38 protein-coding genes and 6 pseudogenes (1 of these 44 cut by a window edge) are annotated in these 40422 nt (G+C 36.8%); 7 read left to right on the top strand and 37 right to left on the bottom strand.

All coding sequences use genetic code 11. The features are described from left to right. Window positions 1-938, bottom strand: the 5' portion of a protein-coding gene (locus DS031_RS15820) for a Bug family tripartite tricarboxylate transporter substrate binding protein (RefSeq protein WP_113807042.1). 61 nt of this gene lie to the left of the window's left edge; the window shows 938 of its 999 coding nt (coding positions 1-938); the start codon lies at window positions 936-938; its stop codon lies beyond the left edge, outside the window. Further along, window positions 925-2064, bottom strand: coding sequence for a 2-methylaconitate cis-trans isomerase PrpF family protein (locus DS031_RS15825; protein WP_113807078.1), 1140 nt, complete (start codon window positions 2062-2064; stop codon window positions 925-927). Before DS031_RS15825 ends, DS031_RS15820 begins: the two co-directional genes overlap by 14 nt. Window positions 2065-2279: 215 nt before the next feature. Between DS031_RS15825 and DS031_RS15830 the strand changes: the two genes are divergently transcribed. After that, window positions 2280-3137 carry a LysR family transcriptional regulator gene (locus tag DS031_RS15830; protein ID WP_113807043.1) on the top strand — a complete coding sequence of 286 codons (858 nt, stop codon included), beginning with the start codon at window positions 2280-2282 and terminating at the stop codon, window positions 3135-3137. A gap of 317 nt (window positions 3138-3454) precedes the next feature. On the opposite strand, the gene DS031_RS15835 is transcribed toward DS031_RS15830, so the two are convergent. Both DS031_RS15835 and DS031_RS15840 read right to left on the bottom strand, forming a co-directional pair. Next, on the bottom strand, window positions 3455-3805 hold the full coding sequence (locus DS031_RS15835) for a DUF4387 domain-containing protein (RefSeq protein ID WP_245947470.1): 351 nt from the start codon (window positions 3803-3805) through the stop codon (window positions 3455-3457). Continuing rightward, the gene (locus DS031_RS15840; RefSeq protein WP_113807044.1) at window positions 3805-5169 is read right to left on the bottom strand and encodes an acyclic terpene utilization AtuA family protein; all 1365 of its coding nucleotides are present in this window, start codon (window positions 5167-5169) and stop codon (window positions 3805-3807) included. Before DS031_RS15840 ends, DS031_RS15835 begins: the two co-directional genes overlap by 1 nt. A 685-nt stretch (window positions 5170-5854) precedes the next feature. Here DS031_RS15840 and DS031_RS15845 point away from each other — a divergent pair. After that, window positions 5855-7171 (top strand): CitMHS family transporter, encoded by a 1317-nt coding sequence (locus tag DS031_RS15845; protein WP_113807045.1) that lies wholly within the window; start codon window positions 5855-5857, stop codon window positions 7169-7171. A gap of 262 nt (window positions 7172-7433) precedes the next feature. Here DS031_RS15845 and DS031_RS24695 read toward each other — a convergent pair. From DS031_RS24695 to DS031_RS24220, 3 genes and pseudogenes are all read right to left on the bottom strand, one after another. Next, window positions 7434-7613: pseudogene (locus tag DS031_RS24695) on the bottom strand (transposase); the annotation flags it as partial. A 118-nt stretch (window positions 7614-7731) separates the two neighbouring features. Then, window positions 7732-7869 (bottom strand): helix-turn-helix domain-containing protein, encoded by a 138-nt coding sequence (locus tag DS031_RS24700; RefSeq protein WP_425451976.1) that lies wholly within the window; start codon window positions 7867-7869, stop codon window positions 7732-7734. Beyond that, window positions 7811-8128: a helix-turn-helix domain-containing protein gene (locus DS031_RS24220; RefSeq protein WP_245947472.1), complete on the bottom strand. Its 318-nt coding sequence runs from the start codon at window positions 8126-8128 to the stop codon at window positions 7811-7813. Before DS031_RS24220 ends, DS031_RS24700 begins: the two co-directional genes overlap by 59 nt. A gap of 225 nt (window positions 8129-8353) precedes the next feature. Between DS031_RS24220 and DS031_RS15860 the strand changes: the two genes are divergently transcribed. Further along, window positions 8354-9442, top strand: coding sequence for an AbrB family transcriptional regulator (locus DS031_RS15860; protein ID WP_113807046.1), 1089 nt, complete (start codon window positions 8354-8356; stop codon window positions 9440-9442). 80 nt (window positions 9443-9522) lie between these two features. On the opposite strand, the pseudogene DS031_RS15865 reads toward DS031_RS15860, so the two are convergent. From DS031_RS15865 to azlC, 5 genes and pseudogenes are all read right to left on the bottom strand, one after another. After that, a pseudogene (locus DS031_RS15865) lies at window positions 9523-9806 on the bottom strand (HU family DNA-binding protein). A gap of 324 nt (window positions 9807-10130) precedes the next feature. Then, window positions 10131-10205, bottom strand: a pseudogene (locus DS031_RS24765) (transposase); the annotation flags it as partial. A gap of 345 nt (window positions 10206-10550) precedes the next feature. Further along, window positions 10551-10780 (bottom strand): annotated as a pseudogene (locus tag DS031_RS15875) (SAM-dependent methyltransferase); the annotation flags it as partial. A gap of 39 nt (window positions 10781-10819) precedes the next feature. Beyond that, window positions 10820-11155 (bottom strand): branched-chain amino acid transporter permease, encoded by a 336-nt coding sequence (locus DS031_RS15880; RefSeq protein WP_113807047.1) that lies wholly within the window; start codon window positions 11153-11155, stop codon window positions 10820-10822. Continuing rightward, complete coding sequence (azlC, locus tag DS031_RS15885) at window positions 11152-11862, bottom strand: azaleucine resistance protein AzlC (RefSeq protein WP_113807080.1); 711 nt, start codon at window positions 11860-11862, stop codon at window positions 11152-11154. Before azlC ends, DS031_RS15880 begins: the two co-directional genes overlap by 4 nt. A 233-nt stretch (window positions 11863-12095) precedes the next feature. Between azlC and DS031_RS15890 the strand changes: the two genes are divergently transcribed. Next, entirely contained in the window at window positions 12096-13484 is a 1389-nt protein-coding gene (locus tag DS031_RS15890) for an aminotransferase-like domain-containing protein (protein WP_113807048.1), read from the top strand. Between the two features lie 89 nt (window positions 13485-13573). Here DS031_RS15890 and DS031_RS15895 read toward each other — a convergent pair whose 3' ends face one another. Beyond that, entirely contained in the window at window positions 13574-14491 is a 918-nt protein-coding gene (locus DS031_RS15895; protein ID WP_113807049.1) for an AraC family transcriptional regulator, read from the bottom strand. 186 nt (window positions 14492-14677) lie between these two features. On the opposite strand from DS031_RS15895, the gene DS031_RS15900 reads away from it, so the two are divergent. Continuing rightward, the gene (locus DS031_RS15900; protein WP_113807050.1) at window positions 14678-15658 is read left to right on the top strand and encodes an aldo/keto reductase; all 981 of its coding nucleotides are present in this window, start codon (window positions 14678-14680) and stop codon (window positions 15656-15658) included. 29 nt (window positions 15659-15687) lie between these two features. Further along, window positions 15688-15963: a helix-turn-helix domain-containing protein gene (locus tag DS031_RS24705; RefSeq protein ID WP_425451977.1), complete on the top strand. Its 276-nt coding sequence runs from the start codon at window positions 15688-15690 to the stop codon at window positions 15961-15963. Window positions 15964-16188: 225 nt separating this feature from the next. Here the strand turns inward: DS031_RS24705 and DS031_RS15910 are convergent, their stop codons facing one another. From DS031_RS15910 to DS031_RS16010, 21 genes and pseudogenes are all read right to left on the bottom strand, one after another. After that, on the bottom strand, window positions 16189-16788 hold the full coding sequence (locus tag DS031_RS15910) for a response regulator transcription factor (RefSeq protein WP_113807052.1): 600 nt from the start codon (window positions 16786-16788) through the stop codon (window positions 16189-16191). A gap of 11 nt (window positions 16789-16799) precedes the next feature. Beyond that, the gene (locus DS031_RS15915) at window positions 16800-17921 is read right to left on the bottom strand and encodes a sensor histidine kinase (protein ID WP_113807053.1); all 1122 of its coding nucleotides are present in this window, start codon (window positions 17919-17921) and stop codon (window positions 16800-16802) included. Between the two features lie 220 nt (window positions 17922-18141). Beyond that, window positions 18142-19194 carry a Delta(5) desaturase DesA gene (gene desA / locus DS031_RS15920; RefSeq protein ID WP_113807054.1) on the bottom strand — a complete coding sequence of 351 codons (1053 nt, stop codon included), beginning with the start codon at window positions 19192-19194 and terminating at the stop codon, window positions 18142-18144. 142 nt (window positions 19195-19336) lie between these two features. After that, entirely contained in the window at window positions 19337-20119 is a 783-nt protein-coding gene (locus tag DS031_RS15925) for a sulfite exporter TauE/SafE family protein (RefSeq protein WP_113807055.1), read from the bottom strand. Between the two features lie 61 nt (window positions 20120-20180). After that, window positions 20181-20408, bottom strand: coding sequence for a sulfurtransferase TusA family protein (locus tag DS031_RS15930; RefSeq protein WP_113807056.1), 228 nt, complete (start codon window positions 20406-20408; stop codon window positions 20181-20183). Between the two features lie 46 nt (window positions 20409-20454). After that, window positions 20455-21589, bottom strand: a pseudogene (locus DS031_RS15935) (MBL fold metallo-hydrolase). 33 nt (window positions 21590-21622) lie between these two features. Continuing rightward, window positions 21623-22186, bottom strand: a complete 564-nt coding sequence (locus tag DS031_RS15940) for a sulfurtransferase TusA family protein (protein ID WP_113807058.1) — start codon at window positions 22184-22186, stop codon at window positions 21623-21625. A gap of 61 nt (window positions 22187-22247) precedes the next feature. Further along, window positions 22248-22544 carry a rhodanese-like domain-containing protein gene (locus tag DS031_RS15945; protein ID WP_113807059.1) on the bottom strand — a complete coding sequence of 99 codons (297 nt, stop codon included), beginning with the start codon at window positions 22542-22544 and terminating at the stop codon, window positions 22248-22250. Between the two features lie 20 nt (window positions 22545-22564). After that, on the bottom strand, window positions 22565-22924 hold the full coding sequence (locus DS031_RS15950; protein WP_113807060.1) for a rhodanese-like domain-containing protein: 360 nt from the start codon (window positions 22922-22924) through the stop codon (window positions 22565-22567). Window positions 22925-22968: 44 nt separating this feature from the next. Then, window positions 22969-23451 (bottom strand): DsrE/DsrF/DrsH-like family protein, encoded by a 483-nt coding sequence (locus DS031_RS15955; protein ID WP_113807061.1) that lies wholly within the window; start codon window positions 23449-23451, stop codon window positions 22969-22971. Between the two features lie 82 nt (window positions 23452-23533). Beyond that, window positions 23534-23761, bottom strand: a complete 228-nt coding sequence (locus DS031_RS15960; RefSeq protein ID WP_113807062.1) for a sulfurtransferase TusA family protein — start codon at window positions 23759-23761, stop codon at window positions 23534-23536. Window positions 23762-23844: 83 nt separating this feature from the next. Further along, entirely contained in the window at window positions 23845-24105 is a 261-nt protein-coding gene (locus DS031_RS15965; protein ID WP_113807063.1) for a metal-sensitive transcriptional regulator, read from the bottom strand. 443 nt (window positions 24106-24548) lie between these two features. Beyond that, window positions 24549-25991, bottom strand: coding sequence for a glycoside hydrolase family 1 protein (locus DS031_RS15970; RefSeq protein WP_113807064.1), 1443 nt, complete (start codon window positions 25989-25991; stop codon window positions 24549-24551). Window positions 25992-26073: 82 nt separating this feature from the next. Next, complete coding sequence (locus tag DS031_RS15975; protein WP_113807065.1) at window positions 26074-27921, bottom strand: beta-glucoside-specific PTS transporter subunit IIABC; 1848 nt, start codon at window positions 27919-27921, stop codon at window positions 26074-26076. A 209-nt stretch (window positions 27922-28130) separates the two neighbouring features. Beyond that, window positions 28131-28961: a BglG family transcription antiterminator LicT gene (licT, locus tag DS031_RS15980; RefSeq protein WP_113807066.1), complete on the bottom strand. Its 831-nt coding sequence runs from the start codon at window positions 28959-28961 to the stop codon at window positions 28131-28133. Window positions 28962-29674: 713 nt separating this feature from the next. After that, window positions 29675-32065 (bottom strand): polyprenyl synthetase family protein, encoded by a 2391-nt coding sequence (locus tag DS031_RS15985; protein ID WP_113807067.1) that lies wholly within the window; start codon window positions 32063-32065, stop codon window positions 29675-29677. Window positions 32066-32444: 379 nt separating this feature from the next. After that, window positions 32445-33221 (bottom strand): MurR/RpiR family transcriptional regulator, encoded by a 777-nt coding sequence (locus DS031_RS15990; RefSeq protein WP_113807068.1) that lies wholly within the window; start codon window positions 33219-33221, stop codon window positions 32445-32447. A 345-nt stretch (window positions 33222-33566) separates the two neighbouring features. Then, window positions 33567-34022 carry a PTS sugar transporter subunit IIA gene (locus DS031_RS15995; protein ID WP_113807069.1) on the bottom strand — a complete coding sequence of 152 codons (456 nt, stop codon included), beginning with the start codon at window positions 34020-34022 and terminating at the stop codon, window positions 33567-33569. After that, window positions 34006-35010 (bottom strand): annotated as a pseudogene (locus DS031_RS16000) (PTS fructose transporter subunit IIC); the annotation flags it as partial. The gene DS031_RS15995 and the pseudogene DS031_RS16000, both read right to left, overlap by 17 nt. After that, window positions 35001-36146, bottom strand: coding sequence for a PQQ-dependent sugar dehydrogenase (locus tag DS031_RS16005; RefSeq protein WP_220182090.1), 1146 nt, complete (start codon window positions 36144-36146; stop codon window positions 35001-35003). The pseudogene DS031_RS16000 and the gene DS031_RS16005, both read right to left, overlap by 10 nt. Window positions 36147-36240: 94 nt before the next feature. Then, entirely contained in the window at window positions 36241-36621 is a 381-nt protein-coding gene (locus DS031_RS16010) for a cyclophilin-like fold protein (RefSeq protein WP_113807071.1), read from the bottom strand. A 357-nt stretch (window positions 36622-36978) separates the two neighbouring features. Between DS031_RS16010 and DS031_RS16015 the strand changes: the two genes are divergently transcribed. Beyond that, window positions 36979-37353 carry a DUF2255 family protein gene (locus DS031_RS16015; protein ID WP_113807072.1) on the top strand — a complete coding sequence of 125 codons (375 nt, stop codon included), beginning with the start codon at window positions 36979-36981 and terminating at the stop codon, window positions 37351-37353. Window positions 37354-37987: 634 nt separating this feature from the next. Here DS031_RS16015 and DS031_RS16020 read toward each other — a convergent pair. From DS031_RS16020 to DS031_RS16025, 3 genes are all read right to left on the bottom strand, one after another. Next, window positions 37988-39085 carry an MBL fold metallo-hydrolase gene (locus DS031_RS16020; protein ID WP_113807082.1) on the bottom strand — a complete coding sequence of 366 codons (1098 nt, stop codon included), beginning with the start codon at window positions 39083-39085 and terminating at the stop codon, window positions 37988-37990. Window positions 39086-39187: 102 nt separating this feature from the next. After that, window positions 39188-39313 carry a hypothetical protein gene (locus DS031_RS24495; protein WP_281269132.1) on the bottom strand — a complete coding sequence of 42 codons (126 nt, stop codon included), beginning with the start codon at window positions 39311-39313 and terminating at the stop codon, window positions 39188-39190. A gap of 165 nt (window positions 39314-39478) precedes the next feature. Then, window positions 39479-39886: a cupin domain-containing protein gene (locus DS031_RS16025; protein WP_113807083.1), complete on the bottom strand. Its 408-nt coding sequence runs from the start codon at window positions 39884-39886 to the stop codon at window positions 39479-39481. Window positions 39887-40422: the final 536 nt, after the last annotated feature.

A 40422-nucleotide genomic window follows, 5' to 3' on the forward strand; every position in this document is an offset into this window, starting at 1 on the left:
TTCTTAAATTCTTCTGGTTCTAAGAACCCTTCACGAATGTCGACAAGGTTTTGTTCAGCGAACAATTTGTATTCGTCTGTTTTATATGCTTCTTTCATTTTTTCAATTAAAAACTCTTTTGTATTTTCAGGGGTACCTTTTTTCACTGCAAATCCTCGCCAAGAACCAATTGTAACATCATAACCTAACTCAACAGTCGTTGGTATCTCTTTTAGCTCATCTACTTTCTTAATACGTTCATCGTTTAAAATAACAAGTGGTTTTACTTTATTATCCTTAATGTAACCAATAGCTGAAATGATCTTATCAAGATAAACATCAACTTCTCCGCCAAGTACTGCTGCTTTTACTTCTGAACCAGACTTATAAGGAATAAACTTTACCTGCATTCCAGTTGCAGCAGCCAATGCATTTAATGTAAGATCATCCAATCCTCCTGAACTAATTCCTGCAAATGTTAAAGGTTTCTCTTTCCCTACTTCCACAAGTTCTTCAAAACTATCGATTTCACTTGAAGCAGGTACGGAAAGAATATAAATATCTGATTGAACACGTATAAGCGGTTCAAAATCTTCCAGCAACTCAACGCCTTTCCCTTGTTCAAGTACATCATTAATAACATGTGAAGGTGTGATTTCCAATACTGTATAGCCATCGTTGCTTTGTTTCTCCGCATAAACCATTCCAACTAAACCACCGCTTCCACTTTTATTAACAGGTTGAAGAGGCTCTGGTGATGTTTTATTTATAATTTCAGCGAATTTTCTGGCAAATGTATCGCTTGCTCCCCCCTCACCAAATGGAATAACAAGCTCAATTGGTCGCTTCGGAAACTCTGCTTCTCCACTTGCTTCTTCACCTGACTGTGAACAAGCTGTTAAACCAAGTACTAAGGCTATTACTAACGATAAAATTAAGTTATATTTAAATGTTTTCATATTCAGCCCCCTCTATAACATATTGATGCCGTGTATAAACATAACCTTCCATCAACTTTCTTGCTGTACGTAAAACTTTCACATATTTTATCCTATCTTGTTCATATTTAATGTACGTTTCCATTATTCCAGCTGGATGTGCTAACCTTATTTTGTCAGACTTAATATCCACAATATGTGTAAAAATTGAATGTGGTAATTTAGAAGCTACTGCTGTACAGATTGCACCTGTGATCGCTAACGATTGATGGGGTTTCTGCATCGACATCATTCGGATTACAATATCCATATCTTCTTTTTTCCGTACAATCCCCATTCGATCAACATAATTCATTGGTGATGCAACAAGCGCCAATTTCGGTACAGCAGGTGATTTTGCAGTTGCTTCTTCCTTAAAGGCAATACCACATCTCTCAGCACCTGCAGCTCGAATTTCTTCAAGCTTTGCAAGCTGCTCATCTGAAAACTCATCGGGCAGCTCGCATCCTTTTAACCCTAACTCTTGAGCATTTACAAATACAACTGGATTGGCACAGTCAACAATCGAAGTGGCAACGCTTCCAAAACTAGTATTAAGTTTATCAATTGTATTTCCAGTCGGAAGAAGCTTTCCGGTTACTGATCCCTCCGGCTCTCGGAAAGTTAAATACACTGGAGAACCTGGATGTGGAACTCCTGGAATTTCAACATCTCCTGACTGCTTAACCATTCCATTTTCCACTTCAACTTCAGCAACAATGACTTTATTTGTATTGGTATTTAAAATTGAAACTTTCGTAATGGGGTCAACCGCTTTTACAAAACCTGCATCGATTGCATACGGTCCAACCGCTGATGATATATTACCGCAATTTCCTTTAAAATCTACTATTTCATCTGTCAAACTAACTTGTCCAAATGTATACTCAATATCTATATTTGGGCGATCTGATTTTTTTATAATTGCAACCTTACTTGTTAATGAATTCGCTCCGCCTAACCCATCAATTTGCCTTGGATCAGGGCTTCCCATTACATCTAGTAAGAAATCTTCCCATAACGAGGGGTCTCTTGGCATATCTTCATGTTTGAAAAAAATACCTTTACTTGTACCGCCTCTCATAATTACACATAATGTACGATTCACTTCGATCCCTTCTTTGTATTTAATTTTTGATTGTATATAATTTCTCTCTATCATCATTTTTCAGTCTAGCTACTTCTCCTTTCTGCCAATAGCTTTTTTATAGATATTAACTTTTCTTTAATTAAATTGTAGTATAATGATATTAATAAATAAAATATTGTTATTTTATTAAAAATCATAAAAAAATTTTATAGATTACATAAAGGAGGATAATGATGGAAAATAAAGATTGGCATCTGTTAGAGATACTCTATGAAACAAGAAATATTACAAAAGCGGCCGAACAATTATATATTTCACAACCTGCTTTAACATATCGGCTTAAGCAGCTTGAAAAGGAATTTAACACAACGATTGTTACAAGAGGCAAACGTGGTGTTGAATTTACATCCCAAGGAGAATATCTCGTTAAATATGCAAAAGAAATGATTTACCTCTCACAAAAAACGAAAGAATATATTGAAAATATGAATGAAAATGTAAGCGGTACACTAAGACTTGCTGTTTGTACTATTTATGCACGCTATGAACTTCCAAAAATATTAAGAAAATTTCATGAGAAATATCCACAAATAGAAATTAATGTACGATCAGGATGGAGTAGTGAAATTCATCAAATGGTTCATAAAGGGGAAGTTCACATCGGTATTATTCGCGGTAATTATCAATGGAATGACCATAAATACCTATTAAAAGATGATATTCTTTGCTTAGTTTCGAAAAATGAAACTGCAATGGAAGATTTACCAAACTTACCGCAAATTAGTTATGAGACAGATCAAACGTTAAAAGGCTTAATTCAGCAATGGTGGAATGAAAACTATACTGTACCACCGTTCGTTTCGATGGAGGTTGACCGTATTGAAACGTGCAAGGAAATGGTGTTAAATGGATTAGGGTACGGAGTTTTCCCAGACATTTGTTTACAAGACGTTGATCCTAACAATATAAGACAACTTTATGCCAATAATAAACCGATTACTCGTTCAACATGGATGATCTATCGTAATTCTTACCTTGAATTATCAGTTGTAAAAGCATTTGTAGACTTTTTAAAAGAAGTAGCGGAATAAGAATAAGATAATTCACAATTTGCAGCATAATAGAATAAGCAAGATTCTTATCAACTGTGATGACACGTTTATAGATACATGAGAAAGCAGCCAAACGCTTTTTCAAAAAAGCGTTTGGCTGCTTTAGAAATTTGTCTCTTGCTTATGTCAAAATACCAAGGCACCACATGTAAAATAATTTCTAGTTCCTAATGCTTTCACTTAAATTCCGCTTATTTTTTCATACTAATACACATTCTTTTTTAGAATAGCCGTATTAGTATGTCTAAATTTTATAGGGCTGCACTAGATACGCTCTGCGTATGCTTTATTTAATTTTACCTCGGAATCATTATATCCAACAACGGTGCATGATACTGAGCTGCATGCATGTCTGTTTCTCCGATACTACCTTGAGCTCTAGGTCTTGGAATCGTTGCTTTGACGGCGTTCGCTGCATCGAAATAAACGAATGCAATGATATCTTCTACGGAAATGCTGTATAGATCGGCAATAAGTTCCTCTGTAATGACACCTGTTGCTTTTACTCTTTCATAGTCTTCAACACTTTTAAAAATGATATCCATTGTTATTTCAAAAGGACCTGCATTTTTAGTGCGAATAATTTTTGCCAGCTCTTTTAACGCTATCAATTCCGTTTCTTCTTTTACTGTTACCATTTGTACCATTATAATACCTCCACATATTTAATTGGAAAAAGAGCGGTAGGGTTTTCAACTTCCATTAAATGATACACATTAAACTTACAAACTTCTCCGAGCGGTATTTCTAATGGTGTAAAAGGAAGCGCTATATTCCCTGCTGTCGCCATTCTTCCTTCATACGGGCAGTGCAACATTTCTGTACGAGCTCTGCTGCAAATAGCTGTTGCCACCTCCTGGGTTGGTGCAGATACTTCTAAGATGATACAAAGTTCATGTGGTGCAGCATCCTTTAATGGTTCTAACTCACGCATGACCCCATTTTTACCGAACTGATGAAAAATCATTTGATAACTTTCTGTTGGAATATCTGAGAAATATTCTTGAACTGTTTGTTCTACATGCATCATAACATTATCTATTTGTTTAATAAGAATTGGATCCCTCACACCGGCAATGTAAATTGATCTGTATCCTATACGTTTAGCCCCCTCCATTTTTACTGTGTAAGTTGGAGATTGGATAAATTTACTTCCTGATACTTTGACACTACGGTCTGTCAATTGTTCAAACTTCGTTTCAGATAAGTCTAACAATCCACCTGGACCAGGAAGAATATACGGGTGAGTTTTTTCATAAAGAGTGTGAGCTGATACTGAGTAAACCGTACATTTTTCTACTGGATTCAGCGGTTCAAGCACAAAATGATCTCTTCTAAGAGTACCCATTATGCTCTTACCCGCTGGTTCCGCACAAATTGCCCCACATTCCATTACTTTTCCCATATGCCAGCATAACCCTGGATTGAATCCTTCTTTTATTCCAAGAGCAGCAAAAGGTACGGGATCGTACGCACGACCAGATATGATAATATCGATGTCTTCACACTCTTCTAATACTTTTAAATAAGGTTCTACACCCATTTGGGCAACTATATTAGTAGCAGCAAGTGCTTCTTCTTGTTTAAGAGGCTCTACTGGCCCACACGGCGCCACTTTACCACCTTCGATTTGTTGCACAACATAATTCTTTTCTATATCACTATAAATGGCAGCAACTTTAAAATGATATCCCTTTTCCTTTGATATATCCTTAATGATGTCAATAAAGGCATCAACATGTTCGTTCGTACCGTCACCACCAGCCGAACTTATAAATATAGGAATTTTCTTTTCATACCCTGCTTCAAGCATACAGGAAATGTCTTTGTAATACGCTTCACGAGAGCATGTCATGGATCCTAAACCAAGCTTGTGTGGCCCACTATCCGTTGAACCTGAATCAATAACGATGACATCAGGATTCATTTCTACTCCTTTTTTGAACAAATCAATAGGAAAGCCATAGCCAAGCATACCTGCTGGTGTTAAAATTTTAATTTCCTCTTTCATATTCCTAACCCCTTTTGCCCATGATATGTTGCTAACTATTCCACATTTGCGATCACTACGATGATGCTGTAAAAAATATAAAAAGGACTTTCTTTACAATACTCTTTTACATAAATGATGTTGATGTGTTCATAAATAATAGCTAATCATTATCATGTCTTTAATCTTATAACACCCAAAAACATAAATAAAATATATATATTTTCATCAGATTAATAAAAAAAATTTATATCATTATGTTAATTTACAAAAAAGGATTTGAGAAAAAGTGATCACTTTTTCTCAAATCCTTTTTTACAGTGCAAATCACACTATTATTTTCATTATAATTAGAAAGCTTATAAAAGATTTGACTAAGGCGAATTTCAGATATAGCAGCAAAATAGAGAGCATTTTTTATTTCATCTTTTATCGATCTACTCCCATTGTTATAATGTGAGAATCGGAAAATTTATTATGATATTAGCCATTTATTAGATTTTTTAATGATGTATCAGTTTATAGTTAATAACGGAAGCTCTGTAGAAATCATTTCAATATTGTAGGTTATTTATCATAGGTAGCCTGTTCAATATTTTTTGATAAAAACTTTTTGAATTATAAAAATTTTTTATCAAAAAATATTAAAAACATATATTTCACTTACTCATTTGAATGTACTATGTTTAAAGAGGAGGATATTCCTATGCTTGCTTTTTTAGGTCTAACCATGGTACTATCTTTTATTTATTTAATAATGTCAAAACGTATGTCTCCAATTAATGCTCTAATTCTTATCCCTATTCTTTTTGGAATAATTGCGGGATTTGGTGCAAAACTTGGTGAGATGATGCTCGAAGGAATAAGGGTTGTAGCACCTACAGCGGCTTTATTATTATTTGCTATATTATTTTTTGGAGTTATGATAGATGCTGGATTATTTGATCCGCTCATTAAAAGAATATTAAAAATCGTTAAAGGAGATCCAGTTAAAATAGCTATAGGAACGGCAATATTAGCTTTACTTGTGGCTTTAGACGGGGACGGCACAACTACTTACATGATTACTATTTCGGCTATGCTTCCACTTTATCAAAGATTAAATATGAATCCATTTATTCTTGCCACTGTTGCTTTGCTTTCTTTAAGTGTGATGAGCAGCATGACACCATGGGGAGGACCAGCAACAAGAGCTATAGCATCTTTAGGTCTTGATGCCGGTAAATTTTTTATCCCCCTTTTGCCAACAATGCTTGGAGGAATAGCATGGGTTATTCTTACAGCTTTTTTTCTAGGAAAAAAAGAGCGGCAACGAATTGGTATTGCCGATATTAAGTATCCATCTAAAGAGACATTAGCTGTTGCTGAATTAACTATAACTTATGAACAACAAGGAGAAATTAAACGTCCGAATTTAATATGGATTAATCTCCTTTTAACCATTACTATAATGATTACCTTAGTAATGGGTATATTACCTGTTCCTATTTTATTTTTGATTGGTTTTGTTCTTTCTTCTATGATAAACTATCCAAGTTTAGAGAAACAAAAAGAACGTATGCTGGCACATTCCGGAAATGCTTTAACTGTTGTGACTTTAGTATTTGCTGCTGGCATATTTACAGGAATTTTCTCTGGAACAAAAATGGTAGACGCACTAGCACATTCATTAATTTCAATTATTCCAGATTCTTTAGGCTCTTTTTTTCCTTTAGTAGTTGCACTAACTAGTATGCCGTTTACATTCGCTTTATCAAATGATGCATATTACTTTGGGGTTTTACCTATCCTTGCTGAAGCTGCAGCTGCTTATGGAGTCGATCCTTTAGAAATTGCCAGAGCTTCAATTCTAGGACAACCTGTACACCTTTTAAGTCCACTTGTTGCATCGACTCTTTTGTTAGTAGGAATGGTTAAAATAGATATTGGGGAATTTCAGCGTTATGCGTTTAAATGGGCCATTCTTTGCTCACTAGCAATTACTGGTGTGGCCCTATTGACTGGAGCTATTACACTTTTTTGATCATCGGTTCCTATCCTCAAATTTTTAAAGAAATTAAAGAAGAAATAAAAAAGTAAGAAGTATGAAAAAACGCTTAATTTCAATTGAGATTAAACGTTTTGTTATAAAAAGAACAAACTATAAAGTTTTTCTGAAAAGCATTAATTTTTATTTAATTAGTTAAGTCGCTATATTCCTTTATTGATGAATTTTCATTTTCTATTGATACTGTTTGAATGATAATTTTTATAATAACCTTTGCAAGGTTCTTAATTTTATATAACTATGTAGTTAATAATTCCAATGGTTGAATCAAACGGGCATGATGAATTCTCGCACTGTCAAGAACCATGACAATATGTTGACTAGGATAACGATCCAGAATTCGTTTAAGAAATAACTGAAAAGATCGGGCATTACACTGTTCAGCTTGCGTACAAAAGAAGTCACCTGTAAATGCGTCAACTGTCGCAAAAGATTGACTCTTGTGTGTTGACCATAAGTTGGCACATGCCTTTGTTTTCCTTTCTCAAACCAAGTCGCATGAAGGCGTTTGGTAGTCACGAATATGACTTTCATCTTCATAATGTAAGATCATATCGTCTGAAAAGTTTTTTTATCATGTCAAGCTGATTGAGAAAATCACGCTGTTTTTTCGGGTCAACTTTTGCCAATGTATAGGTTGGGTGCGTGTAACATAATCCCATCCGATGAAGCATATCGTGAATCCCAGTACGATTCCATGCCCAGTTCTTCTTGAACAGGTGTACTTTCAAGAATCATTTGTTTTAACGTTTGTTCTTCTTCTGATGTGAGATAAGGTGTTTTTCCTGGTGCGTAACGACGTTCAATGACTTGATCGATTCCACCTTCATTAAAGTTTTGCACATATTTTGAAACCGATTGACGATGAAGATTAAGCAGATTGGCAATGTCGATTCCTTTATAGACTTCTATGACAAGACGCACGGCTGCCACTTTGTTTCGTTTTCTCGCATCTTTTAATGTTCGTTCATAGTCTCATAACGCATCAATTGTCCATCCGTGATCATTTATAATTTGTAGTTGTTTCATTTAAATCGCTCCTTTGATTTTACTGTCTTAGGAGCAGTATTGACGATTTTATATCCAACTTAAACGTGATGAAAAATCAAATTGAACTTATAGAGTTGGATAGCTGATTAAAAAGAGGAGTTAAATAAATTGAAACACAACTATCATATTTTTAAAACAGTAGAATCTGCAGTGATAGGATTTACAGGAGCTTACCTATTCAGTGTTCTTCATTTTCCTCTACCCTGGATGTTAGGACCGGTGACCTCAATATTAATATGGCGCTTAACTACAAAACGAGTCCTACATTGGCCGTTTAATTTTCGACAATTAGCTCTCGTTTGTTTAGGTTTTATGATTGGTTCTTCTTTTCATAAAGAGGCACTCAGGCAAATACTAGAACAATTCCCCTTTATGATGGGTACTACTATGCTAACGGTAATATTTAGCCTATTTATTGGATCCTTAATGATCAAGAAATCGAACATTGGAGTCGCAAATGGTATATTTGGCAGTATTCCTGGTGGATTATCACAGATAGTGGTTCTAAGTGAAGAAACAAAAGAAGTAGATGAAACAATTGTTATTTTTATGCAAACCATACGTGCAATAGTTGTTATTTTTAGTGTTCCTTTTTTAATTATCCATGGCATCGGCGAAAATGTTCACCATACCCAATTGCCTCATCACGACTCGCATTTCATTATCTCATGGTGGCATTATGCTTTATTTATTATGGTATCTTTACTGGGGGTATATCTTGGAAAAGTACTGAAACTACCAGCAGGTTCACTCACTGGTCCTTTGATTATGACTGCTTTTGTTGTAGTCTTCATTATACCAGCGCCTCCTTTGCCAGATTTTATTATTCTAATCTCGCAGCTTTCACTAGGGGTTCATATCGGCCTACAATTAAAACCCTTTATGTTGAATAATGTTAAAAGTCTAGGAATTTATACAATAGGAGGTAGTCTGGCATTGGTTATTTTTTCCTTATCCCTTGCCTTTCTCTTAACAATATGGATACCAATGAGCCTTACCACTGCGTTTTTAAGTACTGCTCCCGGTGGTATCGCAGAAATGGTAGTGACAGCTAAAATTGTTTACGCAGATATTTCAGTGGTAAGTGGTTATCAATTATTTCGATTATTTTTTATTATGTTTATTGTTCTTCCTCTTTTACAGTATTGGATAAAAAAGAATAAGACCAAAAAGCAACATAATATTTATAAAACTTAAAATTCCATTACTTATTTTTCTCTAAACCAGAACTTACTTTTTTGCTATCATATTCTAATTCATATTAACGATTCATTTTTTCAAAAACTAAAGATTTTTTGATCTTTAAGTGTATCCTGAAATAAGAAATGACCCTTAGAAGCAGGAATTTTCATTTCTTCACCTATTTCCGGATTACGACCTTTTCGAGCTGAGCTGCACGTTTACGTGTCTGAAATGTACCAACGTCAACTAGCTGAATTTTTTCCTCTTTAGACAGTGTATTCGAGATTGTTTCTAACAATGCACCTACTGCTTTAGCAACATCCTTTTTGCTTAACTCTGATCTCTCAGCAACAGCATTTACTAATTCTGTCTTATTCATATCAAACATCTCATTTTTTTATATTTTATGTAGAAATAAGAGCGGCAAAAACCTTTTATCCATTTGTCATTTGGTAAGATTCGATAAAATGGCGGTAAACTCCTGCTTTTAGGTTAGATGACATGCAGAGATTCGCTTTCTGGTGAAATGAACGATACTTTCTATATAACAACCACTACTTTAATTTCAAAGTTCAACACGATTATTTAATTTTAAAAATAAATGTATATAAATCTATCAAACTGGCAAAACTAATAATAATAACTATCGTATTCCCCCTATTTTGAGGTAGATGCTCATTTTTTGACGTGTTTCTTCCTACTCACATTGACGATCGTGATTATAGATGACCATCATACTCTTTCCCATACTTACATCAAATGCCAAAACATGTTTCATATTCGTTTCTCCTTCTTTGCCAATCATAGAAGTCTTCACAGTGCCTTATCGATTCCATTTTCTTTTACACGATCTCTATGGATCCAACATACTAAACTGATTCAAATAAGGGTGTGAAGTCGGTCGGTTTTTGAAACGGACTCTAAAATGGTCCCAGGGGCTGTTCGACCTTCCTTCACTTCTACTATAAAAAAATAGTAGCACAAACCATGGCCGTGGTCTGTGCTACTAATGTTAGTATGTTTTTAAGAATAATGCGTAAGCACTTGAAAGTTTTAGTAAATAAGTTACACATAAGCCTTATCCATTAACAATTCACTATTTTTATTTTTTATGCAATTGTCATTATCGTTCTTTTTGACATTTTACTATTAAAAATTTAAATGGAGGTTTATTTTTCATATTCTTATGCGGCTCAACAATTTTCGAAAATTCCATCAGTCCATATTTTCCACACTCTTGTTTGATCGAGTCAGCATCATAAAAAACATTTTTACCCCTTCCATTATCTCGAAATAGTCTTTACCCAGTTGTTTTCCTTTTCTAAACAGTGGGGCTTCTTTTGAAATAGTAGTTTTCCTAACCCCACCAAATGAATTTAAAAAACTAACATGTTATGAAAAAACCATTTGCACCAAACTCATATATACAATCGTTCCCCCTGCTATCGAGAGAAGCATATTTCTCTTCCAAAAATGAAGCCCTACAACAGCTGCCGCACCAATAAATTCCGGAATTCCATGATTTCCCGATACTAAACTAACATCTTTAAAACAATAAATCACTAAAAGGCCGATTACCGCAGACGGCAGTACTTTACCGAGATACTGTACATAATCCGGTGTTCGTTTACCAGGCGGAAAAATGAGAAAGGGAAGAAATCTTGTCATCATGGTACCTAAAACAACCATCGCAATCGTAATCATTTGCTGTGTTATCGTCATCGTCATGTTGAGACCTCCACTTTCTCGATTGGCTTTCTAATTACAGTCAAAATTCCGAGAATTGCAAGCATCGCCGGGATAATAAAATTCATACCGCCAAAAACGAGCAAACTGACCGCTGACACACCAAGACCAACAAGAGCGCTGTGATGCTTTTTCTCTTTCATCCACTGCTCAATGAAAATCACCACAAATAATGCCGTCATGACAAATTCGAGTCCTTCTGTATTAAATGTTACATAAGACCCGAACAACCCGCCAATTGCCGAACCGATTACCCAATAACAGTGATTTAACATTGTGACAAAAAACATAAACCAGCCTTTGTCGACATCTTTTGGCACATTCACCGTACAATTAATTGAAAAAGATTCATCGCAAAGCCCGAAAATCATATAAAGCTTCTTCTTCCCGATTCCTTTATATTTATCAAGCATCGAAAGGCCGTAAAATAAATGCCTTGCGTTAACCATTAATGTAAGAAACAGCGCATTAATCGGACTAAATGCCGTAAGCAGTAAATTAGCTGCGACAAACTCCATTGACCCTGCAAATATTAATAAACTCATTAAAATCGGATAAATCGCTCCAAATCCTAATGAATTCATAAAAATTCCATACGCCGTTCCTAAAAAGATAAACCCTGTCATAATCGGAACTGTATATGGAAAAGCCGCACGAAAGGCCATCCATTTTTCATTTCTTTCGTTCATGTCATTCACATCCTGATCTTTTTCTTTCTTTAGTTTTATCACAAAAAATCCATACAATGAACAAAATAATTGTATGGATTACAATTCTCTTTATTTTTCAAAAATTACCTCTCATGCTAAAATAAAAGCGAATTGCCGATCTTTTTGTATGCAAAACTTTTTATATCATACAATTACAATAATCCATACAATACGCAATCACTTTGTATGGATTATGTTAATAGAGGTGGAATATGCCCGTAAATTCATTTGATCATTATCCAATGTCTTGGAAACCTGATAAAAAAGCGTTAACCCGCCCTTTTTATAAATCGCTCGCTTCCCTGCTTGAAGAAGATATTCGGCATGGTTTTTTAGCACCGGGAACAAAGCTGCCGCCGCAGCGGGAACTGGCTGATTTTCTTGATTTAAACTTTACAACGATTACCCGTGCCTACAAAATATGCGAAGTAAAAGGACTTATTTATGCGGTAACAGGAAGCGGAACGTTTGTCGCTCCTAATGCCGCTCGCTCGATTACTATTTCCAACGATAAAACAACAAACATCATTGACTTTGGTCTTGCCGCATCTTTTGAGCAGACAAATGCACTCGTAACAGAGACGATTCAAAAGGTTGTCACGAAAAATTATGTAGAGCAGCTTTTAAATTACAACGATCCGACCGGCATTCCGCACCACAAAACGGCTGCTCTCAACTGGATGGAAGCGTTCGGAATTGAAACAGATCACGAACATATTGCAATTGTCTCCGGGACACAGAATGCGCTGACAATTGCCTTAACCGCTTTGTTTGAACCTGGTAACCGCATTGCCACCGATTTATACACGTTTTCTAACTTTATTGAGCTTGCTAAAATACTTCATATTCAATTAGTGCCAATTCTCGGCGATGAATATGGAATGCGGCCGGATGAACTGGAAAAGCAATGTTCAAAAATTAATATTCACGGCATTTTTCTCATGCCTTCCTGCAGCAATCCTACTACCGTCATGATTCCAGAATTTCGTAAGCGAGAATTAGCTGCGGTCATCCGTAAACACCGCTTAATTTTAATTGAAGATGATATTCATGCTTTTCTAACAGCAGGGGTAATGCCCGATTACGAGCAGCCAATGTTTAATTTACTTCCGGAACAGAGCGTTTATATTTGCGGTACCTCTAAGTCGTTATGTTCGGGGTTACGGGTTGCTTATATCGTTTATGGGGATGCACTGCAGGAGAAAATTTTAAAAGCGATTTTTAACATTAATGTAAAAACATCTTCGCTTGATGCAGAAGTAATCACTGAACTTATTTTATCCGGAAAAGCGCATGACATTGTTGCTGAAAAAAAGCAGCTGACACAAAAAGCAAATGATCTTTATTTTACCTATTTTCCTGGCAAAAAAAATGTCGGCCATCCGCTCAGCTTTTATCGCTGGCTGCCGATTCAAGGGTATAATGACGCATGGCAGCTGGAAGAAGACTTAAAAAATCATGGCGTTCGTGTTTATCATTCCAATCGCTTTCTAAGCGGACAAGCGGCCGCTGAGCAGCACTTGCGCATCTCGCTTGCTTCGACAAACTCATTAGACGAGCTAAAAATAGGATTAGAAATATTGAAGAAGTATCTAAGCTAATCGATAGCGGATTCTCCCTATTTTGAAAGAGCATCTTCCTCTTTTACAGAGATAGATGCTCTCGCTCTTGTTCCTGTTAAACAGAGATTTCAGGCGTTAATTTTCTGACCATACGTCTCCCTCATCCGCTTTATATCTTCGCGAGGGGGCAAACCAAACATCCGGGAATATTCACGACTGAACTGCGACGGACTTTCATAGCCTACCCGGAATGCGGCATCAGCAGCATCTGTAGACTCTGTTAATAACAGACGCCTTGCTTCCTGAAGCCTCAATTTTTTTTGAAACTGAATCGGGCTCATCGCGGTTACCTCTTTAAAATGCCTGTGAAGTGAAGCAGCGCTCATATTTCCTATTTCTGCAAGTTCCTCAATCCGAAAAGACGTTTCATAGTTATTCATAATATGTTCGATTATGTCATTGATTCGATACGTATAACTGCCTTCTATTGCAATTTGTTCTAACGCTGCCCCGTGCTGACCTTGCAGTACTCTATAGAGAATTTCCTTTGTGAATAGAGGTCCAAGTACCGGGATATCCTCAGGATGATCGAGCAGACGAACTAATCTTAGGACCGCATCCAACAAAGAAATTTCGATCGAGCTAACGAACATGCCCCGCTTAGAATGTTCCTTCGTGCGAACTCGAGTTTCAGAAGCATTTAAAACCTCTACGATTTGATTCGGTGTAAATTCAAGTTTAAGAGCTAAATAAGGAACTTCAAAAGAAGCTTTCATAACTTGCCCGGTTACCGGCAGGCCAACAGATGCAACAAGGTAATCACCCGGTTTATACGTAAAGTGGTCTTGTCCAAGCATCACATCTTTTCCCCCTTGAACGACCATGCAAAAAGACGGCTTATAAACCCCATAAAGCGGTTCAGTTACATTCGATTCACGGATAAAAAATAAAGACGGAACAGCAGTCGCGTGAACACCATCTTCTTCTGAATAACGCTTAATAAGTTCGGCAAGTTCCTCCTGCTGTTGAAGTATTTTTCCAGTCATATTTGCTTCTCCTTAATTCCTACATATTTGATAGTTTCATTTTATCTCATATTCGCAGCTTGCGTAAGTGGTTGTGAGAGGATTAGGCAATCTTTTGATAGAAATGAGATAACGGTTTCATCTTAATTTACTGCATAATGAGAAGTATAGAGCTTCTATAAACAATTGAAAGTGAGGAATAATTCAATGGAATATGTTAAATTAGGCAATACAGGATTGGATGTATCACGACTTTGTCTTGGCTGTATGGGATTTGGTGAAGCAGAACGATGGGTTCATCCGTGGGTTCTTAATGAGGAGAACAGCCGTCCGATTATTAAGAAAGCACTCGATTTAGGAATCAATTTTTTTGATACAGCAAATGTCTATTCAGATGGAACGAGTGAAGAATTTCTTGGACGCGCTCTAAAGGATTATGCAAACCGCGACGAAATTGTCCTTGCAACAAAGGTGTATTTCTCTGTAAATGAAGGTCCAAATCGTTCAGGACTTTCCCGAAAAGCAATAATGAGTAAAATCGATAGAAGTCTTAAACGCCTTGAAACCGATTATGTCGATCTTTACATTATCCACCGCTGGGATTACAATACCCCGATTGAAGAAACGATGGAGGCGCTTCATGATGTGGTAAAGGCAGGCAAGGCAAGATATATCGGTGCTTCCGCCATGCACGCCTGGCAGTTTCAAAAGGCGTTGTATACAGCGGAGAAAAACGGTTGGACCCGGTTTGTCTCAATGCAAAATCATTACAATCTTATTTACCGAGAAGAAGAACGGGAAATGCTGCCGTTTTGTCAGGAAGAAAAAATTGCAGTAACGCCATATAGTCCGCTCGCATCCGGGAGACTGACGCGGGATTGGGCGGAAACAACGCATCGTTCCGAAACAGATCAAATTCAAAAATCTAAATATGACAAAATGGCTAATGCCGATCGATTAATCGTGGAACGGGTGGCGGAAATTGCCGAAAAACGCGGTGTTCCCCGCGTTCAAGTCGCACTTGCCTGGCTGCTTCAGAAAAATCCTGTTACCGCTCCGATTATCGGTGCTTCAAAAACAGCTCACCTCGAAAATGCGGCAGATGCTTTATCAATTCAGTTAACAACTGAAGAAATTGCGTTACTTGAAGAACCGTATGTACCGCACCCGATTGTGGGTTTCAAGTGATTAGAAGAAAATAAAAGATTAAAGAAAATATAGACAGGCAAGTTACGTTAAAAGAGATTGCCAGCTATGTAAATTTAAGTCCTTATTATTTTTCTCATCTTTTTAAAGCAGAAACAGGTTACGCTCCAATCGAATTTGCGGCAAAAAACAGAATCGACACTGCCAAGCTATTATTGAAAACGACATCCCTCTCGATAGCTGATATCGCCTTTCGAGTAGGCTACAGCAGCAGCTCAGGCTTTATTAATATTTTTTATAAAAAAGTCGGCTTTACTCCGACTGAATTTCGAAATCTTAGTATCTAAAGAAAGTCCTCTAAATGTTAGAAAGGATTGTTTGACTTAATTAACGTTTATTGTTCATTCTTGTTTATTTCCTTTACAACAGCTAAGTATATGATGCTGCTCACGGTTATACGATTTTTAATAACAAACAGGATGGTTGTATTAAAGTTGTATTGAAACCGTGATGCTTATCACTCTTATAATAAAAAGCCGCTTGTCAACTCGACAAGCGGCTTTCCGCTATCATCATTTAAACCAACCTTTTTCCTTAAATCTCGATATCGCCTCAATACGGTTACCAACATCTAATTTATCAAGTATGATTGAAATATAATTTCGAACAGTACCATTTGTAAGGTTAAGCTTATCGGCAATCTCATTGGTACTTTTTCCATCGGCAATTAATTCAATGACCTCCATTTCGCGCTTCGTGAGCGGATTTTCATTGTCGTATGCCAGATCAACTAATTCAGGAGCATAAATACGTCGGCCATCCATGATGATGCGGATGGATTGCGCTAATTCCTCACTCGGACTGTCTTTTAATAAATATCCGCTCACTTCTGCTTTTCGCGCACGTTCAAAATATCCTGCACGTGCAAACGTTGTTAAGATAATCACTTTACAAGGTTCGTCGATCAATTCTTCTGCTGCCTCAAGTCCAGTTTTCAGAGGCATTTCAATATCCATAATACAAATATCCGGCTTGTGCTTTTTCACTAATGCTAATGCTTCTTCCCCGTTCCTCGCTTTACCGACAACTTCCATATCTTCTTCCAAGTCAAGTAAAGAACCAAGAGCTCCAAGCAGCATTCGCTGATCTTCGGCAATTACAATTCGAATCACGTCAACGCCTCCTATTTCGTTTGCTGAATAACATTCGGAACTCGAATATCAAGAATCGTTCCATCTAATTTTGTAATCTCTAAACTTCCATTCACAAATTCCAACCGTTCTCTAATCCCCCGAAGGCCACTGCCTTTGGAAAAATCAAGTTCATCTGAAATACCAACCCCGTTATCTTGTACGATGATTTGTAATTCGTCGGGCGACTCCTGAATAACGACTTTACAAGAGGTTCCCTGACTATGTTTCACAACATTCGTTACAGCCTCTTTTAAACACATACTCACAACATTTTCTACTAATAATGGGGTGTGTTTGAGCTCGGTGCTTCCTTCGAACGTAAATTTCATTTGGGCTGCTTTTAAGATTTGCCGAACATGAAGAAGTTCATCCTCAAGCTTTACGCCACGCATACCTGACACCATTTCACGAACTTCTTTTAATGCTGTTCTTGCTGTTTGGTTTATATCATTCATTTCAGCTTTTGCCAAACTAGGATTTCGATCTATTAATTTCCCGGCTAAATCACTTTTCAAGCCAATAAGAGACAATTTTTGACCGAGCGTGTCATGCAGATCGCGAGCAATACGCTGACGTTCTTCAATAACCATCAGCTGTAAAATTCTTTCATTTGCCTTCTCCAGCTGTCCTTCAAGCTTTTCGCGTTTGTTTCGATTATACGTATTAAACGGCAGCAGAATAACACCGATTACAGAAATTACAATAAACGGAAATTGAGAAAAAAACAATTCATTTTGTGTGAAAAAACTTAAGTTCACCGCAATAATTGTCGTTAGAAGATGAACGACATACAGCGTAAAAAAACCCATTTTACTTTGAATGTTTCCAATGAAAAAGGCTAAGAAAATAGCAAAATAAACATACCCGTAAAACAAGGTCATCCCAATACTAATCGCAATTTCAATCCCGACCCATAAATAAACAAGCCGTCCTTTTGAAACAAATGATAATCGGTATGAAACAAAAAACAACAAAACCAAAATCATCCCTAAAATAATTTCTATCGTTGAAGATGATCGAAAGATAAAATAGAAAGGCAGCAAACAAAAAATGATCCATACGTAGATGCTGAGCCCCTTATTTTTCGGGAAAATATTATACCAACTTTGCATATTATTCTCCTCTCTGTTTCATTTCGCTATAAACCAATTATAGTATAACGACTATCATATACTGTTAACCATCATTTCGTCCTAAAATCCTTACATAAACAGCAAAAAGCCTGCTGTGAGAAATCGATCCACAGCAGGTTCGAAGCATGCAGAGCCGCTGCATGACTCTTTTTGCACACGCTCTTTCATACTAAGTTGAACGGTTTTTTCGCATCACGATTTATTTCCCTTGAAGGCTTGTCTGTCTATTCTTGAACTGCACACCAGACTTTGACTGACGAAGAAGATGCTTCACTTCTTTAAAGCTTACAAACGTTTTCCTGTTCTCATCATATAAGCGGAAACGAATAGATTTCAAACTAGAACCTATTGTAATCGTTGTTGCTTTTTGTAATGGAGGTGTAGATTCATGGACTTTTTCCAAGTTATAGTTTGGAACTCTTGGGCTTAAATGGTGAACATGATGATAACCAATATTACCTGTCACCCATTGTAAGATTTTTGGAAGTTTATAATACGAACTTCCGTCTACAGCAGCTTTTACATAGTCCCACTGTTCTTCATCTTCAAAATATGAATCTTCAAATTGATGCTGTACATAAAATAACCAGATGCCAAGTGCTCCTGATACGAAAAGTATCGGTGCTTGTACGATCAGAAGAGCCTGCCAGCCGATTGCCCAGATTAATAATGCGTAAACAGCCACAATCGACACATTAATCACATACGTATTCAATCTTTCCTTCTTTCTTGCGTCTTTACGGTTCAAACGATTCGTGATGAAAAACAAGTAGACCGGACCTAATCCAAACATAATAAGCGGATTACGATAAAGACGATAGGACAGCCGCTCTTTAAACGATGCTTGCGCATATTCATCTACAGTCATGATCCATACATCACCGGTGCCGCGCTTATCTAAATTACTGCTTGTTGCATGGTGAATCGAATGCTCACGTTTCCATTTTTCATAAGGAAACATTGTAATGATGCCAGTAATTGTACCCAGTATATGATTTACTTTTTTATTTTTAAAGAACGAACCATGACAACAATCATGGAAAATAATAAAAATCCGAACGACAAACCCTGCTGCTGCAACTGCAAATCCAAGGGTTAACCAGATAGAAACCGACAAGCTCTGGTACGCAAGAAACCATAGTAAGAAAAAAGGCGGAATCGTATTCATTATTTGTCTTAGACTGGATTTAGTATCCGATTTTTCAAACGGTGCAATGCTTTTTTTAAGGTGAGTTAATTTTTGTGTACTCATGTTTTCCCCCTTGAAAGAACCTATTTCATCATCTATTAGAAAACTAATCCACTCTATAATAAAGGCAATTGATGAGCTAAAGAAGTCATGAACGTCAAGTAACAAATATGACAGTTGTCATATTTGTTACTTTTTTAATATTTTAACGGCCTAAAAACTCAACCCATATTTTAATCGCTGATGCTAGAATTAATCCTGCTAAAATCCACTGCAAAATTTTTGTGTTGATTTTTTGTCCTGCTTTGGCTCCTAGTGGAGAAGCAAGTAAGCTTGCAACGATCATGATGGCAGCTGGAAAGTATTCAATCTGCCCTGTGGTGATTTTTCCAACAGTTGAACCAATCGATGAAATAAATGTAATCGCAAGTGAAGAGGCAATTGTCATTCTTGTTGGAATTTTTAGTACGACAAGCATAATTGGAACAAGAATAAACGCCCCTGCAGCTCCTACAATTCCAGCGCCAATTCCTACAATAAATGCTAAAACAGCAGCTAACCATTTATCAAAAGTTACTTTATCAGGAGAACTATTGTCTTTCCCTTTTTTTGGAACAAACATCATAACTGCAGCAATCGCTGCTAAAATTCCATACACAACATTGACTGCCCCGTCAGACATTAATTTAGAGCCATATCCACCAATAAAACTTCCGGCGAGAATGCTAATTCCCATATAAATAATAAGCGTCTTATTTAAGTATCCACCTTTACGATATGCCCACACACCGCCAATCGTCGCAAAAAACACCTGTATTGCGCTGATTCCTGAAACTTCATGCGCACTAAATGCCGCTAAGCCAAATAAAGGAGGAATGTATAAGAGCATTGGATATTTAATAATCGAGCCGCCAATACCGACCATACCCGAAACGAATGAACCGATAAATCCAATGAAAAAAATTGTCATGATAAATGTAATGTCCATGATGTGCACCCCCATATTTTTGATTCAAAAAGGGAACCAGTCGGCTCCCCTTTTTTATTTATTAGCCTTTTTTAATCCAAAACTTCAAAACGCCATCTTCTTCTATATCTTTTAAAAGCTCATGACCACCTGATTTCGCCCATGCAGTGAGATCACTTTTTGCACCTTTATCTGTTGCGTGAATCTCGAGCACCTGACCTGATTCTAATTCATTGATTGTTTTCTTTGTTTTTACGATCGGCATTGGACATGCTAAACCTTTTGCATCTAATACTTTTGTCGCATTCATCGTTAAAATTCCTCCTATATTGTTTTAAGATTTTAGTGATTGATTTTTATCGTACGGCACAGCGGTTTGGACCAATTTCCATTTCGCGCTGTTTTTCTTCATCCGGACTAATATTCCCCATGTTTGTTTCACGAATTTCTTGATAAGCGTTTGGCTGCGGCGGTAAGTTTTCTGTTACAATCTTCCTAAACTCTGCTTCATCTTCAATGTTTAAGCCGTGGTTTTTCGAGAATAATGTCCCTAATTTTTCTGAAACAGAGCCGTCTTCATTTAATTCTTCAATAATCATAAAGTGTGCCGGCAGAACGATTAACTGATCAGATAGTTCTCTATACCGTTTGTATAACGTTTCACGTAAGTCACCTACCCAATCTTCCGCTTTACCTGCTAAGTCAGGACGGCCGATTGAATCAATAAATAAAATGTCTCCTGAAAGCAGGAACTTTTTCTCAATAACAAACGATGTGGAACCGATCGTATGTCCTGGTGAGTAAATTGGGTGGATATTGATTGTTGTATTTCCAACCGTTACATCGTTTCCTTCTTCTAATTTGTTGTAGTTAAATGTTACTTCAACAGCATCTTTTGGCGGTAACCAATATGCTGCCCCTGTTTTTTCAGCAATTGTACGGCCTCCTGAAATATGATCAGCATGTAAGTGTGTATCAAAAACATGCTTAATTTCTGCGCCTTTTTCTTTCGCAAAATCAATGTATACATCTGCCATACGTGCTGCATCGATAATTGCTGCTTCACCATTTGAAACAACCATATAAGAGAGACAGCCTTTTCCGATTCGAACAAATTGATACAACTCGCCGCCGTCTTTTAAATCGCTGAATTTTACAGGTTCTAAATACTCACTCCACGCTTTCATCCCGCCTTTAAGATAAGAAACGGAACGTCCAGCTTCTGAAAGCATCTCGGCAACCATCACAGATGATCCTTCTTTTGCACAAACAACGAGTACATCTTGACCTGTTGGAATTTGATCGAGAATTTCTTCAACACCGTCAAGCAGATCAAAATAAGGAACATTTAAATAGTTAAAATTTTCACCTTCAATTTTCCAATCACGAAATGCCTCTTCATTACGAACATCAAGAATAAATAATTTTTCTTGATTTACGACCTTTTTCGTTACTTCTTTTGCAGTCATTGTTTTTACTGGCATATTTTATACCCCCTATAGTATTTTTGAATTTAAAAAAATATTAGTTTTTCTCTGTTTCACCTTTCCACTCGCTCATGCCTGGTACTACATTTACAACATTTTTAAAGCCTGCTTCTGTTAATGTTTGTGCTGCTAAATCACTACGGTTTCCTGTTTTGCAAACAACGTAAATTTCGTCTTCCTTATGGAGTTCATTTAAACGGTTTTCAAGTTCTCCAAGTGGAACCGATTTTGCGTTTGAAATATGATTAAACGCAAATTCTGCTTCTTCACGAACATCTAGCACAACAATATTTTCATTTAGTTTATTTTGTAATTCTTCGTTGTTTATTACATGTGGGTGCTTCTTTTTGGCTTTTTCTTCTCCACTTACTTTACGCAGGTAATGCTTTAATACATCACCTTCTTCAACAGTACCTAAATAATCATGTCCTGTACTTTTTGCCCATGCGGCAAGGTCTGCTGTTGAGCCTTTATCTGTTGCCTGCACTTCCATCACTTTACCCGGCTCTAAATCCTTCATCGCCTTTTTTGTACGCACAATCGGCATTGGACACGCTAAATCCTTTGCATCTACTACATAATCTGATTTAATATCATTCATTTTTATCATCCTCCATATAGTTAACTAATACCCCTATAGGTATAAGACTAATCAAAAAATTTTATACAGTTTGTCCTTCCCATGAAAGCATGCCGCCTGTCATATTAATAACGTTAAAACCATAGCTTTCTAGAAATTGTACAGCACGACCGCTTCTTCCTCCTGATCGGCAAACAAGGATATATTCCTTCTTTTTATCTAACTCACTCATACGAAACTCTAATAATCCAAGCGGAATATTCACAGCCGTTGGAACTTTTCCTTCTCTTACTTCTTCTGCTTCACGAACGTCAATAAGGTTTAATGATTTGTTTTCATTTAATAAATTTTCAACTTCTTTTGGTGTTATTTCTTTCATTATGAATACCTCCAATTGTATTAATTCCAGGCGCTCATACCGCCTTTTACATTTGTTACGTTCTTAAAGCCTAACTTCTTTAATATCTTACTTCCTTTATTGCTGCGCATTCCACTTTGACAAATGACGACCACTTCTTTCTCTTTTGAAAGCTCGTTTGCCTTTTTTGAAAGCTCATGGAGTGGAATGTTTTTAAAGTTTTTAATATGGTTACCTTTATACTCCCCTGGTGTTCGCACATCAATAAACTGTTTATTGTTATCTTTCAGTTCATTTTTTAATTCTTTCGTCGTAATTTGCCTAATACCTTTTGTAGGAAGAAGACGCTGCACTAGAAACAAAAAAAGTAGTGCTGGGATTAAAATATTCATATACTCCATTTCATTCTCTCCTTCATATATAGGAAACATCCTCTTTATATTCATTAAATAAATAAGTTAATATTTCCTTCTTCCGCATCACCAATATAAGCAGCAACACCAGCGTAATCTAATCCGTCAATTAATTCTTCTTTCTGTAAACCTAAAAGATCCATTGTCATCGTACATGCTATTAATTTTACGTCCTGTTCCTGCGCCATTTCAATAAGCTCTGGAAGCGGCATTGCGTTATGCTTTTTCATCACATGTTTAATCATTTTTGGACCTATGCCCGCAAAATTCATATTGGAAAGCCCCATCTTATCCGCGCCGCGCGGCATCATTTTCCCAAACATTTTCTCTAAAAAGCCTTTTTTCACCGGCACCTGCGCATCTTTTCTTAACGCATTTAATCCCCAAAATGTATGAAAAATTGTAACTTCATGATCATATGCAGCTGCGCCGTTTGCGATAATATATGCAGCCATTGCTTTATCATAATCTCCGCTAAACAGAACGATCGTTGTTTTTTTCTTTTGTTGACTCATGCTGTATCCCCTTCCTCTCAAATACCCCTATAGGTATATTTAAGTTTAAATTTTTTTAGACTGCTCCTAGCTATAAAGTTTTTTAGCCTTTTTTAATCCAAAACTTTAAAACGTCATCTTCTTCTATATCTTTTAATAATTCATGCCCGCCTGATTTTGCCCATGCAGCGAGATCATTTTTTACGCCTTTATCTGTTGCATGAATTTCCAAAACCTGACCTGATTCCAATTCATTGATTGCCTTTTTTGTTTTTACGATCGGCATTGGACATGCTAAACCTTTTGCATCTAAAGTTTTATCTGCGTTCATCTTAATTCCTCCTCATCTTTGTTCACCATTACCCCTATGGGTATATAGTATATTAAATAAAAAAGGATGTCAATCTTCTTTTATTAACGGCTTTTAACGAGTAAATTGACAGCTTCTTTCACTAACTCATCACTCTTTTCTCCATTTTCACTCGCTTTTTGAACACATTCAATAAGATTCGAGCTAACTAAAACACCCATTGTACGATCAAGGGCTGTCCTGCTCGCGGATAATTGCGTAATAACATCTTTGCAATCTTTTTGTTCTTCCATCATTCTTAAAATACCCTTTATTTGACCTTCGACTCGCTTCAATCGGTTTTTAACTTGAGCATCGTATTTCATTTCTGACCTCCTTATTGTCATCTACTGAATCACACTTACTGAAATTTCGCTTCATGTAATGGTTAGAACCTTTGACTAACCTTAGTATATACCCCTACAGGTATCATGTCAATGCTATAGTTTTTATAAAAATAGATCCATTTATTTGAACTCTTCTAACGGTTCAAACTTATCCAAATGGCCGTCCCTAAAATTAACTGTACTAAAGCCACTGAAGGACTTTTGTGTTTACTTGTTTCCCTACATATACCCCAATCTAGTGTATAGAAACTAAATGGTACGATTTGATGCAAAGGTTTTAAAATAAAAAGCAAAAAGCGCGGTGAAAAAGAGTAATCTCTTACTGCGCTTTTTGCGATATTATTTACAAAAGTGATCATCTTTTTTATTGATACTATTTCCATAAAACAGAAATAGATCTTTTCCTCAAAACCTTTTGATTGTTACAGGTTTTCTCCATTGCTTTCAATCACATCTTTATACCAATAAAAAGATTTCTTCTTCTTACGTTCCATTGTCCCGCTTCCGTCATCATGCTTATCAACATAAATGAATCCATAGCGTTTAGACATTTCCCCTGTTGACGCACTAACTAAATCAATGCAGCCCCAAGGCGTATACCCCATTAGTTCAACACCATCTTCAACCGCTTCACCCATTGCTTCAATGTGACTGCGTAAATAGTCAATACGGTAATCATCGTTAATCGAGCCATCTTCCTCAACCTTATCATAAGCTCCTAAACCATTTTCCACAACGAAAAGGGGTACTTCATAACGATCATACAGTTGATTTAACGTGATGCGTAAACCTATCGGATCAATTTCCCATCCCCAGTCACTTGCTTTTAAGAATGGATTTTTTACTCCTTCGAGAAGGTTTCCAGGAGTCGCTTCTAGACCCGTTTTATCTTTTTTCTGTGTAAGAGACATATAGTAACTAAGGGCCATGTAATCCACTGTATGTTCCTTAATTAACTCAAGATCTCCTTCTTGAATATCAAGCGTAACGTTATGTTCTTTAAAAAAGCGCTTAATAAACGCAGGGTATTTACCGCGCACATGCATATCTCCGCAGAAATAATTGAACAATTGCTGTTCCTGCAGGGCGTACATTACGTTTTCCGGGTTGCAATCATACGAATAGACTGGTGCAGAGAGAATCATACAGCCAATTTGTGCACCTGGAATGATTTCATGACATGCTTTTACGGCAATACTGCTTGCGACGAATTGATGGTGGAATGCTTGGAAAATCTCTTGGTACTTATTTTCTTCCTTTTCAATCGAGAATCCCATACTCATAATCGGGAAATGTAAGGCACTGTTGATTTCATTGAACGTCATCCAATATTTCACTTTATCTTTGTAACGATTGAAGATGGCATTTACATAGCGTTCAAAGAAACCAATCACTTCACGGCTTCTCCAACCGCCATATTCCTTCACAAGGTTTATAGGCATTTCATAGTGGGAAATCGTGACAACCGGTTCGATGCCATGCTTGTGTAATTCATCAAAGACACGGTCGTAGAAAGAGAGTCCCTCTTCATTTGCTTCTAATTCATTACCATTCGGGAAGATACGCGTCCACGCAATCGACATGCGGTATACTTTAAAGCCCATTTCCGCAAATAGCGCAATATCTTCTTTGTAACGGTGATAGAAATCGATTGCTTCATGATTTGGATAAGTATATTTTTCTCTATCAATTTCAAAGTTAAAACCCGGCTCTTTTAATACTCTTAATCTTTCTTTTCCTCCTGGAAGAACATCGGCAATATTTAATCCTTTGTTTCCCTCATGAAATCCACCTTCCAACTGATTGGCAGCCGTAGCTCCTCCCCATAAAAATCCTTCTGGAAATTGTTTATTTACAACAGTCATCTGTATTCCTCCTATAGTTTATTTTTTATATTTTTAAAAGGGGAAAAATAAAAACAATCGCCTTATCCCCTTTCATATCCTTTTAAACAACAAGCGTTAATAAATTTTCATTTGCTTGAACGCTCTTTTTATCAGCTTCTACAATTTCAAGGTAACGATCCGTATTCGTAATAATCACAGGAGTTGTCACTTCAAAGCCGGCTTCTTTAATTTTCTCCAGCTCAAAATTCACTAAATGATCGCCTTGTTTCACTGTATCGCCTTGTTTTACAAGCGGCGTAAAATGCTTACCGTTTAACTGCACGGTATTAATGCCAATATGAATTAAAATTTCAGCACCGTCATTTGATGTGATCCCAATTGCATGTCCTGTTGGAAACACAGCTGAAATCACGCCATCCACTGGTGATACAACTTCACCGACAGAAGGTTCAATGGCAATTCCTTTTCCCAGCGCTTCTGATGAAAAGGCCGCATCGTTTACGTCACTTAACGCTTTCACTTCCCCGGAGATTGGACTTACGACGTTTTCCTTTTTTGTAAGCTGCTTAGTTCCAACTAACGGCTCTCCAGCAGCTACCGAATCAGTTTGTTGTTCCTGCTTTGCTTTCGTTTCAAATCCAAATACAGCCGTAACGATTAGTGCTAATAAGAACGCTGTTAAAACCCCGACTGCGTGCTGAACCATTGGTGAGAATGCCGGGATCGATAAAAAGCTCGGGAAAGCAAACACCATCGCTTTTGATCCAAACGCACCATTAATCGCTCCACCAATCGCTCCTGCTCCAATAACATATATAAGTGTTTTTCGATAACGAAGAATTAGACCGTAAAGAATTGGTTCTGTGACACCTGCTAATGCGCCAGGCAGCATCGTCGAAACAGCTAACGCTTTCAGTTTTTTATCTTTGGCTCTTAGAATAAAACCAACTGCTACCCCGATTTGTGCAAACACCGCACCCGAAAGCATTGACGAAAGTGGGTCTCCTCCAGCACCAAGGTTTTGAATAATGATCGGAACAACTCCCCAGTGCAAGCCTAACAGCGTTAAAAACGTCCAACCCGCACCCATAACAGCTCCAGTAAGAAGACCGCTTCGTTCAGCAAGGAATGAAATAGCTCCACCAATGGCATTTCCTACGTATACTCCAAAGGGACCAAAAATTAAAACGGTTAAAGGAACAATAACAATTAATGAAAGCATTGGAACTAAAAACATTTGTAAATCTTTGTGAATCACTTTTTTAATCATTTTTTCAAATACCGCATACATACATACTGCGATAAAAACAGGGAAAACAGTTGACGAATAATCGACGATGATGGCCGGAATTCCTAAAAATGAGGAAGCTCCTCCTTCAATTAAACCTGTTAAATTTGGCTCAAGCAGCGCTGCCCCAATTGCCCCGCCTACATACGCATTTGCTCCAAGTCTAATCGCAAGCGTAATGCCTAAGAAAATCGGGAGAAAGAAGAAAACAGCATTTCCGGCAGCAGCTAAAATTAAGTACGTTCCGCTTTCTGCAGATAACCATCCTACCATTGTCAGCACTGTTAATAGTGCCTTTAACATCCCGGCTCCTGCAAGCGCTCCCAACAGCGGTGAAAAGCTTCGGGAAATCACATCAAAAACTTGTGAAGTAATCGATCCCTTTGACTCATTAGAAGAATTAGCGTTACTACCAATATTCGCACTGTCTGTTATTTCTTTAAAAACATCCGAAACATGCGAGCCAATAACAACTTGATATTGACCTCCGCCCTGCACCACACTTAACACACCATCTAGTCCTTCAAGTGCCTGTTTGTTTGCTTTGTTCGCATCTTTTAATGTAAATCTTAATCGAGTTGCACAATGAACTAAACTTGAAACATTTTCTTCTCCACCAACGTTTTTTATAATATCTTTTGCTAATGCTTGATAACTCATTGTTTTTCCTCCTCTTTATGTTGTTAACATACTTATTTAATAAATCATCACTATATATTTCATCTCAGCAAGAGTATTTGCTTTCTCTCTCAAAACGATTAGGCATCACCCCTTTCAAAGAAAAAAACCTAAATTGAAACTTTCTATTACGAAAGTTCAATTTAGGTTTTGCCTCGTAAGTAACAATCCTAAAAAAGAATGTGTTTATTTTATTTTTTGACGACTCGTTCAATATGAATCGTTAAATAAAGGATTTCTTCATCAGTTAATTCGTATCGATATTGTTTTTCAACGAATTTTCTAATCTTTTCCGAGCATTTATAAGCCTCAGGGTACTTATTTTTAATGACGTTTAAAAGATCATCCTCATCATCGTTATTATAATGAGTTCCCTTTACTAATCTATGCGCAAAAAACTTTAAATGGGTAATAAATCGATAATAATTTAAAGAGTTTTCATCAAATTCCATTTTAAAATGATACTTAACAATTGTTAAAATATCTTGAATAACCTTCGTCATATCGATCGTATTTGTCATATCTTCATTAAACTGAGCATTTACAATATGAAGCGCTATAAAGGCTGCTTCATCCTCAGGCAAAATCACATTAAACTGATCACAAATCATATTTAATGCTTCGATCCCAATTTCAAACTCCTCTTTATAGAGGTGTTTTGTTTCCCAAAGCAATCCATTTTTTATTGGTAAATTATTATTGAAACGCTCGATCGCAAAATGAATATGATCGGTTAACGAAATATAAATACTGTCATTAAGCTTCTTTCCAAGCTGGATTTTAGCGTAATGAATAATTTTTTCTGATAGTTCCATGTATTCAATTGGAATATCTGCGATTAATGTTTTAAACTTTTTTGTAATATCTTCGTCTTCCAAAGTGAAGACCTTCTCGATTTGTTCTTCGTTGATCTCATCACCAGCGCGTTTATTAAATGCAATACCGCGCCCCATGACGATTACCTCTTGATCGTCTTTTACCGAGATAATAACGTTGTTGTTTAATATTTTGACAATCTTCACTTTTTCACCTCCGACGACAAAAAGACAAAACCATACCTTACTAAAACAGGTAATCGGTTTTGCCTGATCTAACAGTAACAATCCGAACTGTATTCGCTTTCCTACATCATACTACACCTGTTTAATAAATGCAACCGCTTTTTTTATCTTAGCATTTCCATTATAAGAGACATCTCTTCAATGATTCGTTTATTTTCTTTTGAGTGAGCAGAGACGGCTTGGACTAAGAACACAAAACAGCTCAGCTCGTCTTTCTATCATTTTTGGAAAGAGTACCCCTTCCTCAAGGAATGTGAAGGGCGATCCCCCAATAAGTAGGGAGGGGGTGAATTTCCATCACATTTATTACGAACACAAGTACGTAATAAATGATATAATAATAGTTGTACATCCTTGTACATGCTCATTGAAAACTGAACATATAAGGTTGTAGCAGGAAAAGACGCTCTGCTGCGTAAAATGTTCAAGCCTAGAGAAGCCGAAGATGCGTGATACATGACTAGCACAACGTGTGAAAATGGTGCAGTAGGCTTATTAAAAGAAGTCCCAAAGGCAAGACCGATGGGATAGAGGAGTTGGGTGTATTGAGATCACCAATGTGTCAACTCCACTAACGTTAAGCGTTCAGAAATGTTCGATACGTTAGAAACCCCCACTTCAAGCGTAGCTAAGTGGCGGGAGTATTCATTTAAATATGTAGGTATAACAAACTCTTAGTGGTCTCGATTCACAATGTAATTCAATAAATGCTTCAAAAAAGTCGTATTGCGCGGCACCTCCTGCAGCGCTTCTACGGCAAGACAGTAATGTTCCCACATCGCTTTTTTGGCACCTTCCTGACCCAGAATTGACACAAAAGTCGAATTGTTGTTTTCAAAGTCTTGTCCAATAGGTTTTCCTAGTAAAGTTAAATCTCCTTCAACATCAAGCAGGTCATCCTTAATCTGAAATGCAATGCCGGCATGATAGGCGAATTTTTTCAAAGCTTCAATTTCAAACTCCTTTGCATGAGCGAGAATTGCAGGCATTATGAGGGAAGCTTCAAATGCAATTCCAGTTTTATAAAAACAAATCCTATTCAATTGTTCCAGTGTCAATAGTTGCCCTTTGGAATTCAAGTCCATCACCTGTCCCTTACACATATCCTCTGTCTTTTTAGCCGAATATTGAATCAATTTAAGAACAGTTCTCGAATCGAACTCGTCAAGAGATGCTTGCTCCTCAATAGCTTTCTGGGTCATGAAGAGACCAGTTAGTTCTGCAATGGCCGAGCTATACACCCGATGCAGGGTTGGACGCCCCCTACGAATGGATGCATTATCCTGAGATGGCAGATCATCAAAGATTAGGGATGCAGTATGCATATATTCTAAGGACCTTAGAAGCGGAAAGATTGCCGACTTGTTTAATCCATATTCATTCACACCCATAACCCAAGTCATTATTGGCCTCAATCGTTTTCCACCGCCTTCCAAACTATAATTTGCAGCATCAATTATTGGATCTTTGCTCAAAGCATCATTATCGACTTTAGGAATATGTAAGATGCTGTTGACCTGATCACGTACAGTTTGGATCGTATCTAAAAAGTCCTCCTGCTCTTTCCGTTCATTTTTTAAAATGGTAATTATATGGTCTCTAAGCAGTTTATCAAAGAAATCCACATCATCTGCTTTTCGAACCATATTTTGAATTAAACGGTTAAATTTCAGATTTCCAGATCCAAATAAATCCATCACTTCGTTGTATTTTTGGACTCCCAGCCTTGCTTTAAATCGTTTCAGGCCGTTTATCGCACGATCTAGGATCACCTCGCAGGTCTTAGTATCTGAGTGATATACATTGTGGATCAACTCGGAGATGACCGCCCAGTATAATTCAAAGGGGTTTATAAGATCCAAACGCTTATCATGATATTTCATATAGTAAGTATAGGGTGTTACCGCACCTTCCTTCATATCATCAAACATGTCTGCAAAATCATCAGCCAGCTGATTGTAAATTCCATAAAAGAATGTCCGGTTTTCAAAGCCTTCATCTTCAGGAGCACTAATGACTGAACGAGCAATCAATCGTGAAAAAGATGATTTTAAAATGATTGGTATATATATCTCTTCATTAGTGTAATTGGGATTTGATAGATTTTTTACACGGTCCACTTCCTGGGAATGAAAAAAAACATAGGATTGCTCGAAAAAAGATTTCATTTTTTCTGGTCGCTGGTGGTCCTTAATATACTCAAAGGCCTCTCGGAGTTCCGAATGAATATAGCGAATCAAATCCGCATTCTTTCCAGTCCACTCGCCCAATTCCGGCACAGATCCTGTAATAAGTGTGGTACGTATCAAATCCGAATATTGCTTTTTTTCTTTAGAAGATAAGACTTTGGCATCCAGAAGATCATCAATGAAGGGGTAGGTCAGACCATAGGAATAGCCCAGCCTAATGGCTTCATCAAGTTTCTGAGTACGTTCTTCAGACGATATCCCCTCTCCCAACTCTTCAAAAACATGCATTATTACCCCCGCAATGATTTTAATAAGTTTTCGCTGGGCCTGCTCAGCATCTATTCCTTTTGGAATATTGAGGGATACAGTCTTTAATTTGTTGATTACCCAGATCATGGTGGATTCGATACCTTCCTTCTGAGCCAGTCGATACAGACCGGCCATGCTAATTGTTTCAGTTTTATCTTCTCGGGCTTTTGCGGTGGATTGAGTTAAGTGATTTTTTAAACTGTCAACTACACGCCGAATCCTTGTCTGTGTGTCAGGTGAGTCCAAGGCTTTACCCAGATCCCGCATGAAAATATATGAGATGCTCCGGTCCAAGTAATTATCTAGTTTTCCTGTGTACTCCAACCACTGGATATAATTGTCATACCCCATGGAATCTGACTTTTTCTTTCCTCGTGAAAAACGTGAAAAAAAGGAGAAGAGTGGATAATGAATGTGATTCTGTTTCCACGATTGTATATCTTCGGTTAGGACAGGGACATAAGTCTTTTGCTTGAGCTGCACATAAAGTGATTTAAAATATTGAGCAGCCTTCTGTTCAGCCAGCCGATAGCATGCATCAGCATTTTTTGTTAATTCCTTATTCATACTACACACTACCTCTACTTAATGATTTTACATATATGTATGCATTATAAATCAATATTAATATTCCCAGCATTTTTTAAAGCAAATAAAATATATGTAACTATTAGATTTCCCCTGAAAATATTTCTTGAAATTCATCCAGTAGGATCGTGTCATCTGAAAAGGAATAATAAAACGAAAGTGAACTTGCGAAATTTTGGATAACTTCTTTATAAGAGAGCAGTGATTTATAGTAACAGGTTGTATTTTGAAGTTCAAACAATAAAATCAAAAGCAAAAACACATGGTAATTCACAAAAAAAATGCCATGTGTTTTTTATTTAATCGTATTTAGGTTTTTATCCCACTGCTTTTAGTTTATTGGAACACTCCTATTTTCTTAGAGCATCCGAATGACATAAGCATCTAATAAGATTCTTGATAGTACATTCAACGGTAACCTTGACCTTACCTCATAATCCGGAAAGTAAGACTGACTTCCTTTGTATCCTACAAACGTCATTTCCGAAAGCCTTCCAAGACTTGATTCCATCCTTGTAGTTAAAGTAATCGTTGTAATTTGTTTAATATTCAAGTTTTTACATGCTTCAACTAACTCTGTTGTTTCTCCATTTAATGAAATAAAAATGGCTAGTTCATTTTCTTTAATTTTATGTGATTTTAACCTAATAATATTGGGATCATCATGCTTCTCACAATTTTTCCCCATTAGCTGCAGTTTAATGGCCATCTCTTGAGCAATCATTACTGAAAAACCACGAGCAAATATATATATTTTTTCTGCATTATCGATTTTTTGAACAGCATCCTCAATTTGACCAATACTTTGTAATTGAATTGTCTTTATCACTTCATATTCATTCTTTTTAATTGCTTGATTAATTTCTGAATTAATGTCGTCCATTTCCCGGTTATCATCTGAAAAATTCACTTTTTCCTTTAAACTATATTTAAATGAAGTATAGCCATCATAACCGATTTTCTTCATTAATCTTACAATTGTCGCTGTAGAAACATTCGCATTTTCACTAAGCTTTACAATCGACATAGTAGAAATGTCTTCTAAATGATTATGAATATACTCCAGCAAGTACCTCTCAGAGTCACTTAAAGTAACATATATATTACTTGGAATATTAAATAAAATCTCGTTCATAGTATCCTTCCTTTCTCAGAAGTTACATATAATAAAAAATTATAAATCATTCCAGCTTTTCCATCATGATTATTAACAATGCCTAAGAATTTTTATAATAAAACTATTAGCTGTGGTGTTCCTATTAAACAGACTTAATTTACTAAAAATATGATTGATGAATACGTTCACTCAACTTTCTACAGTACCTTTACCATAAAGTAAGATGGCCAAGAAAACTACTCCTTGACCATCTTAAAATCAAAGTTAACCTTTTAAGCAATCGTGATTAATAAAATCTTTTCGCAAGCTTCTAACTAATAACATTTTCATTTTATCGAACTGCTTCGAAAATTGTTTCTGCTATTATTGATTTAATGCTTCATTAATTGTTTCATATACTGTATCTGCACTTTCAGCATTTAGGAGTTTCTCACGCTTATCATCATGAATTAACATTCTTGACAATGATGCTAATGCTTTAATATGTGTGGTTCCTACTTCCTCTTCAGGAATAAGAAGTGAAATGAAGAAACGAGCTGGCTTTTCATCCAGAGACTCCCATTCAATGCCATCATTGCTTGAAACTACTACAATTCCCGGCTTAGTAATGGCAGATGTTTGCGTATGTGGAATAGCAAAACCATCTTGAAAACCTGTTGTACTCTCTTCCTCGCGGTGTTTTAATCCATCTATAACTTCCTGCTTAGAATTAGCTATTCCATGATCTACAGCTATTTGTGAAATGAGTTCAAAAACTTCTTGTTGTGATGAAAGATTTTGATCTAATTTAATTTGAGTTAAATTAAGCAGATTGTTCATTTTCAATATCCTCACTTCCTATTTCTTTATTATGAAATGTTAATTTTCTATAGAGTCCGAATATGACAGCGCCAACTAGAGACCCAATTAAAATAGCTGCTACCCACTGCAATGCACCTGTCACAACTGGAAGGACTAGGAATCCGCCGTGTGGGGCTGGAACTTGAATATTCATCATGTACGTTAACGTTGCTGCGATAGAAGATCCTATCATTAAGATAGGGATTACTACTACTGGGTTTTTAGCTGCAAATGGAATAGCTCCTTCTGTAATGTGTGTGGAACCTAAAATAAAGTTAATTGAACCGGCGTTTCTTTCTGCTTGATTAAAATATTTTCTAAATAATAAGGTGGCAAAACCAGTAGTTAATGGTGGAGCTATACATGCCGCTGATACACCTGCCATAAAATACATATTCCCTTCAGCTAATAGTGCTGTACCTGTAACATAGGCAGCTTTATTAACCGGACCTCCCATATCAAATGCACACATCGCTCCTACGATCAAACCTAAAAGAATTGGATTTGCATTTTGGAAACTGGCCAGGAACGTTTTCATGCCTTCATTAATTGCTGTCATTGGTTCGACTAGAAAACTCATAAGAATTCCAATTAACAATATGCCAAGTACAGGGTATAAGAAAATAGATTTTAAACCATTTAATGACTTTGGCATTTTACTCAACAGCTTCGATAACAGAATAATTAAATATCCTGCTGCAAAGCCAGCAACAATTCCACCTAAAAATCCTGCTCCACCGTTGCTTGCAATCAAACCGCCAATAAAGCCGACAACCATCCCCGGCCTTTTTGCAATCGATTCTGCAATAAATGCTGCTAAAATAGGTACCATTAATTGAAAGCCAAGCTGTCCTATACTCATTAATAATGCAGCTGTTGGATGATAAGATTCATGTTCTGGATTAGCAGAATGAATGCCAAATAAAAACGAAATAGCAATTAATACCCCTCCACCGACTACAAGCGGTCATTATCTCCGGGGTTATCGGCTCTTGGTGATGTGTTCGTTGTAATTAGATACAAATCCCCTTCATAGGGAAAAACATTCCTCAGTCTTTCATTCGAACTAAATATAGGATCCAAGGAGCCGGCTGATTTATTGTAAACATATAAGCTTTGCCCTTTTAATCCTGTTACCAATAGATGATCTTCATAAAATGCAATCCCCGATGGAGCCCATGTTTCATTACCAGAGTGAAGAACTGGTCTCGTTATTCCTTCTTGTTCCTCATCCCCTGTTATTTCAGGCCAACCATAATTATTCCCAGGCTCAATAATATTAATTTCATCTTGTCCACTCGAGCCATGCTCAGAACTATATAATATCGTTCCATCATCATTCCAAGCTAACCCTTGAGGATTGCGGTGCCCATATGAATACACATACGAGTCTCGAAAAGGATTATCTTCTGGAATAGAACCATCAAGATTCATTCTTAAAATTTTCCCTCCTAAACTATCAAGATCTTGTGCGTATTCCTCTACGTGGGCCCATCCTGTTGCAACATACAAATACCCGTCAGGACCAATAGCCATTCGACCACCATTGTATAGTTGATGACCTGGAATCCCATCAACTAGTATGTCAGTTTCTTTCCAGGAGTCACCATCATATACCACCTGAACTACTTTATTCTCTAATCCAGAATCTGATCTATACGAATAATATATATAGGCTATTCCACTTTCCTGAAAATCTTCTGCCAACCCCATACCAAGTAGACCACTTCCCCCATCTTGTACAATCGGATCAGACGTTTGAACTTCATACCGTTCCAATTGTCCGTCCTGAATGACAATCATATTTCCTATAACCTCAGGTATGACAATAAAATTATCCATCACGTGAAGATCCCATGGATAGGTCAATTTATCGGCCAGTACTTCCATTTCCCAATCCTCTGTAGACATATTTAGCAAACTTAGTTCTGAACTCGTATCACTTGGGTTACTTCCTTCTTCTTGATTTGCATTTTCTGTATCACTATTGTTAGGAGACCCCTGTTCCTGAGAAGCCTCATTTTGTTCCTTATTTTCTGTTCCACTTTGGCAACCTGCCAATACAAGGCCAGCAGCAATAAATAAGTTTATATATTTCCTCATCAACTCGCTCCTCCATTTATTCACTTCATTTTGTGATGGATTATTAGTTTACATAGATATAATATATTTAACAGAAAACAACTAATAGTATTTTCTATTCTGTTACTTTTTCAATCGTAACTTTAAAATTACCAGTCATACTCGTAAGCTTTTCTATTCCAGATTCAATGTGACCTAATTTAATAAGTCCATGTGCGTATCCAAAATTTTTATAAAAGATAGCTAAGTTTCCCCAAGGAGAATAATAAGTGAAATCTCCAACTGATGGTTTTATCCCTGATGGTGCATCTATTGTAGATAATTTTCTTGGCAGATCACTTATTTTTTCAGTGTTGGAATAATCCTCTAAAGTTAGAGTTAATGGGAGTAAGGTAAGAAAATCTCTACTTGCGGAATGATCATCTAATTTCACCGTTACTTCTTCGTTGTTGAAAATTAATTTTACTCTTGTGGCTTCTACATGGTTATTAGGCATCTTTTCATCTCCTATTGAATTAATTATTTCTTCATATCCCTTGTACTAGAACTTGGTGACCATTCTACAGCTCAGAGTTAACTCTAAGTCAATAGATTTAATAAATTTTAGACGGTTAAACATATATAATATTTGTACACAATGCACACTACATTCCTCTCTTCAATTTTTTTGAAGTCTTATCTCTTGCCTTAAAGTGCACTCTAAGTTATAGACTTTATCTTGTATTAAAACTAGTTTAGGGACCGACTAAATAGCAGAAACAAAAAATAGCTAGACTTGAATAGGTATTATACGTTTCCAAAGTCTGTCTACCTAAATCTTAAAAAACCTATCTAGTTTAAAGGAGGATCTACAATGACAACATGGTCAAAACAAGAACTAGACAAGATCACTGTGGCCGATGACCTTCATATCTCACCTTTTCGTGAGGACGGGGTTACTTACGGCACACCGACCTGGATTTGGTCCGTCGTGGTCGGAGATTACCTCTATGTACGTGCATACAACGGGCAAAACTCTCGTTGGTACAATGCCGCTTTACGACAAAAAGCAGGCCGGATCACTGCAGCAGGAATGACGAAGGAAGTCACATTTAAACCAGTAAACGATTCAATGAACGACCTTATCGACAATGCCTATCGAGAAAAATATAATAAAAGCCCATATCTTAGTCCAATGGTCAGCGATCGCGCTCGTTCTGCTACAGTCAAGGTGATACCCCGAGATTAAGCGAAGTTAGCCATTAGGGAACGGTTACTTTTCGGAAATAGTATTTCAGTGGAAAGGCTATAAATTAAGAAAAAACAAGATTTTACCAAGTCATAGGTAAAATCTTGTTTTTTCTACTTTTGAACTTATATCTTTATAATTTTTTAAATAATCTTCTTTCAGCATATTCCTTACACAATGGACATACTTCGATTTTTTCGTGTCTATCATTTTCGTATGTCGTGAATGGTTTAACTTTTTTCTTGCAGAAGAAACAGTGCTTTGAATTAAACAACTTTGAAAGGATATTCATGCCACTCCCTCCTATCTAAAAAAGTTTGCAAATGGCATGTTTAAATTTCTTCCCCAGACTGTGATATTTACACCCGCGATGGCAATCAATGCGAGCTTCCAAGTCATCGCTACGCTAGATACTACGGATAGTGCACTGGCTACGAACATAGCCCCACCCGTAATAGTTGTTACAGTGAAACCAATATGGGACAGTGGCAAAAGGTGTCGGGCTGCAACGATCACCGGCAGAACACATTGATTAATCCCAATTAGTAGACGCTAGGGTCACTTTCCAACTTTATCATACGCTATATATAAAAGTTCTCCACATCAAATTATTGTATTATTTTACGGTCCAAAATCACAAATTCCACCATGGAGAAATAGGAATGTATAAGTCTGAATCTAACTGTAAAGTTTGGCCAATTTCAGGAGCGATTAGATTAACTTCTATTTCTTTTGCCGCTTTTAATGCTCTTTCTATAGGCTCTGTCCAACCATGATAGGCAAGGGTAAATGCTCCCCAATGCATTAACATCATGGTCTTTCCATTTACATCTTTATTCGCTTGGACAGATTCTTCAGGTGTCATATGAACCCAAGACCAACGCCTATCATATTGACCTCCTTCCATTAAGGTGATATCAAACGGTCCGTATTTTTTTCCAATCTCTTTAAAATGGGCACCATATCCTCCATCTCCACTTGAATATAAACGTGTTTGTTTTCCTAGAATCACCCAACCTCCCCATAAGGTCGTATCTCGATTAGTAGGTCCTCTTCCTGAAAAGTGTTGGGAGGGAGTCAAGGCTACAGTTAAGCCCTTAAACTTCGTTACATCCCACCAATTGAGTTCAGTAATTTTTTCTTTAGGAACTCCCCATCGAATCAAATGAGCACTTACACCGAGAGGAACAAAAAACTGGCTGACCTTGTCTTTAAGCTTTCGTATGGATGGATAATCTAAGTGATCGTAATGATCATGGGTAATAAAGACAGCATCAATAGGCGGCATTTCGTCAATAATATGCAAAAGGTCACCAGTATACCGTTTGCTTCCTACAAATGAAACGGGTGACGCAATTGGACCTAACATAGGGTCTATAAGTATCTTTTTATTATCGATACTCAGCAAAAAAGTAGAATGCCCAAACCAAGTTAAACTTTCTTCCTCACTATGAATTTTGTTCCAATTAATCTCGGCAACAGGAATTTGACCGGCAGGAGTGCGGTCTTTACCACCTGAAATAGATTCCCTCATCATGGAGAAATTATCAGATAAACTCATATCCAACTTTGTGGGCACTTGATTGACAAATTTACCGTTAGCATAATTAGCAAACTTACTATATTTTTCTTTTTGTTCTTTACTTGGGTTCCCGCCGAATACTGGATCTAGGTTTATAAACATTGTTATGGCAACACATAATCCAACTAATAAAATGAAAAAATACATCATTATTTTTTTTACAATTCCTTTCCTGACTTTCAGTGCAGCATTTTCGATTATTGTCTGTGAGGTAGTGGGTTCTTTTGAATTTGACACTTTATGTACGTCCTCTCATTGAATTGACAAGGTTACGCGATCGGCACCAAGGGGCTGATAACCGTTTTCGCTTATTCCTGCCGATTCGTTCTTACCTGCCTTATTCTTTACAAACACTTCCAATATACTAGTTACACACATCCCATCACCTATCTAACTTATAAGTTGAAGTGCCTCAATCTTTTTTCAAACGCTATAATCCATCTTTAAGCCGTACTTTTGGGCATGCGTAGTTTAGTCTAATGAAGTTTTATCATTTATCATGAACAATTAACGCATCGAATCAAATGATTCGATGCGTTTGTTTTATAATTTATTGTAAGTTTCATCGTCGACAGGTTCCAACCATTCCGGCGTACCTGCAGTGATTGCAATGTGTTCAAACCAGCTGTCTTTTGCAGCACCGTGCCAGTGTTTTACACCATCATGCGTGACAATAACATCACCAGCTTTTAGAAATTGAGCTGATTTTCCTTCTTCTTGGTACCAACCTTCACCACCAGTTACTAGTAAAATTTGATATCCATCACGATGAATATGCCAGTTATTTCGGCATCCTGGTTCAAAGGTCACAGTCCCAACACCAACATTTACTTTTGGATCAGCAACTAATAATTTAAGATAACTTTGTCCCACAAAAAATTGTGAAAATGCTTCATTTTTTTCTCCCGCTGGAAAAATAACGCCATTTTTTACTTCTTCATGCTTTGCCAATTTAATTCCTCCGATCAAAACCGATTCCTCTCGATTTTATATGATTTTTTACGGTTTTATATGAAATAAAACCAACTGTTCCAAGCTCCTATTATTTTAAAGGAGGTAAATTAGAATAAGATAATATTTGTTTCAGTCAAATAATTTAGTACAAGTGGAATTATATTCCTTAGACTTAACTCTAAGTCAATAGTTAATTTAGATTTTTGCCCAAGTTTTTTACTTAGATGAATAAACTTTGCATAGGTCTGCCGAAGTGGTATTAATCAGCCTTGTTGAAAGATCATGACCACTTTCATTGAAACCCCTAGATTTAATCCTAAGTAGAATATACTCTTGTGAAACTATAAAATCAAAACCACCAGTGTGAACTGGTGGTTTGCTCTGCGGCTGAAAGCCTCTGTTACCGGCCTGGGCCTAAAAGGCCCGCTGAAAGGGTTTCCCTTCTGCACCACATTCACTCACTAATTCTAAAGAATTTCTTTAGTTCTTCCGATTTTTCTCTCCCGTAAATGGGTCATATTCTTCGAACAATG

Source organism: Bacillus taeanensis, from assembly GCF_003318295.1.
GTDB classification, from domain to species: domain Bacteria; phylum Bacillota; class Bacilli; order Bacillales; family UBA6769; genus Maribacillus; species Maribacillus taeanensis.

What these genes read in the sequence shown, in the direction of transcription:
- DS031_RS15830 (WP_113807043.1), top strand. Translation starts at nt 2,280, where the DNA reads ATGGAAAATAAAGATTGGCATCTGTTAGAGATACTCTATGAAACAAGA.
- DS031_RS15835 (WP_245947470.1), bottom strand. Translation starts at nt 3,805, where the DNA reads ATGGTACAAATGGTAACAGTAAAAGAAGAAACGGAATTGATAGCGTTA.
- DS031_RS15840 (WP_113807044.1), bottom strand. Translation starts at nt 5,169, where the DNA reads ATGAAAGAGGAAATTAAAATTTTAACACCAGCAGGTATGCTTGGCTAT.
- DS031_RS15845 (WP_113807045.1), top strand. Translation starts at nt 5,855, where the DNA reads ATGCTTGCTTTTTTAGGTCTAACCATGGTACTATCTTTTATTTATTTA.
- DS031_RS24700 (WP_425451976.1), bottom strand. Translation starts at nt 7,869, where the DNA reads ATGCTTCATCGGATGGGATTATGTTACACGCACCCAACCTATACATTG.
- DS031_RS15880 (WP_113807047.1), bottom strand. Translation starts at nt 11,155, where the DNA reads ATGACGATGACGATAACACAGCAAATGATTACGATTGCGATGGTTGTT.
- azlC (WP_113807080.1), bottom strand. Translation starts at nt 11,862, where the DNA reads ATGAACGAAAGAAATGAAAAATGGATGGCCTTTCGTGCGGCTTTTCCA.
- DS031_RS15890 (WP_113807048.1), top strand. Translation starts at nt 12,096, where the DNA reads ATGCCCGTAAATTCATTTGATCATTATCCAATGTCTTGGAAACCTGAT.
- DS031_RS15895 (WP_113807049.1), bottom strand. Translation starts at nt 14,491, where the DNA reads ATGACTGGAAAAATACTTCAACAGCAGGAGGAACTTGCCGAACTTATT.
- DS031_RS15900 (WP_113807050.1), top strand. Translation starts at nt 14,678, where the DNA reads ATGGAATATGTTAAATTAGGCAATACAGGATTGGATGTATCACGACTT.
- DS031_RS15915 (WP_113807053.1), bottom strand. Translation starts at nt 17,921, where the DNA reads ATGCAAAGTTGGTATAATATTTTCCCGAAAAATAAGGGGCTCAGCATC.
- desA (WP_113807054.1), bottom strand. Translation starts at nt 19,194, where the DNA reads ATGAGTACACAAAAATTAACTCACCTTAAAAAAAGCATTGCACCGTTT.
- DS031_RS15925 (WP_113807055.1), bottom strand. Translation starts at nt 20,119, where the DNA reads ATGGACATTACATTTATCATGACAATTTTTTTCATTGGATTTATCGGT.
- DS031_RS15930 (WP_113807056.1), bottom strand. Translation starts at nt 20,408, where the DNA reads ATGAATGCGACAAAAGTATTAGATGCAAAAGGTTTAGCATGTCCAATG.
- DS031_RS15940 (WP_113807058.1), bottom strand. Translation starts at nt 22,186, where the DNA reads ATGAATGATATTAAATCAGATTATGTAGTAGATGCAAAGGATTTAGCG.
- DS031_RS15945 (WP_113807059.1), bottom strand. Translation starts at nt 22,544, where the DNA reads ATGAAAGAAATAACACCAAAAGAAGTTGAAAATTTATTAAATGAAAAC.
- DS031_RS15950 (WP_113807060.1), bottom strand. Translation starts at nt 22,924, where the DNA reads ATGGAGTATATGAATATTTTAATCCCAGCACTACTTTTTTTGTTTCTA.
- DS031_RS15955 (WP_113807061.1), bottom strand. Translation starts at nt 23,451, where the DNA reads ATGAGTCAACAAAAGAAAAAAACAACGATCGTTCTGTTTAGCGGAGAT.
- DS031_RS15960 (WP_113807062.1), bottom strand. Translation starts at nt 23,761, where the DNA reads ATGAACGCAGATAAAACTTTAGATGCAAAAGGTTTAGCATGTCCAATG.
- DS031_RS15965 (WP_113807063.1), bottom strand. Translation starts at nt 24,105, where the DNA reads ATGAAATACGATGCTCAAGTTAAAAACCGATTGAAGCGAGTCGAAGGT.
- DS031_RS15970 (WP_113807064.1), bottom strand. Translation starts at nt 25,991, where the DNA reads ATGACTGTTGTAAATAAACAATTTCCAGAAGGATTTTTATGGGGAGGA.
- DS031_RS15975 (WP_113807065.1), bottom strand. Translation starts at nt 27,921, where the DNA reads ATGAGTTATCAAGCATTAGCAAAAGATATTATAAAAAACGTTGGTGGA.
- DS031_RS15985 (WP_113807067.1), bottom strand. Translation starts at nt 32,065, where the DNA reads ATGAATAAGGAATTAACAAAAAATGCTGATGCATGCTATCGGCTGGCT.
- DS031_RS15990 (WP_113807068.1), bottom strand. Translation starts at nt 33,221, where the DNA reads ATGAACGAGATTTTATTTAATATTCCAAGTAATATATATGTTACTTTA.
- DS031_RS15995 (WP_113807069.1), bottom strand. Translation starts at nt 34,022, where the DNA reads ATGAACAATCTGCTTAATTTAACTCAAATTAAATTAGATCAAAATCTT.
- DS031_RS16005 (WP_220182090.1), bottom strand. Translation starts at nt 36,146, where the DNA reads ATGAGGAAATATATAAACTTATTTATTGCTGCTGGCCTTGTATTGGCA.
- DS031_RS16010 (WP_113807071.1), bottom strand. Translation starts at nt 36,621, where the DNA reads ATGCCTAATAACCATGTAGAAGCCACAAGAGTAAAATTAATTTTCAAC.
- DS031_RS16015 (WP_113807072.1), top strand. Translation starts at nt 36,979, where the DNA reads ATGACAACATGGTCAAAACAAGAACTAGACAAGATCACTGTGGCCGAT.
- DS031_RS16020 (WP_113807082.1), bottom strand. Translation starts at nt 39,085, where the DNA reads ATGATGTATTTTTTCATTTTATTAGTTGGATTATGTGTTGCCATAACA.
- DS031_RS24495 (WP_281269132.1), bottom strand. Translation starts at nt 39,313, where the DNA reads ATGTGTGTAACTAGTATATTGGAAGTGTTTGTAAAGAATAAGGCAGGT.